Annotated in this window: 56 protein-coding genes and 1 pseudogene (1 of these 57 cut by a window edge); 24 read left to right on the plus strand and 33 right to left on the minus strand. The window is 69.3% G+C overall.

Translation table 11 applies throughout. The features are described from left to right. Positions 1-256: CNNM domain-containing protein (locus tag QM619_RS02980; RefSeq protein ID WP_415104155.1), on the minus strand; the 256-nt coding region annotated here is incomplete at its 3' end. 77 nt (positions 257-333) lie between these two features. Between QM619_RS02980 and QM619_RS02985 the strand changes: the two genes are divergently transcribed. Further along, positions 334-1584 carry a CDP-glycerol glycerophosphotransferase family protein gene (locus QM619_RS02985; protein ID WP_415104157.1) on the plus strand — a complete coding sequence of 417 codons (1251 nt, stop codon included), beginning with the start codon at positions 334-336 and terminating at the stop codon, positions 1582-1584. Here the strand turns inward: QM619_RS02985 and QM619_RS02990 are convergent. The 3 genes from QM619_RS02990 to QM619_RS03000 all read right to left on the minus strand — a co-directional run bounded on the left by QM619_RS02990 (position 1577) and on the right by QM619_RS03000 (position 5799). Then, on the minus strand, positions 1577-2659 hold the full coding sequence (locus QM619_RS02990) for a glycosyltransferase (RefSeq protein WP_415104159.1): 1083 nt from the start codon (positions 2657-2659) through the stop codon (positions 1577-1579). The two genes, QM619_RS02985 and QM619_RS02990, sit on opposite strands and share 8 nt — an antisense overlap. Before the next feature lie 67 nt (positions 2660-2726). Next, positions 2727-4481 (minus strand): CDP-glycerol glycerophosphotransferase family protein, encoded by a 1755-nt coding sequence (locus QM619_RS02995; protein WP_415104351.1) that lies wholly within the window; start codon positions 4479-4481, stop codon positions 2727-2729. 139 nt (positions 4482-4620) lie between these two features. After that, positions 4621-5799, minus strand: a complete 1179-nt coding sequence (locus QM619_RS03000; RefSeq protein WP_415104161.1) for an AAA family ATPase — start codon at positions 5797-5799, stop codon at positions 4621-4623. Positions 5800-6168: 369 nt separating this feature from the next. Here QM619_RS03000 and QM619_RS03005 point away from each other — a divergent pair. From QM619_RS03005 to purU, 4 genes and pseudogenes are all read left to right on the plus strand, one after another. Beyond that, positions 6169-6273: pseudogene (locus QM619_RS03005) on the plus strand (aldo/keto reductase); the annotation flags it as partial. Positions 6274-6283: 10 nt separating this feature from the next. Next, positions 6284-6520 (plus strand): hypothetical protein, encoded by a 237-nt coding sequence (locus tag QM619_RS03010; protein WP_415104359.1) that lies wholly within the window; start codon positions 6284-6286, stop codon positions 6518-6520. An 86-nt stretch (positions 6521-6606) separates the two neighbouring features. Then, a complete protein-coding gene (locus tag QM619_RS03015; RefSeq protein WP_415104163.1) occupies positions 6607-8838 on the plus strand; it encodes an NADP-dependent isocitrate dehydrogenase in 2232 nt (743 codons plus the stop codon). Next, complete coding sequence (purU, locus tag QM619_RS03020) at positions 8835-9686, plus strand: formyltetrahydrofolate deformylase (RefSeq protein WP_415104165.1); 852 nt, start codon at positions 8835-8837, stop codon at positions 9684-9686. Before QM619_RS03015 ends, purU begins: the two co-directional genes overlap by 4 nt. 7 nt (positions 9687-9693) lie before the next feature. Here purU and QM619_RS03025 read toward each other — a convergent pair whose 3' ends face one another. Genes QM619_RS03025 through QM619_RS03035 form a run of 3 tightly spaced genes read right to left on the minus strand, consistent with a single transcriptional unit; the run spans position 9694 to position 12101 of the window. Continuing rightward, positions 9694-10998 carry a DUF222 domain-containing protein gene (locus tag QM619_RS03025; protein ID WP_415104167.1) on the minus strand — a complete coding sequence of 435 codons (1305 nt, stop codon included), beginning with the start codon at positions 10996-10998 and terminating at the stop codon, positions 9694-9696. A 49-nt stretch (positions 10999-11047) separates the two neighbouring features. Beyond that, on the minus strand, positions 11048-11566 hold the full coding sequence (locus tag QM619_RS03030; RefSeq protein WP_415104169.1) for a DinB family protein: 519 nt from the start codon (positions 11564-11566) through the stop codon (positions 11048-11050). A gap of 16 nt (positions 11567-11582) precedes the next feature. Continuing rightward, positions 11583-12101 carry a phosphoribosyltransferase gene (locus QM619_RS03035; protein ID WP_415104171.1) on the minus strand — a complete coding sequence of 173 codons (519 nt, stop codon included), beginning with the start codon at positions 12099-12101 and terminating at the stop codon, positions 11583-11585. Positions 12102-12235: 134 nt separating this feature from the next. On the opposite strand from QM619_RS03035, the gene QM619_RS03040 reads away from it, so the two are divergent. Next, positions 12236-13330: a hypothetical protein gene (locus QM619_RS03040; RefSeq protein WP_415104173.1), complete on the plus strand. Its 1095-nt coding sequence runs from the start codon at positions 12236-12238 to the stop codon at positions 13328-13330. 7 nt (positions 13331-13337) lie between these two features. On the opposite strand, the gene QM619_RS03045 is transcribed toward QM619_RS03040, so the two are convergent. After that, positions 13338-13958, minus strand: coding sequence for a histidine phosphatase family protein (locus tag QM619_RS03045; RefSeq protein WP_415104175.1), 621 nt, complete (start codon positions 13956-13958; stop codon positions 13338-13340). Between the two features lie 121 nt (positions 13959-14079). Between QM619_RS03045 and QM619_RS03050 the strand changes: the two genes are divergently transcribed. The 3 genes from QM619_RS03050 to QM619_RS03060 all read left to right on the plus strand — a co-directional run bounded on the left by QM619_RS03050 (position 14080) and on the right by QM619_RS03060 (position 16970). Continuing rightward, a complete protein-coding gene (locus tag QM619_RS03050; RefSeq protein ID WP_415104177.1) occupies positions 14080-14499 on the plus strand; it encodes a DUF6788 family protein in 420 nt (139 codons plus the stop codon). Then, positions 14499-15878: an ISKra4 family transposase gene (locus QM619_RS03055; RefSeq protein WP_415104179.1), complete on the plus strand. Its 1380-nt coding sequence runs from the start codon at positions 14499-14501 to the stop codon at positions 15876-15878. The genes QM619_RS03050 and QM619_RS03055 overlap by 1 nt, the downstream gene beginning before the upstream one ends. A gap of 105 nt (positions 15879-15983) precedes the next feature. Further along, a complete protein-coding gene (locus tag QM619_RS03060) occupies positions 15984-16970 on the plus strand; it encodes a malate dehydrogenase (RefSeq protein ID WP_415104181.1) in 987 nt (328 codons plus the stop codon). 159 nt (positions 16971-17129) lie between these two features. On the opposite strand, the gene QM619_RS03065 is transcribed toward QM619_RS03060, so the two are convergent. From QM619_RS03065 to QM619_RS03090, 6 genes are all read right to left on the minus strand, one after another. Next, the gene (locus QM619_RS03065; protein WP_415104183.1) at positions 17130-17537 is read right to left on the minus strand and encodes a PIN domain-containing protein; all 408 of its coding nucleotides are present in this window, start codon (positions 17535-17537) and stop codon (positions 17130-17132) included. Next, positions 17524-17763 carry a DUF6364 family protein gene (locus tag QM619_RS03070; RefSeq protein WP_415104185.1) on the minus strand — a complete coding sequence of 80 codons (240 nt, stop codon included), beginning with the start codon at positions 17761-17763 and terminating at the stop codon, positions 17524-17526. Before QM619_RS03070 ends, QM619_RS03065 begins: the two co-directional genes overlap by 14 nt. 81 nt (positions 17764-17844) lie before the next feature. After that, positions 17845-18141 (minus strand): DUF3017 domain-containing protein, encoded by a 297-nt coding sequence (locus QM619_RS03075; protein WP_415104187.1) that lies wholly within the window; start codon positions 18139-18141, stop codon positions 17845-17847. Positions 18142-18172: 31 nt separating this feature from the next. Beyond that, on the minus strand, positions 18173-19732 hold the full coding sequence (gene purH / locus QM619_RS03080; RefSeq protein WP_415104189.1) for a bifunctional phosphoribosylaminoimidazolecarboxamide formyltransferase/IMP cyclohydrolase: 1560 nt from the start codon (positions 19730-19732) through the stop codon (positions 18173-18175). Next, a complete protein-coding gene (gene purN / locus QM619_RS03085; RefSeq protein ID WP_415104191.1) occupies positions 19732-20310 on the minus strand; it encodes a phosphoribosylglycinamide formyltransferase in 579 nt (192 codons plus the stop codon). The genes purH and purN overlap by 1 nt, the downstream gene beginning before the upstream one ends. A gap of 10 nt (positions 20311-20320) precedes the next feature. Beyond that, positions 20321-21604 (minus strand): DUF6350 family protein, encoded by a 1284-nt coding sequence (locus QM619_RS03090; protein ID WP_415104193.1) that lies wholly within the window; start codon positions 21602-21604, stop codon positions 20321-20323. Positions 21605-21707: 103 nt separating this feature from the next. On the opposite strand from QM619_RS03090, the gene QM619_RS03095 reads away from it, so the two are divergent. Then, the gene (locus QM619_RS03095; protein ID WP_415104195.1) at positions 21708-23156 is read left to right on the plus strand and encodes a hypothetical protein; all 1449 of its coding nucleotides are present in this window, start codon (positions 21708-21710) and stop codon (positions 23154-23156) included. 48 nt (positions 23157-23204) lie between these two features. On the opposite strand, the gene sucD is transcribed toward QM619_RS03095, so the two are convergent. Beyond that, positions 23205-24092: a succinate--CoA ligase subunit alpha gene (gene sucD, locus QM619_RS03100; RefSeq protein ID WP_415104197.1), complete on the minus strand. Its 888-nt coding sequence runs from the start codon at positions 24090-24092 to the stop codon at positions 23205-23207. Positions 24093-24106: 14 nt separating this feature from the next. Beyond that, a complete protein-coding gene (sucC, locus tag QM619_RS03105) occupies positions 24107-25279 on the minus strand; it encodes an ADP-forming succinate--CoA ligase subunit beta (RefSeq protein ID WP_415104199.1) in 1173 nt (390 codons plus the stop codon). A gap of 239 nt (positions 25280-25518) precedes the next feature. Here sucC and QM619_RS03110 point away from each other — a divergent pair, with 239 nt between their 5' ends. Then, a complete protein-coding gene (locus tag QM619_RS03110; protein WP_415104201.1) occupies positions 25519-26319 on the plus strand; it encodes a M23 family metallopeptidase in 801 nt (266 codons plus the stop codon). A gap of 89 nt (positions 26320-26408) precedes the next feature. On the opposite strand, the gene pcrA is transcribed toward QM619_RS03110, so the two are convergent. From pcrA to QM619_RS03130, 4 genes are all read right to left on the minus strand, one after another. Then, complete coding sequence (pcrA, locus tag QM619_RS03115; protein WP_415104203.1) at positions 26409-28820, minus strand: DNA helicase PcrA; 2412 nt, start codon at positions 28818-28820, stop codon at positions 26409-26411. A 75-nt stretch (positions 28821-28895) separates the two neighbouring features. Next, entirely contained in the window at positions 28896-29930 is a 1035-nt protein-coding gene (locus tag QM619_RS03120; protein WP_415104205.1) for an alcohol dehydrogenase catalytic domain-containing protein, read from the minus strand. Positions 29931-30216: 286 nt separating this feature from the next. Continuing rightward, on the minus strand, positions 30217-30882 hold the full coding sequence (locus QM619_RS03125; protein ID WP_415104207.1) for a response regulator: 666 nt from the start codon (positions 30880-30882) through the stop codon (positions 30217-30219). Further along, the gene (locus QM619_RS03130; RefSeq protein WP_415104209.1) at positions 30879-32138 is read right to left on the minus strand and encodes a PspC domain-containing protein; all 1260 of its coding nucleotides are present in this window, start codon (positions 32136-32138) and stop codon (positions 30879-30881) included. The genes QM619_RS03125 and QM619_RS03130 overlap by 4 nt, the downstream gene beginning before the upstream one ends. A gap of 161 nt (positions 32139-32299) precedes the next feature. Between QM619_RS03130 and QM619_RS03135 the strand changes: the two genes are divergently transcribed. From QM619_RS03135 to QM619_RS03155, 5 genes are all read left to right on the plus strand, one after another. Next, complete coding sequence (locus QM619_RS03135; protein WP_415104211.1) at positions 32300-33544, plus strand: PspC domain-containing protein; 1245 nt, start codon at positions 32300-32302, stop codon at positions 33542-33544. Beyond that, on the plus strand, positions 33541-33729 hold the full coding sequence (locus QM619_RS03140) for a hypothetical protein (protein ID WP_415104213.1): 189 nt from the start codon (positions 33541-33543) through the stop codon (positions 33727-33729). Before QM619_RS03135 ends, QM619_RS03140 begins: the two co-directional genes overlap by 4 nt. Beyond that, positions 33726-34007, plus strand: a complete 282-nt coding sequence (locus QM619_RS03145; RefSeq protein WP_415104215.1) for a PspC domain-containing protein — start codon at positions 33726-33728, stop codon at positions 34005-34007. Before QM619_RS03140 ends, QM619_RS03145 begins: the two co-directional genes overlap by 4 nt. A 202-nt stretch (positions 34008-34209) precedes the next feature. Then, positions 34210-35433 carry a NupC/NupG family nucleoside CNT transporter gene (locus QM619_RS03150; protein WP_415104217.1) on the plus strand — a complete coding sequence of 408 codons (1224 nt, stop codon included), beginning with the start codon at positions 34210-34212 and terminating at the stop codon, positions 35431-35433. Positions 35434-35453: 20 nt separating this feature from the next. After that, positions 35454-36413, plus strand: a complete 960-nt coding sequence (locus QM619_RS03155; RefSeq protein ID WP_415104219.1) for a nucleoside hydrolase — start codon at positions 35454-35456, stop codon at positions 36411-36413. A gap of 6 nt (positions 36414-36419) precedes the next feature. On the opposite strand, the gene QM619_RS03160 is transcribed toward QM619_RS03155, so the two are convergent. Both QM619_RS03160 and QM619_RS03165 read right to left on the minus strand, forming a co-directional pair. After that, entirely contained in the window at positions 36420-38018 is a 1599-nt protein-coding gene (locus tag QM619_RS03160) for an FAD-binding oxidoreductase (RefSeq protein WP_415104221.1), read from the minus strand. Between the two features lie 133 nt (positions 38019-38151). Next, on the minus strand, positions 38152-39102 hold the full coding sequence (locus QM619_RS03165) for a ribokinase (RefSeq protein WP_415104223.1): 951 nt from the start codon (positions 39100-39102) through the stop codon (positions 38152-38154). A gap of 182 nt (positions 39103-39284) precedes the next feature. On the opposite strand from QM619_RS03165, the gene QM619_RS03170 reads away from it, so the two are divergent. Both QM619_RS03170 and QM619_RS03175 read left to right on the plus strand, forming a co-directional pair. Next, entirely contained in the window at positions 39285-40865 is a 1581-nt protein-coding gene (locus tag QM619_RS03170) for a S9 family peptidase (RefSeq protein WP_415104225.1), read from the plus strand. Beyond that, complete coding sequence (locus tag QM619_RS03175; RefSeq protein ID WP_415104227.1) at positions 40772-41263, plus strand: alpha/beta hydrolase family protein; 492 nt, start codon at positions 40772-40774, stop codon at positions 41261-41263. The genes QM619_RS03170 and QM619_RS03175 overlap by 94 nt, the downstream gene beginning before the upstream one ends. Positions 41264-41652: 389 nt before the next feature. Here QM619_RS03175 and QM619_RS03180 read toward each other — a convergent pair whose 3' ends face one another. From QM619_RS03180 to guaA, 3 genes are all read right to left on the minus strand, one after another. Beyond that, on the minus strand, positions 41653-42003 hold the full coding sequence (locus QM619_RS03180) for a type II toxin-antitoxin system RelE family toxin (RefSeq protein WP_415104229.1): 351 nt from the start codon (positions 42001-42003) through the stop codon (positions 41653-41655). Further along, the gene (locus QM619_RS03185; protein ID WP_415104231.1) at positions 41924-42208 is read right to left on the minus strand and encodes a type II toxin-antitoxin system Phd/YefM family antitoxin; all 285 of its coding nucleotides are present in this window, start codon (positions 42206-42208) and stop codon (positions 41924-41926) included. Before QM619_RS03185 ends, QM619_RS03180 begins: the two co-directional genes overlap by 80 nt. 239 nt (positions 42209-42447) lie before the next feature. Further along, positions 42448-44004 (minus strand): glutamine-hydrolyzing GMP synthase, encoded by a 1557-nt coding sequence (guaA, locus tag QM619_RS03190; protein ID WP_415104233.1) that lies wholly within the window; start codon positions 44002-44004, stop codon positions 42448-42450. Positions 44005-44099: 95 nt separating this feature from the next. On the opposite strand from guaA, the gene cysK reads away from it, so the two are divergent. Beyond that, positions 44100-45029, plus strand: coding sequence for a cysteine synthase A (gene cysK / locus QM619_RS03195; protein ID WP_415104235.1), 930 nt, complete (start codon positions 44100-44102; stop codon positions 45027-45029). A 180-nt stretch (positions 45030-45209) separates the two neighbouring features. On the opposite strand, the gene QM619_RS03200 is transcribed toward cysK, so the two are convergent. After that, positions 45210-45821, minus strand: coding sequence for a TIGR03086 family metal-binding protein (locus tag QM619_RS03200; RefSeq protein ID WP_415104237.1), 612 nt, complete (start codon positions 45819-45821; stop codon positions 45210-45212). A 62-nt stretch (positions 45822-45883) separates the two neighbouring features. On the opposite strand from QM619_RS03200, the gene QM619_RS03205 reads away from it, so the two are divergent. After that, positions 45884-46876: a helix-turn-helix transcriptional regulator gene (locus QM619_RS03205; protein ID WP_415104239.1), complete on the plus strand. Its 993-nt coding sequence runs from the start codon at positions 45884-45886 to the stop codon at positions 46874-46876. Between the two features lie 104 nt (positions 46877-46980). Here QM619_RS03205 and QM619_RS03210 read toward each other — a convergent pair whose 3' ends face one another. Beyond that, entirely contained in the window at positions 46981-48138 is a 1158-nt protein-coding gene (locus QM619_RS03210; RefSeq protein WP_415104353.1) for a GNAT family N-acetyltransferase, read from the minus strand. Next, complete coding sequence (locus QM619_RS03215; protein WP_415104355.1) at positions 48060-48347, minus strand: chorismate mutase; 288 nt, start codon at positions 48345-48347, stop codon at positions 48060-48062. The genes QM619_RS03210 and QM619_RS03215 overlap by 79 nt, the downstream gene beginning before the upstream one ends. Positions 48348-48510: 163 nt before the next feature. Between QM619_RS03215 and QM619_RS03220 the strand changes: the two genes are divergently transcribed. The 4 genes from QM619_RS03220 (at position 48511) to QM619_RS03235 (ending at position 51388) form a co-directional block, all read left to right on the plus strand. Continuing rightward, on the plus strand, positions 48511-48774 hold the full coding sequence (locus tag QM619_RS03220; RefSeq protein WP_415104241.1) for a hypothetical protein: 264 nt from the start codon (positions 48511-48513) through the stop codon (positions 48772-48774). Next, positions 48771-49145: a type II toxin-antitoxin system VapC family toxin gene (locus QM619_RS03225; protein ID WP_415104243.1), complete on the plus strand. Its 375-nt coding sequence runs from the start codon at positions 48771-48773 to the stop codon at positions 49143-49145. Before QM619_RS03220 ends, QM619_RS03225 begins: the two co-directional genes overlap by 4 nt. A gap of 304 nt (positions 49146-49449) precedes the next feature. Then, the gene (locus tag QM619_RS03230; RefSeq protein ID WP_415104245.1) at positions 49450-50709 is read left to right on the plus strand and encodes an ATP-binding protein; all 1260 of its coding nucleotides are present in this window, start codon (positions 49450-49452) and stop codon (positions 50707-50709) included. Positions 50710-50755: 46 nt separating this feature from the next. Further along, on the plus strand, positions 50756-51388 hold the full coding sequence (locus QM619_RS03235) for a hypothetical protein (protein WP_415104247.1): 633 nt from the start codon (positions 50756-50758) through the stop codon (positions 51386-51388). A gap of 25 nt (positions 51389-51413) precedes the next feature. Here the strand turns inward: QM619_RS03235 and QM619_RS03240 are convergent, their stop codons facing one another. The 5 genes in view from QM619_RS03240 to mptB (QM619_RS03260) are tightly spaced (at most 59 nt apart) and all read right to left on the minus strand, a layout consistent with a single transcriptional unit that may run on beyond the window. Then, positions 51414-52520: a GuaB3 family IMP dehydrogenase-related protein gene (locus QM619_RS03240; protein ID WP_415104249.1), complete on the minus strand. Its 1107-nt coding sequence runs from the start codon at positions 52518-52520 to the stop codon at positions 51414-51416. A gap of 26 nt (positions 52521-52546) precedes the next feature. Continuing rightward, a complete protein-coding gene (gene guaB / locus QM619_RS03245; RefSeq protein WP_415104251.1) occupies positions 52547-54070 on the minus strand; it encodes an IMP dehydrogenase in 1524 nt (507 codons plus the stop codon). 40 nt (positions 54071-54110) lie between these two features. Next, entirely contained in the window at positions 54111-54989 is an 879-nt protein-coding gene (locus QM619_RS03250) for a TIGR01777 family oxidoreductase (protein ID WP_415104253.1), read from the minus strand. Further along, the gene (gene mptB / locus QM619_RS03255) at positions 54989-56413 is read right to left on the minus strand and encodes a polyprenol phosphomannose-dependent alpha 1,6 mannosyltransferase MptB (RefSeq protein ID WP_415104255.1); all 1425 of its coding nucleotides are present in this window, start codon (positions 56411-56413) and stop codon (positions 54989-54991) included. The genes QM619_RS03250 and mptB (QM619_RS03255) overlap by 1 nt, the downstream gene beginning before the upstream one ends. A gap of 59 nt (positions 56414-56472) precedes the next feature. Continuing rightward, positions 56473-56593, minus strand: the 3' end of a protein-coding gene (mptB, locus tag QM619_RS03260; protein ID WP_415104257.1) for a polyprenol phosphomannose-dependent alpha 1,6 mannosyltransferase MptB. 1253 nt of this gene lie beyond the right edge of the window; only the last 121 of its 1374 coding nucleotides appear in the window; its start codon lies off the right edge, out of view — the gene reads right to left on this strand; it ends in the stop codon at positions 56473-56475.

Here is a 56593-nt window from a genome sequence, read left to right on the forward strand (position 1 = left end):
GCGGCTCTTCCCGGGTCGCGCCGCCGAAGGCGGCCGACAGGAAGCCCGACAGGGTGACGCCGATCTGCACCGCGGAGAGGAACCGGTTCGGGTTGGCGGCCAGAGCGGCCACCGTCCGGCCCCGCTGGCCGCGGGTGGAGAGTTGCTTCACCTGGCTCTCCCGCAGCGACACCAGCGCCATCTCGGCGGCGGCGAACACCCCACCGATGATGATGAACAAGAAGATCAGCAGAATATTGCTGACGGTGGAGTTCATCGTCTGCCCTCGATCACCGGCTCAGCCTATCGGCAGCCGCCACGGCGTCCGATCACCGGTGCAGTAGCGTTCAGCGCATGCATGCGGCCCCCCGATTCGATTTCGCCCGAGGGAACCTGCACAAGTTGCTGGCGGCACCGCGCTATCTGGCCGGAATGCTGCGGGCCAGAACCGCCGTCCGCGACCCTTCGCTGTGGGTGGTGGGCAGCGCGTTCGGTCTCGCGGACGGAGCTCTCGCCTTCGCGCGGGCTGCCCGGCAGCTGCCGTCGCCGCCGAGGCTGGTGTGGCTCGCGTCCGATTCGGACGAGGTCGCGGCGGCCCGGCGGGAGGGTTTCGAGGCGTACCTCAAATCGGGCGACGAAGGCTTCCACCTCACCCTGCACGCCGGCCTGATCCTGGTGACCCATGGGTTCGGCGACGTCAACCGTTTCGGCGCGGACGGCGCGGTGACGGTGCAGCTGTGGCACGGCGCGCCGCTGAAGAAGGTGCAGGCCGACTCTCCGGCGGTGTTCGGCGCCGGACTGGGCCGCATCCCCGGCATGGGTGCCCTGATGCGCTGGGCCTACCGGCGCAGCAACAGCCGGATCTCGCTGCTGCCCACGTCGTCGGCGGTCTTCCAGCCGTCGCTGATCAGCGCTTTCACCCTGGACGAGAGCCGCGTCCGGGTGCTCGGCGAACCACGCAGCGACCTGCTCTTCATCGGTCCGGTGGCGGACCGGATCGCGGCATCACGGGCGACGCTGGCCAGCCATCTGGGCGACCTCGGCGACCGCCGGGTGCTGCTCTATGCGCCCACCTGGCGCAACGGCGAGCCCGACCCTGCCATCCCCAGCGACGCCGAGTGGCGACTGATCGACGCGCTCTGCGAACGACACGACTGCCTATTGGTGGTGCGTCCGCACCGGCTCGGCGTCGGCGACTACACCTATGTGAGCGAGCGGGTGCGGCTGCTGCCGGCCAGCGTCCAGATGGAGTCGATGCCGCTGCTGTGGGGATTGTCGGCACTGATCACCGATTACTCGTCGATGCTGGTCGACTATGTGGTGACCGGGCAGCCGCTGGTGCTGCTGGCCCCCGATCTGGAGCACTATCGCGCCACCCGCGGCCTGTACATCGACTACGAAGAACTCGCCGGCGGCCGCTGGTACCGGACCTGGACCGAGGTGATCGAACGACTGGACGCCCTGCTCGGCGACCCCGAACAGCTCGCCGCCGCCCAGGCCCACAGCCGGGCTCTCGCCGAGCGGTTCCAGACCTACACCGACGGACGAAACGCCGAGCGGGTGGCGGCGGCGGCCGCAGAGCTGGTGACCCAGCGGTTCACCTGACCCGCGAGCGGTCCACCGTCCGTTCCGCCCCGAAGATCACTCCGCGCAGGAATCCGAACCCCCAGCTCAAGTGCATGACGACCAGCACAGCCGCGTTGGCCAGCCGGTCGGCCCGATCGCGCCCACCCAGCCGGAACATGCCGACCGCGCCGGCACCGACCAGGTAGCCCGCCGCGCCGAGGTGGAAGAGCCCGGCCACCCGACCGCCCACACCCTTGATCAGGCCAAGGCCCTGCAACAGCAGGCAGATCGCCGAGCCGAGCACGATCAGCGCGACCAGCGGCGGCGGCAGGTAGCGCAGCGGGCTGCCGCCCTGGCGGCGGGCCAGGTGCCCCCGCCAGACCCCGGTGGCGTACATCTGCCGGCGCAACCCGTCCAGGCTGGCCCGCGGCCAGTAGGTGATCGTCAGCGTCGGAACGAACAGCACCAGGTAACCGGCCGCCCGGATCCGCGAGTTCAGCTCCCAGTCCTGGCCTCGGCGCTGCGTCTCGTCGAACAGACCCACCTCGAACAGCACCTCGCGACGGAAGACGCCGAGGTAGGCGGAGTCGGCGGGCGCCTCCTGGTCACCGTGATGGTAGACGCCGCCGCCGAGCCCGAACGGCGAGTTGTAGGCGCGGGCGATCGCCTCTTGCACGCGTCCCTTGCCCTGGGCCACCATCACGCCGCCGAGGTTCGCGGCCCCGGTCCGCCGCAGGGCCGCGACGGCTGCCTGCGTATAGCCGGGAGAGAGGTCGGAGTGGGCGTCGACCCGGATGACGACCGGGAAGCGGCTGGCCCGGATCGCCACGTTCAACCCGGAGGAGACATCGCTGGCCGGATTGGGGACGAGCCGGATCCGCGGATCGGCGGCGGCCAGGCCGGCGGCGATAGCGTCGGTGTCATCGGTGGAGGCCCCCAGCGCCACGATCAACTCGGCCTCGCCGTCGTACTCCTGTGCCAGGACGGCGGCGACCGCGTTCGCCAGGTGCCCGGCCTCGTTGAGCACCGGCATCACGTAGGACACCCCGGCAGCCTCGGGCAGTGGACCGAACAGCCGGAATCCTCCGGCGGCGGGATCGGATGGGTAGGTCATCGGCGGTCTTTCTCGTGGAGTCGCGGGTCGAGGTTCTCGGGACGTCGCCGGCGTCGGCGGGCCACCCTCACCGGGCCGTCACGGGTCGGGCGGCAAGGCGAGCCACCTCGCGGTTGAAGGTCTGCTGCGGACCCTCCGGATGGTCGCCGAGCACCCGCAACTCGGTCTCCCGGCGTGCGGTGGCCAGCGGGTCGGCTCCGAATGCGGCGTCGAAGACGTCCGGGGCGGTGGTGAGGTCGGCGTCCAACAGATAGGCCGACGTCAGGCTCGGATAGGTCGCCGCGAACCGCTGCGGTCCGAGGCGTTGCGGATCGGTGACCACCAGCGGACGCCGGGTGGCCAGGTAGTCGGACGCGACCGAGGACACGTCGGTGACCAGCACGTCGGCCGAGTTCATCGCCTCGGTCAGGCTCATGCCGGCCTCGTCGACCAGCACATGCTGCGGGCCTGCCGACGCCAGCAGCCGTTTGATGCGTTCGGCGGCCGCCCGAACCCCTGGACGCAGCCGTCCGGACGCGGGGTGCGGCTTGAACCACACCCGGACCGGCTCGGGCCGAGCCAGCAGCCAGCGCACCAGCGCCTCGCCCATCCCCTCCAGCGAGGTGTGGTCGGTCTCGGCGTAGTAGCCCTCCCAGGTGGGCGCGTACAGCACCACCGGGGGCTCCCCCGGCTGCCGGCGCAGCGGGCCGGCCACCAGGTCGGCGACCTGCGGCCGGCCGACCATCACGAACCTGTCCTGCGCGACGCCCACCCCGGCGGCGAGGTACCGTTCGACGCCGATCGGTCCAGCCACCCAGAGCTCGTCGTACCCGGCGGCCTGACCGTTGAACGAACTGGCCTTGTCGGAGTCACCATGGTTGAGCATCACGTGCACCAGGTCCGGATTGCGCTGCAGATTGGCGTTCTTCAACGCGAACGACTGATAGAAGGCGGCCCGCACCCCTGGCAGGGTGAGCAGTTCGACCTGCCGTGCCCCCGCGGCATAGACCACCGGCAGCCGGGATCGCACCAGCGTCGGCAGCTCGCTGGCCTCACGCACGATCACGAAACCGGGGGTGGGGACGCGGTCGAAGACCGGCAGCCACTGATTGGTGATGTGCCGGGACATTCCCATCGACGCCGCGGCGTAGACGATGTAGCGCGGCTGTCGCGCGCTCAGGTCATCGACCACCTGACGGGTGTCGGCGCTCGCCGACCGACGAAGCCCGCGGGCCTGCCACAACACCCAGCCGGCAGCGGCGGCGACCAGCACCAGCGCGGCCAGGCCGGCCCACGTCACGAGGCCCAGCAGGCCGCCGGCCAACACCAGCGCCTCGGCCGCGGTGAACGCCAGCGGGACGCCGACCGACCCGGCATAGACCATCGCGTAGCGGCCGAAGACCGGGCCCTGACGCTCAGCGCCGACCTGATAGGCCAGCGGCACCTGCGCGGCGAACAGCCACTGTCCCAATGCGCTCAACCCGGCCAATGCCGCCTGGACCGTGACCACCGCAACCACGAACCACACGACGGCCGCCAGCCCGGCCGACCCGGCGAGGATCGCCAGCCCGACCAGCGCACTCAGCGCCGAACGCAGTGCGGCGGTCGCCCCGACGGCGGCAAGCAGCCGCGTCGGCGACGAGTCGAATCCGCTGACCCACCGGTCGGCCACGGCGGCCAGTAGCCAGCAGAACCCGGCGAGCCACCCGTGCTGCACCACCGCCAGCGCTGCCGCCAGCAGCATCGCCTCGACGGCATAGCCGAGCAGTGCCGACTGGTCGGGCCGGCCGGCGACCTGCCCCGGACGCCGGAAAGCCCAATAGACCTCGTAGTGGCCGGGCACCGGCAACGTCGGGATCCGACCAAGCAGGACGGATATCACGCCGTCCGCCGTTCGGCCGTGGTCAGCTGGAGCACCCGGCAATACTGCCATGGAAGGCTCGGCGACCGAGCCGGCGTCGACCCGGCGTCCATCCGCGGCTTCATCGCTTCCCCCACTGCCAGGTCGGACGACTCAGCAGGCCCTGGCCGTCGACCTCGGTCTCGCCGAATGGCTTCACCAGTTCGTGATGCAGCGCGCCGGCCTCGGTCAGGGCCTCGACCAGCGCACGGGAGTGGGTGACGACCACCAGTTGCGTGCGTTCCGCGGCCCGCACCATCAGCCGGGTGAGCGCCGGCAGCACGTCGGGGTGCAGCGATGTCTCGGGTTCGTTGAGCACCATCAGCCCTGGTGGGCGTGGGCTGAACAGCGCGGCCGCCAGCAGCAGGTAGCGCAGGGTGCCGTCGGAGAGTTCGCGCGCGGTGAGTGCGCGCAACATCGCCGGCTGATGCAGTTCCACCTCGAAGCGTCCACCATGGTCGACGACGCCGATCATGGTTGCGTCGAAGGCGTCCGCGACCGCCTGCTGGAACGGGTGTTCCCAGGCCGATTCCAGGATGGTGGCGACAGCGGGGGCCAGATCGTGGCCGTCACCGGCCAACACTTCGGTGCGGGTGCCGACCTGAGGCTGCCGCGCGGGGGCGTCCGGATCGACCCGGAAGCTGTCGTAGAACCGCCAGCCCCGGACCACGTCGCGAACCGCGGTCACCTCAGGCCGGTGAATCGGGTCGACCAGTTCGTCCAGCACGCTGGCCCATGGCGGCAGCCCGACCTCGATGTGCCCGGTGGTGCGGGTAGAGGCTCGGCCGGCCTCGTCGACGGCCCGCACCCCGCGGGCCGTCCGCTCCAGCAAGGTGGCCGCCGGCCGCATCACCGGACCGGCCCAGATGATCTCGCGCTTGATCGTCGGATCGCGGCCGAACATGGTCTGCGCCGGAACCGGCAGGCCGATGTCGATCAAGTAGCCGAGATCGTCACCGGCGAAGCCGAGCTGCAGACTGATCGGGGCCTTGCGCGAACCGGTCCCCTGCACCGGCACCTCGCCGCGGCGCATCGCGCCGGAGACCTGCTCGGGCCCCGCCCAGAGCACCGACGACAGCCCGCCGGCAGCGGCGATCGCGCCGATCAGGCGTCCGGACGCCGTGCCGGCCAACAACTGGAACGCCCGGTAGAGGTTCGACTTGCCGACCCCGTTTGCTCCAGTGACAACCGTCAGCCGTTCCAGCGGCAGCACGACCTCGCGCAGCGACCGGTAGCCATGCACGGCTAGGGTGGTGATCATGCCGGCGAGCGTAGGGATCGGCTCTGACACTTTCTGTTGGCGCCGGGCGCAGTGCGGATTACCCTGGTCCGCATGACTGCCGGGTCGGCCACCAGCCGCTGCACAGAGAGTTCCCCGGCTCTGCCGTGATTCCCCGGCGGGCCAGGGGCCGCCGTTCCTTCGGTCCACTTTCCTCTCACCGCTCCCCCGGTGTTGGCTGAGGTCATGAGCACACAGATCCCCACCCGCACCCTGGGCTCGGACGCCGTCGCACCGGCCGTCTCCGCGCTCGGCCTGGGCTGCATGGGCATGTCGGAGTTCTACGGCACCCCCGATCACGCCGGCGGCCTCGCGGCGATCCACCGCGCCCTCGATCTCGGCATCACTTTCATGGACAAGGTGCGCTTCCTCGGGCCTTCCGAAGCCTCACCGGAGACGATCCGGCGCGCCCACGCCGTCCATCCGATCACCGCGGTGCAGACCGAGTACTCGCTGTTCAACCGCGATGTCGAGGACGCCGTGCTGTCCACTCTGCGCGACCTCGGCATCGGCCTGGGTGCTCGCCCAGGGCGACGAGGTCGTCCCGATTCCCGGCACCAAACGCGTCCGCTACCTGGAAGAGAACGTGGGTGCGCTCGGGGTCTCGCTCAACCCAGACGACCTGGCCGCGCTCACCCGTGCCGTGCCACGGGACGCCGTCGCGGGCGCTCGATACGGGGATATGAGCACGATCGACGGCTGACCGCCGCTGCCCGGTCGGCGGCAGCTGCGCCGGGGCGTGATTGATAGTCTCCTGACGTCCACACCTGGCGGCATCGAAGGGTCACGATGAGTCCGATTATCTACACGCACACCGACGAGGCGCCGCTGCTGGCGACGTACTCCTTCCTGCCGATCGTCCAGGCGTACGCCGCGGCCGCGGGAGTCGAGGTGGAGACTCGCGACATCTCCCTGGCCGGACGCATCATCGCCCTGTTCCCCGAGCGGCTGCGCGAGGAGCAGCGGCTGCCGAACGCGCTGGCCGAGCTCGGTGAGCTGGCCAAGACACCGGACGCCAACATCATCAAGCTGCCCAACGTGAGCGCGTCGATGCCGCAGCTCAAGGCGGCCATCAAGGAGCTGCAGGACAAGGGCTACGACCTGCCCGACTACCCGGACAATCCAGCGGACGACGCCGAGGCCGAGATCAAGGCCCGCTACGACAAGGTCAAGGGCAGCGCGGTCAACCCGGTGCTGCGCGAGGGCAACTCCGACCGCCGCGCCCCCGAATCGGTCAAGAACTATGCCCGGCAGCACCCGCACTCGATGGGGGCCTGGAGCCCCGAGTCGAAGACCAACGTAGCGACGATGGACGCCGACGACTTCCGGCACAACGAGAAGTCGGTGGTCGTCGGGGCCGACGACGACCTGCGGATCGAGCTGGTGCCGTCCGACGACGGCGAGCCGGTCGTGCTCAAGGCGTCGGTTCCGGTGCTGGCCGGTGAGGTCGTCGACAGCACCGTGATGCGCGCCGAGGCCCTGCAGCGCTTCCTGGGTGAGCAGGTGGCGCGCGCCAAGGACGCCGGCGTGCTGTTCTCGGTGCATCTGAAGGCCACCATGATGAAGGTCTCCGACCCGATCATCTTCGGGCATGTGGTGCGGGCGTTCTTCCCCGCGACGTTCGTCCAGTACGGCGACGCGCTGGCCGCGGCCGGACTCAGCCCGAACAACGGCCTGGGCGGCATCCTGGCCGGCCTGGACGCGCTGCCGGACGGCGCCGCCATCAAGGCGTCCTTCGAGCAGGAGCTCGCCGACGGACCGGCGCTGGCGATGGTCGACTCCGACCGCGGCATCACGAACCTGCACGTGCCGTCCGATGTGATCGTGGACGCCTCCATGCCGGCGATGATCCGGATCGGCGGCCACATGTGGGGCCCGGACGGCAAGGAGGCCGACACCCTGGCGGTCATTCCCGACTCGTCGTACGCGGGCGTCTACCAGGCCGTCATCGACGACTGCCGCACCCACGGCGCCTATGACCCGGCGACGATGGGCTCGGTGCCCAACGTCGGGCTGATGGCGCAGGCCGCCGAGGAGTACGGCTCGCACGACAAGACCTTCGAGATCGCCCGGGCCGGTACCGTCCGTGTGGTCAACCGGGCCGGGGACACGCTGCTGGAGCATGCGGTGCAGCCGGGCGACATCTGGCGCGCCTGCCAGGTCAAGGACGTCCCGATCCGCGACTGGGTGAAGCTGGCCGTGAGCCGGGCCCGCGCCACCGGGGACCCGGCGATCTTCTGGCTGGACACCAGCCGCGCCCACGACCGCAACCTGATCGCCAAGGTCGAGACCTACCTGCGCGACCCGGAGATCGTCGGCGACACCGCCGGGCTGGACATCACCATCGCCTCCCCGATCGAGGCGACCAAGGTGTCGTTGGAGCGCATCCGGCAGGGCAAGAACACCATCTCGGTGACCGGCAACGTGCTGCGCGACTACAACACAGACCTGTTCCCGATCCTCGAGGTGGGCACGTCGGCCAAGATGCTGTCGGTGGTTCCGCTGATCAACGGCGGCGGGCTGTTCGAGACCGGTGCCGGCGGCTCGGCGCCCAAGCACGTCCAGCAGTTGGTCAAGGAGAACTACCTGCGCTGGGACAGCCTGGGCGAGTTCCTGGCGCTGGCCGAGAGTTTCGCGAAGTACGCCGAGGTCACCGGCAACTCCTCCGCCAAGGTGTTGAGCGAGACCCTGGACCGGGCGACCGGCACGTTCCTCAACGAGAACAAGTCGCCGGGACGCCGGCTGGGCACCATCGACAACCGCGGCAGCCACTTCTACCTGGCCATGTTCTGGGCCGAGGAGCTGGCCGGGCAGTCCGAGGACGCGGCGCTGGCGGCACGGTTCGCTCCGCTGGCCTCGACGCTGCGCGAGCAGGAGGCGACGATCAACGCCGAACTGCTCGCAGTGCAGGGCTCCCACGCCGACCTCGGCGGCTACTACCGGCCCGACGATGCGTTGACCAGTGCCGTGATGCGGCCGTCGACAACGCTGAATGCCGCCATCGGTACCCTTGCGCGGTGATCGACTCCACTCATTGGCTGCTGACCCTGGCCTGCGACGACCGGCCGGGCATCGTCCATGCCGTCACCGGCGCGATCGCGCAGGCGTACGGCAACATCACCGAACTGCAACAGTTCAGTTCGCCGGAGTCGAGCCGGTTCTTCATGCGGGTGCAGGTGCAGTCGGGGTTCGACCGTTCGGTGTTCGAGCACGCGTTCGTCCCGATCGCGGCGTCCTTGGGCGCCGATTGGGTTCTTGACTACGTCGGACGCCCGCGGCGCACGCTGATCTTGGCGTCCAAGGCGGGGCATTGCCTGAACGATCTGCTGTTCCGGGCTCGCTCGGGCTATCTGCAGATCGAGATTCCGCTGATCCTTTCCAATCATCCCGACCTGCGCGATCTGGCCAACTTCTACGGGGTGCCGTTCGAGGACCATGTGGTGCTGCCGCACACCAAAGCAGCATTCGAGGCGCGGGTGATGGAAGCGGTCGAGCAGCACGACATCGAACTGGTGGTGCTAGCCCGCTACATGCAGATCCTGTCGCCGGAGTTGTGCGAGCGGTTGGCCGGGCGGGCGATCAACATCCACCACTCGTTCCTGCCCGGCTTCAAGGGCGCCAACCCCTACCGCCAGGCGCACAGCCGCGGTGTGAAGCTGATCGGCGCCACCGCACACTTCGTCACCGCCGACCTGGACGAGGGACCGATCATCGAGCAGAACGTCCGCCGGGTGGACCACACGGTGGACGTCCCCGAGCTGATGGCGATCGGTCAGGAGCAGGAGTCCCGCACGCTCACGGACGCGGTGAAGTTGTTCGCCGAGCATCGGATCATGGCCGACGGCCAGCGCACGGTGATCTTCCACTGAAGGATCCTCAGGCAACCTTTCGGTGGTAGAGGTCGGCATGGAACGGGACCCCCGCCGGTCGCACTCGTCGTCGTTTCGGCTCATGCGGCAGATCGGGCGGCCTGCTGAGGTAGGCGTGCCCGGTAGGCGTCCGGACGACGATGCTGCCGTCGGGTTCGGCCGTCACCGACCAGCCGGGCTGCTCCTTGAGGTAGTTGCACTGTTCGCACAACCCTTGTCCGTTGCCGACGCTGGTGATGCCGCCGGCACGCACCGGCGTCACATGGTCGGCGTGCCGGATGGGCGCGCCGCAGAACGGGGTGCGGCAGACGCCGTCGCGGGCGGCGATGAAGTCCTTCATTCCCTGCGGGAAGCGGCGCGCGGTCGATTCCATGCCGACCAGGCGTCCCTCGCCGGGCGGTGCGTAGAGGCGGCGGATCCAGGCCCGATCGGCGCCGGCGGCGAACGCGATCAGGCTGCGGGCGAGGCCCGCGGGGATCGGTCCGTAGCCGTTGAGCCGCGCCGGGGTGTCGCTGTCGCCGAGGAGGGCTTCGTCGGTCATCACGACCTGCACTTCGATGTCGATGCCGCCGGCGGGTTCCTGACCGGTGACCCGCGCGATCAGCGTGTCGGCCATCACCTGGCCTTTGGACCGTACGTCGCCGGCCGCCCGTGCCTCATCGGCCGCCTTGGTCAGCGACGCGAACACAGCCACACCGTCTTTGGCGGGCAGCAGCCCACTGAGGTAGGCCATGCAGTCGGGTGCAGGACGCAGGGTGACCTGCCGGTCCTTCTCGGCCTGCCCGATCCGCGCCACCACACTGTGCGGGTCGAGCCGATACGCCGCCTTCCTCGCCTCGGCGGCGATCTGCCCGGTCGACAGGTCTGCGAGCGTGGGGCCGAGCTCGGCATCGACCGCCGCCCGGTCGTCCTTGGAGAGGACGGCGGTCTCGCGCATCAACACGGTCACGCGCCATTCGGAGAGCTCACCGGCCGCGAACAGTGCGGCGGCGTGCGGCAACTCGGGCAGCACCGCCGCGATACCGACCAGGACGTTCGCCCGATGCGGCGACTCCCGCCGCGCCAGACCGACCTCGCCCGCGACCGAAGAGGCAACCCTGCGCACGCTGCGTCCCGCCGACCGGGCCTCCGCCTCGCGGATCGCCCGCAACTCAGCCATCGCCCGCGCCTGCGCGGCCGACGCCGCGTTCTTCAGCCGCTCCAACTGGCGCAGGACGGCCACGATCTCGACCGGATCGGCACAGTCGAGACCAGCCAGGTCTGCTACCCAGCCAGCCAGACCGGCTGCATCGAGCCTTGTCGCAACGTCCATTCGTCGATTATAATCGAACGTATGTACAAATACAAGAGCCTGGATCGGCTCACCTATCCGTGGGTGTTCCTTGGCCGGGCGGTACGGCGTACTGCGGCCCGGTCATCGTCTCGCCATCGATCTGTTCGCGGAGGATGTCTGCGTGGCCTGCGTGCCGGGCCAGTTCACGGATCATGTGCAGATAGACCCAGCGCAGCGACACGACTCCGATCCGCTCGTGGACGAGTTCGCGGTCGAGGTCGAGTCCGGCCGCGATCTCCCGGCTTCGCGCACAAGCGCGTTCGAAGCGTTCGACAGCCTCGGGCACGGTCAGGTCGTCGTCGTATCGGAAGCTGGCATCGTCGCCGTAGGCATAGCCGTCCCACTCGGGCTCGGCCAGCGCCGCCAGGCGTCGCTGAAACCACGATCGTTCGGCGGCCGCGGCATGCGTCAGCAGACCGAGCGGAGTGGTCAGCGACGGAACCAATCGGCGTCGCGCGTCGGCATCGCTCAGCCCGGCCACACATCGCACCAGGTCGGCGCGACACTCATCGAGCATGGCTTCCAGCAGGACCCGCTCAGCACCCACGGTAGACGTGCGTCCATCACTCCGACTCGGACCGGACGCCGTCCACCGGTGGCAGCGCCGACCAGGGGAACACGATCCAGTCGGCGGTGTCCTTCCAGACGAAGTCGACCTGGTAGACCGAGGTGGGTTTCGTGTACAACACCGCGGTGCGCACTTCGGCGCGATGCTTCAGCAGAATGTCCATCACCAGTTGCAGGGTGCGGCCCGAATCGGCGACATCGTCGGCCACTAGGACCCGGCGTCCGGCAATGCTGTCGATGTCGAGCAGCGGCGCCAGCAGCACCGGGTCGGGCAGCGTCTCGGAGACGTCGGTGTAGAACTCGACGTTCATGGCGTCCGCCAGCTTGACCCCGAGCGCGTACGAGAGCGCTCCCCCGACGATCAGGCCACCGCGTGCCACAGCAACGATCACGTCGGGCCGGAATCCGCTTGCCGCGACCCGTTCGGCGAGTTCGCGGCTGGCGTCCCCGAAGCCTGCCCAGGTGAGAATCTCTTTGCCATCGATATCGGACGCGTCCGCGTGGTAGGCCGTCATGGCAGCAGCCTACGGCCACGGTGCAGCGGCTCCGCCATGACGTGCCGCAATCACGCGACGACGGATAGTCTCGCCGTCGCACCACGTGGACCGGGCCTGGCGGCTGGCCTGATGAACCTGCGACGATCGGAATCGTGCTCAGCATCATGCTCTGCGGCGCAAGCGATACCGCCGATATAGCCCTCTCCTTCGCAGAGGTGACTACGGGGTTTGGAGGCGAACCTTGGCACTACCAGACCGGGCAGATCCTCTATCTCAACACCGCCACAGCAAGCTGGGAAGGGAACTCGCGCAGAACGGTCGCCGCCGCAGACATCTGCGTTTTCGTCATCCTTCGACGCTACGGCGAAGTTACCTGGAACACCGAGTTGCGCGAAGCACTCGATGCGGGGAAGCCTTTTCTCATTCTCTGCCTTGATAGCACTTACAATGAGTATCTCGCACTGACTCGAAACGTCCCAACCCATGCCATCCAGAACGAAGACAACAGACGTCTCGTCGAGACGCTCACTCGGCTGGAGTCCGAACGACAACTCACAGTCGCTACCTTCAATTTCAATACCTTTAAGGACGTCTATCGGCGAGAGACAGCCAAGCTGATTGAAGTCGCGCTCGAACTACTCACCGAGCGGTTTCGCAGGCAAGCACTCGTCGGCCTCCTGGGTGACCCCGCCAACCTCACGTTGGGGGAGCTCGAGGCAGCCGAAGCCTTGGCTGTTGACGAGTTCGAGGTCAAGACCGCTCGCAAGCAGGCGATCTCTGCTCTGATCGCCCGACAGGCTGCTTCCCCCGAGACCGTACTCGCGCTCTTGTCGAGCCGCGAGCAAGGCGTGCAGCGGTTCGCATTTTCACGGATAGCCGACTTGTACACCGAGAGGCCCGCAGATCCCGGCTTTATTGACGATTGCATTGCGTTGGCGAATGATTCAGACGACACAGGGGTGGCGCGCCGTCTCATTCCAGAGATCTTTAAGATCGACGTGGAACAGGCAGTCCGGCGCCTCGAGAGCCTCGATCTCTGCGAAATAGGCTCACGACGCCGGCTCGCAGAGGCGCTCGAGGTACATGAGGAATCGATCCGCGCTGAGGGACTGATACAACAGGCGATCACCCTTCTCTATAAGTGCGTCGTCAAATCGGAAGACTCAGGATGGCTGGCCCGCTGCCGCTCCTATATCCTCCGCCTGGAAGCCGTCGAAACCTCTACTGAAAACGACGAACCTGAATAGTCACGCCTCAGCGCATGACCGCGAAGCCGTCGTCCGGGTCGGGCGCCGGCAGGTCGATGCCGCGCAGCGTCCAGCCCGAATCGGGGTCGCCGTCGGCGACGATCACCGTGGTGTTCGGCAGCCCGCCCGATCCGAACGCCAGATGCACGACCGGCATCACGAAGCCGGCCCAGGTGCGAATGGCCGCGCCGTGGCTGACCACCAGAACAGTGTCATGACCGTCCTCGGCGATGTTCCGAATACCGGCGCCGAAGCGTTCCAGGAACTCTGCGCCGTCCTCACCGCCGGGTATCCGGACGCCGTGGTCGCCCTCGCCCCACAAACGCAGCGCCCTCACGTACCGCTGCAGTTCGGCCGACATCTCGTCGTCGCCGGCACCGATCTCACGCAGTTCGGGCAGTTCCCGATGCGGCACCCCGAACGAACGGACGGTGGGCGCTGCGGTCTGCACCGCCCGGATCAGGTCGGAGGTGTAGACGGCGCCGAGGCGTTGCCCCGCGACCCGCCGGGCAAGGGCGGCCGCCTGCGCATGTCCGATGGCGTCCAGTTCCGGTCCGGGCGGCGCGGTGTCGAGCAGCGCGGCCACATTCGAAGCCGTCCGGCCATGTCGAGCCAATAACAGACGCACCCGCCGAGACTAGCGGGCGCCGTTGCGCCGGGGTGTGACTCTTGATTGTGTCGTGTGGGTGTTTGGCGTTGTGATCTCTCTAGTCTGGGATACATAGTGGTCCAGATTTCGAGGAGGGATGATGGTGGTCGTGTTTGAGCAGTGGAGTGCTGCCGAGTTGGAGGCGGAGCGGCGCCGGCTGGCCGAGAGCCTGGCCGGTTTGTCGGACTTCACGCCGGCGTCGTTGCATGAGGAGTGGCGTCGGTGTGGGAAGCCGACCTGTCGGTGCGCCAGGCCGGGTGATCCGGGGCATGGGCCGCGGCACAGGCTGGTGCGCCGGCAGGCGGGTCGGGTCGTGACCCGACAGGTGCCGGCGGGTCTGGTGGCCGAGTACAGGGAGCGGACTGGCCGGTGGGCCGATTTCCAGCAGGCGTGTGGCCGGCTGGCCGAGGTCAACGCCGAGCTTGACCGGCGCCGATTACTCGCCGGCGTCCCTGATCGGCGGCCTGTGACGGACGCCGAAAAAGGGGGCTCCAAACCGGGGTCGACACCCGCGGGCTGATGGCGGCGATCCGCGAGGCGGTCACTGCTGATGTCGAGCGTTACGTGAGCCAGGCGGCCGGAGCGTGGGGCCTGCCGGGCCAGGCGCTCGCGCTGGTCGAGGCCGCCGCACGGGACACCGCGAACCGGATCGGGCTGGCCATGATCCAGCTCACCCTGCAAGCCGGCGGTGAACCAGCCGGCATCGGGCGGCCCGGGTGTGCTCAGGGGCACCTGGCTCGGCAGGTCGGGACCCGGCCGCGGACCATCCGGACCGCGCTTGGCCCGGCCAGCTATGCCCGCACCTGGTGGCATTGCGGCACCTGTCACACCGGGTGGGCACCCGCCGACCAGTGGTGGGGCCTGGACCGGGTCGGTCATACCACCGGCTACGACAAGATCCTTACCCTGGCCGGTGTCGACCATCCCTACCGGGCCTCAGCAGCCCTGATCGGCGAACTATGCGGCATCGATCTCGCCTCGCCGGCCAGCATCGCCCGCACCACCCGGCGGGTCGGGGCCGCCGCCCAGGCTCGGTGCGAGGCCGAGACCGCCGCGATCAACAACGGCACCCTCAGTTATGCGTGGGCCGAGCCGGCACCCGAGGTGGGCTACATCCTGATCGACGGCACCGGCGCCCCCATGGTCCCCGCCGAAACGGCAGGCCGACCCGGCAAGGGTCCCGATGGCAGGTCACGGACCCGCGAGGTCAAGATCGGCTGCTTGTTCACCCAAGCCACCGCCACCCCCGACGGCAAGCCCGTCCGCGATGAACAGTCCGCGTCCTACCTCGCCACCTTCGAGGCCGCCGACGGGTTCGCCGACCAACTCCGCGACGAACACCGCCGGCGCGGGTTCAGCCGGATCCGGCAACCCATCGTGATCGGGGACGGCGCGAAATGGATCTGGAAGATCGCTGAGCGACTGTTCCCCGAAGCCACCCACATCGTCGACTACTGGCACGCGTGCGAACACATCCACGACCTGGTCAAGATCGTCGACCACCTCCTGCCCGACCCCACCACGTTCACCCACCAACTGATCGACCAACTCGACCACGGCAACATCAACCAGATCGTGACCACGATCACCGACCTGAACCTCAACAACTACCAAGGCACCCTCGCCGAGCGCACCAGCAAGGCACTCGACTACTTCACCGGCAACGCCCACCGCATGCAATACCACCACTACCGCACCAACGGCTGGTTCATCGGCTCCGGACCCGTCGAAGCCGCCTGCAAGACCCTCGTCACGCAACGCGCCAAACAAGCCGGCATGCGCTGGACCATCACCGGCCTCGACCCCATCCTCACCCTCCGAGCACTCACCCGCTCCCACCGCGACCACACCATCTGGGGAAGCGGCACAACCCCGACAGCCCCCACACGGGCAGCCTGAACCACAAACCTGACTCACACCCGTTGCGCCGCGGAGGGCCGGACGCTGTCGGCGGGCGCTGATAGCGTGAATTCCGTCACCACTCGTCGTTGAGGAGAAACCACCGTGAGCACACCCGTCAAGGTTGCCGTGACCGGCGCAGCCGGCCAGATCTGCTACAGCCTGCTGTTCCGCATCGCCAGCGGCGCCCTGCTCGGCCCCGATCAGCCTGTCGAGTTGCGGCTGCTGGAGATCACCCCGGCGCTCAAGGCGCTCGAGGGCGTCGTGATGGAACTCGACGACTGCGCCTTCCCGACCCTGGCCAAGGTCGAGATCGGCGACGACCCGACCACGGTGTTCGACGGCGTGAATCTGGCCATGCTGGTCGGCGCCCGTCCGCGCACCGCTGGCATGGAGCGCGGCGATCTGCTGAGCGCCAACGGCGCCATCTTCACCGCGCAGGGCAAGGCCCTCAACGAGGTCGCCGCCGCCGACATCAAGGTGCTGGTGACCGGCAACCCGGCCAACACCAATGCCCTGATCGCGATGAAGAACGCCCCCGACATTCCGATCGAGCGGTTCAACGCGCTGACCCGGCTCGACCACAACCGGGCGGTCAGCCAACTCGCCGCCAAGGCCGGCGTGCCGGTCACCAGCGTCACCAAGATGACCATCTGGGGCAATCATTCGGCCACCCAGTACCCCGACGTCTTCCACGCCGAGGTGGACGGCAAGAACGCCGCCGAGCTGGTCGACGACCAGGCCTGGGTCGAGAACGACTTCATCCCCACCGTCGCCAAGCGCGGCGCGGCGATCATCGCGGCCCGCGGCTCGTCCTCGGCTGCCTCGGCGGCGAACGCCACCATCGAGCACATGCGCGACCTGCTCAACGGGACGCCGGCCGGTGACTGGGTGTCGATGGCGGTGCCGTCCGACGGTTCGTACGGCGTGCCCGAAGGCATCATCTCGTCGTTCCCCTGCACCACCGCGAACGGCAGCTACAGCATCGTCCAGGGCCTGGAGATCGACGACTTCAGCCGCGGCAAGATCGACGCCTCGGTCGCCGAACTGCAGGACGAGGCCAAGGCGGTCGCCGAACTCGGCCTGATCTGACCGACCGACCCCGATGCCGGTCGTCAGCTGGGTCGCCGCTGTCGTCTGCTGCCTCAGCTACGGCGTCAGCTTGGTGTTGCAGTCGGTCGGGGGGCGAAGCGTGCCGTCGCGGTGACCTGTCCGCGCGGGGGGTCTCGATGAACTCGGCCGTCGGATCTGTCAGTGGAACGGGTTGACTACGACGACTCCGTCGTAGTTCTGGCCGTCCCCCAGGTCTTCGGACAGCACCTCAGTGCACCCGAGCGCCCGCGCCGCTTCGATGATCGCACTGTCCCAGTACGACAGTCCGAATCGGTCCCGGGTCTGCATGGCAGCCCGGACGACCGGGAGCGTCAACTCCTGAATCCGGAATCGGGTGAAAGACTCCACCAGACCTGACGCCTGGGAGTGACCCAGTCGATCAGGCCGCGTCTCGCGGGTGGCCTGGACGTAGAACTCCTGCAGCACCTGTACGGACAGCGCGATGTCCTCGCTGTCCAGGATTTGACGGGCGATCGCAGCTTTCTGCTCCTCCGCCGGATCGCGGGAGATCGCGTACAGCAGGACATTCGCGTCAACGAACCGCACGGCCGTGCAACTCGTCGCGCTGGAATCTGTCGGCAGCCCGGAACTCACCGATCCCGTCGGTGATGCTGTGCTGCAGGGCCGCCAGCCGCTGGAATTCGGCGGCCTCGTCGGCCAGCGTCCGCAGATAGTCGGCGACCAGCGCGCTCACCGAGGTTCCCCGCTCCGCTGCCCGGATCCGAGCGCTGCGATACACCGAATCGGGCACCGATACCGTGACGTTCTTCACAGTTTCACAGTAACACTGACTCACAAGCGGCAGCGAGGGTCTTTACCCCAAGCAAGGTTCCAATAATCGAAAACCGACGACTCAGCGCATCGGGGGCACGGCCCAGGCGAGCACGGTGATCCCGATGCCGACCGCAAGCAGCACCAGGGTGTCGAGCACCCGGTTCCGGACGGCGAGCAGGCCGACCCGCCGCTTGGGCAGCAGCCGGAACAGCCCGCCCATCACGATCGACAGTCCGATCAGCGTGCTGCCGGTCCGCCAGTGACCGAAGGCGACCACTACCAGCCCAGCGAACACCCCGAGCAGCACGCTGGCCAGCGGCCACTGGCCGAGCACCTGCTGCACCGGACTCTTCGGCGGGCGCTCGGAGGTGCTCATGGTCCCGATCGTGCCACGCGGGGCGGGCACCTCAGTGGAAGAAGTGCCGAGTGCCGGTCAGGTACAACGTGACGCCGGCCGCCTGCGCGGCGGCGATGGTCTCGGCGTCGCGCACCGAGCCGCCCGGCTGGACGATGGCGCGCACTCCGGCCGCGATCAGGATCTCGGGGCCGTCGCCGAACGGGAAGAAGGCGTCCGAGGCGGCCACCGAACCGGACGCCCGCTCGCCGGCCCGCTGCACCGCGAGTCGGCAGGAGTCCACCCGGTTCACCTGCCCCATCCCGACCCCGACCGACGCCCCGCCGGAAGCCAGCAGGATGGCGTTGCTCTTCACCGCCCGACAGGCCCTCCAGGCGAACGCCAGATCGGCCAGGGTGGCCTCGTCGGCGGCCTCGCCGGCGGCCAGCGTCCAGCTCGCCGGGTCGTCGCCGGGCGCGTCGATCCGGTCCGGCCGCTGCAGCAGCGCACCACCGGAGATCGGCTGCAACTGCACGCCGCGATGGGCATAGGGAACCGCGCGCAGGATCCGCAGGTTCTTCTTGCCGGTCAGCACCTCCAAGGCACCGGGCTCGTAGTCGGGCGCGATCAGCACCTCGGTGAACACCTTGGCTACCTGCTCGGCCATCGCCACGCTGACCGGGCGATTGCTGGCGATCACCCCACCGAAGGCGCTCACCGGGTCGCAGGCGTGCGCCTTGCGGTGCGCCTCGGCCACATCGGCACCGACCGCGATGCCGCACGGGTTGGCGTGCTTGACGATCGCCACCGCCGGCTCGGCGAAGTCGTATGCGGACCGGTAGGCGGCGTCGCCGTCGGTGTAGTTGTTGTAGCTCATCTCCTTGCCGTGCAGCTGTTCGGCCTGGGTGATGCCGTCCGGTCCGAAGCCCTGGGCGTACAGCGCGGCGCTTTGGTGCGCGTTCTCGCCGTAGCGCAGGGTGCCGACCTTGTCCCAGGTGCCGCCGATCCAGGCCGGGAAGCCGTCGCCGCCGGACGAGTCGGTGAGCACGCTGCCCATCCAGGACGCCACGGCGACGTCGTAGGTGGCGGTGTGCACGAAGGCGGCGGCCGCCAGCGCCTGCCGCTGCTCCAGGGTGAAGCCGCCCTCGGCCAGCGCCGCGGTCAGCGCCGGGTACTGTGCCGGCGAGGTGACGATGGCCACCGACGGATGGTTCTTGGCGGCGGCCCGCACCATCGACGGCCCGCCGATGTCGATCTGCTCGATGCACTCGTCCACGCCCGCGCCGGAGGCGACGGTCTGGGTGAACGGGTACAGATTGCTCACCACCAGGTCGAAGGCGGCCACCCCGAGTTCGGCGAGCTGCTCGCGATGAGACGCCAGCCGGCGGTCGGCCAGGATGCCGGCGTGGATGTGCGGGTGCAGGGTCTTGACCCGGCCGTCCATGCATTCGGGGAAGCCGGTGACCTGCTCCACGGGCGTGACCGGCAGGCCGGCGGCGTCCAGCGTCTTCGCGGTCGATCCGGTCGAGACGATCTCGACGCCCGCATCGACCAAAGCCCGGCCGAGTTCGACCAGCCCCGACTTGTCGTACACCGACAACAGAGCACGTCGGATGGGCAGCCGGTCGGTCATCATGAGTCCTCCTTGGAGGCAAGTTCGTTGACGGTGTGGACGAGCAGGATGCGCTCGGCCACCTTGATGCGTTCGTGCAGCGAGTCGACGGTGTCGTCGGGCAGCACCCGGACCGGCTCCTGGGCCAGGATGCGGCCGGTGTCGACGCCGGCGTCCACTTCGAAGACGGTGGTGCCGGTGATCTTCACGCCGTGTTCGAGGGCGTCGCGCGGGCCGTGCATGCCGGGAAAGCTGGGCAGCAGCGCCGGATGGGTGTTGATCGTGCGACCACCGAAGCGGGCCAGGAAGGCCGGCCCGACCAGCTTCATGAAGCCGGCCAGCACCACCAGGTCGATGTCGTGGGCGGCGAGCAGTTCGGTGAGTGCGGCGTCCCAGTCGGCCCGGTCCGAACCCCTGACGAAGGGGTGGACGAAGCTCGGCACACCGGCCTCGGCGGCACGCCGCAGACCTTCGGCGTCCGCCCGGTCGGAGCCGACCACCACCACCTCGGCGTCCAGTTCGCCGGCGGCCTCGGCGTCCAGCAGAGCCTGCAGGAGACTGCCGGTGCCAGAGATCAGCACGGCGATGCGGAAGGCCATGGGCGGCAGCCTAGTGGCTGGCGCCGACGTCGATCTGCTCGGTGGGCAGGTCGAGAGGCTCGGTGACCTCGCCGGCCGGATCGGACGTCGCCGGCCGCCGGCCGCCGGTCAGCCAGCGGATCAGCGCGGACGCCGCACCGCCGAGCAGCATCGGCACCGGCGCCAGCAGGAACAGGCTGAGCGGGATCGGACCGAGCCCGACCAACCGTTCGGCGCCGAGATCGCCACGGGAGAGCATCGCGACGGCGACCACCACGACCGCGACGCCGAGGCCGGCACCGGCGGCGCGGACCAGCCAGACGGTCAGGCTGCGGCGTGCCGCGGGGCCGGACGCCACCCAGCCGGCCACGGCTCCCACCACGACCCCGCTGGCCAGCCAGGCATAGCTCCACAGACCGCCGGCGCCGGCCTCGGGCACCGCGCCGAAGACCGGGATCGCCGGCAGCATGCCGGCGGTGGTCAGCATCGGCGAGACCAACGATCCGGTACCGACGCTGAAGCCGGCACCGAGCGCCCAGCTGCCGGTCCAGGCCAGCAGATTCGGCAGGTAGAGCAGTTGCAGCACGACCAGCAGCCACGAGCCGACGGCGTCCGGGGCGAGTGACTCGTCGATCGCCGAGATCCGTTGGCCGCCCAACAGCAGTCCGATGACCAGCACGACCGCGGCGATCGCGGTCATCGTGGCCAGGCCGGCCAGCACCGCGCGACCGAGACCGCGCAGTGCGGCATGGCTGGCACCCAGCGCTGCCAGCCGTCCGGAAAGGGCCCAGGCCGCACCAAGACCGCCGATCACGGCGCCCCCGAGCAATGCCCAGCTGACCCGCGGGCCGGCCCCCGAGGCGAGCGCGATCAACGCAGCGACCACCGCGTACCCGATGGTGGCCAGCGCCCAGGCCTTCAGGACGTCGCGACCGGCCAGGCTCTCACCGGCGGTCGCCCGCAGGGCGAGGCCGGTGACGGTGCGGGCCAGCAGCACGAACAGCGCGCTCAGTCCTAACGGGGTCAGGGTCACCAGGGTGCCGCCGATCGCGGCGCCGGCGCCGTGCCCAGCGAGCCAGAACTGGCCGGCGAAACCCAGCGCGACCGGCACCGGCATCGCCATCGCGGTGAACCAGCCGACCATCACCAGACCGGCCACCAGCAGCCATCCGGCCAACGCGGACGCCGCGCCGCCCAGCAGCGCGACCGGCAGCAGCGGGAATTCCGGCGCTCCGGACGCGGGGCGCCGGTCGGCGGAGAGTTCCGCCACTGTCAGACGGACGCGGGAGCGGCGGCGTTCGGATCGAATGGGCATGATCTTCCCATGGTCGCCGAGCCGCGATGCCCGCATGCGGCGGACACGCCCGACCGCACTAAACTCGGCCGGGTTCATACCCCCAGCCGACCGTGAGGACGAGATGAACGAGACCGATCCGGTAAGCCCGCGGCGCGCCGACGACGATCCTCAGGCCCACACCGGGGACGCCGCCGCACCCCGGCGGCCGGCGGCCAGCCCCGCCTCACCGACGTCGCCCGTCGAGATCGCCGGCCCCGCCGACGCCGAGCCCAAGGGAGCCGCGGAGGCGCCTCGCCCTCGCCGGCGCACCACCGCGTGGCTGGTCGGCGGGGTGGCGGCATTGGTCGTCATCGGGCTGATCGTCTGGTCCGTGCTCCAGCAGCCGGCCGCCCCGACGGCTGCGCCGTCGGTCAGCGACTCCGGGACGCCGAGCCCGAGCGCCTCGGTCAGCCAGCCCCCGGCGTTGACCGACGCCCAGCTGATCGCCACCACCGAACTGGCGAAGGTCCGCACCAAGACCAGCTGGACGGTGCAGGCGCCGGCCGCGACCGGCGTCCCGACCCAGCCGGCCTGCGTCGAACTGTCCGCCACCGGCGGCGCCTCGCCGGACGCCGAATTGAACCGGCTGTTCACTGCCGCCAAGGGCGACGGCACGATCCTCCAGGTGGTCCAGGCCTGGCCGGACGCCACATCGGCCACCACCGCCTTCAATGCGCTGCTGACTCAGGCCGGATCGTGCACCGACGGTCTGCTCCGCTCGGCCGACCGGGTCACCGGACTGGCCGACGCGGCCACCGTGCTGACCGTGCAAACCGGGGACGGCGCGACCCACACCCTGTTGTTCGTCCGTAGCGGACGTTTCGTCTCCCTCGTGGACGGCGGCGTCCCGGCCGGTGCCGACGCGCTTGCCGTGAACGCCGTCGTCACCGCGTCCCGTGCCTCGCAGGGACGGCAGTGCGGTCCGGCGTCCGGAACCTGCCCGACGAATCCGAACACGGTCGGCACCGCTCCCCCGCCCACCGAGACGATCGGCTGGCTGGCCTGGGTCGACCTGCCGCGGGTGACGTCCGGTGCCGGCACCTGGACGGCCACCGAGCCGCTGGCGCCGAAGCTGATCGGCAGCCAGTGCGAGAACGTCAATCTCAACAAGCTGTCCGGCGCGACCGAGTCGTTGCACCGCACCTACCTGCTCACCAACGACCCGAAGGCCCCGGAGGGATTCGGCATCGACGAGGCGGTCTACAGCTACGCGAAGGCGTCCGGCGCGAGCGACATGGCGAAACAGCTCGCGAAGAACTTCGACGGCTGCGGCGAGCGCACCCGCACCGCCACCGTCAAGGACGCCTCGGTCACCGCCCCGGCCACGAACGGTAAAGACCTGAAGGCCACCAGCTATCTGGTCACTCAGAGGGTCAGCGAAGCCCGGACGGTGACGTTCCGCGTCGGCATCGCCGCCATCGGCGACAAGCTGGTGTACCTGCTGGCCAACCCGTCGGACAAATTCGATTTCAGCGACGACGCCTGGAAGGCCATCGTCGGACGGGCCACCCAGCGGGTGACCCAGTCCTGACGAGGGGCCCGGGCCCGACCAGGGGCCGGCCCGACCAGGGGCCCGGGCTCAGTCCCGGCCCTCCATGATCTCGCGGACCAGGGACGCGGCCTCGCTCGGCGTCCGGCCGACCTTGACGCCGGCCGCTTCGAGCGCCGCCTTCTTGGCCTGCGCGGTGCCCTTGGAGCCCGACACGATCGCACCGGCGTGGCCCATGGTCTTGCCTTCCGGTGCGGTGAACCCGGCCACGTAGCCGACCACCGGCTTGGTGATGTGCTCGGCGATGTAGGCGGCGGCCCGCTCTTCGGCGTCCCCGCCGATCTCGCCGATCATCACGATGCAGTCGGTCTCCGGGTCAGCCTCGAAGGCGGCCAGCGCGTCGATGTGCGTGGTGCCGATGATCGGGTCGCCACCGATGCCGATGGCGCTGGAGAAACCGATGTCGCCCAATTCGAACATCATCTGGTAGGTGAGCGTGCCCGACTTGCTGACCAGGCCGATCCGGCCGGGCTGAGCGATGCCAGCCGGAATGATGCCGACGTTCGACTTCCCGGGGCTGATCAGGCCGGGACAGTTCGGACCGACCAGCCGGGTCACCCCGCTGTTGGCCGCATAGGTGTAGAACTCGGCGGTGTCCTTGACCGGGACCCCTTCGGTGATCACCACGACCAGCTCGATGCCGGCGTCCACCGCCTCGAAGACCGCCTTCTTGGTGTAGGCGGCCGGCACGAAGATCACCGACACGTTCGCGCCGGTGGCGGCCTTGGCGTCCGCCACCGTGTTGAACACGGGCACCGGGTCTTCCTCGAAAGTGACCGTCTGCCCCCCCTTGCCGGGGGTGACGCCACCGACCACGCGGGTGCCCGAGCTGATCATCCGCTGAGTGTGCTTGCGGCCCTCGGAGCCGGTCATGCCCTGCACGAGCACCTTGGAGTTCTGGTCCAGCCAGATCGTCATCGACGGTTGTCCTTTCAGTTCTTGCTGGCCAGTTCGGCGGCCTTGCGGGCGGCGGAGTCCATAGTGAGTTCCATCGTCACCAGCGGGTGGGCCGCCTCGGTCAGAATGTGCCGGCCGATCTCGACCGCGTTGCCGTCCAGCCGGACGACGATCGGCTTGGTGGCCTTCTCGCCCAGGATCTCCAGTGCGGCGATGATGCCCTTGGCGACCTCGGAGCAGGCGGTGATGCCGCCGAACACGTTGACGAAGACCACCTTCACCTGCGGGTCGGAGAGGATGATGTCCAGTCCGTCGGCCATCACCTGCGCGGACGCGCCGCCGCCGATGTCGAGGAAGTTCGCCGGCGTCGGGCTGCCGGGGAATTCAGTGCCGGCGCCCGCAACCACGTCCAGGGTGCTCATCACCAGGCCGGCCCCGTTGCCGATGATCCCGACGCTGCCGTCCAGCTTCACGTAGTTCAGGCCCCGCTCACGCGCCCGGATCTCCAGCGGGTCGTCGCGCGACTCGTCGGCCAACGCGGCCCAGTCGGAGTGCCGGAAGGCGGCGTTGGCATCCAGCGACACCTTGCCGTCGAGCGCCACGATGCGTCCGTCGCCGGTCTTCACCAGCGGGTTGACCTCGACCAGGGTGGCGTCGTTGTCGCGGTACACCTCGCCGAGCAGCACCAGGACGCGGGCCACCTCGGCCCGATCGGCCTCGGCGAAGCCGGCGGCGGCGACGATCTCGGCGGCCCTGGCCGCGTGCAGCCCGGCGATCGGATCGACCTCAACGCGAGCGAGCTTCTCGGGATGCTCCTCGGCGAGGGTCTCGATGTCCATGCCGCCCTCGACCGAGCACATCGCCAGATAGCTCCGGTTCGCGCGGTCGAGCAGCATGCTGAAGTAATACTCGTCGGCGATGTCGGCGCCTTCGGCGACCATCACCTGCTCGACGATGTGGCCCTTGATGTCGAGGCCGAGAATCTCGGACGCCCGCTCGCGCGCCTCCTGCGGGCCACGGGCCAGCTTCACGCCGCCGGCCTTGCCGCGTCCACCGGTCTTGACCTGGGCCTTCACCACCACGACGGACGTGCCGAGGGTCTGCGCCGCCTGCTCCGCCTCTTCGGGGGTCCGGGCCACGATCCCCCGCAGAACCGGTACCCCCTGGGCCTCGAAGAGATCCCGCGCCTGGTACTCGAATAGATCCACCGACAACTCCGTCCGCAATTTTTTTCCTGGGTTCTGCCCCGCGGGGGCCAGGATCACGATAGTGCGGAGCGCGGCGCCCCGCACGTCACCCCCACGGGCGGCGGAATCGCGGGCGTGTCGGACTGCGGTCAAGCCGCCTCTCCCACCACGATTCTGAGATCTCGTTAAGAAATGCTAGCGTGACTCGGGTGTCCGTTTGCTAGGACGCCCCCAACCTGTTGCAGCAAGGAGATACCCGCGTGCGCCCTGCCCCCCAGGCGACCAGCCGGATTCGCTCTCGTATGCTCCACGGCACCGTGGCCACGGTGGCGATGGGCATCCTCGCCGCAGGCCTCTCCCACACCGCGACGCCGTCCGTCGCCGCGCCGGTGCCGCAGCCGACCATCGGCGGCTTCGATGCGTCCGAGATGAACGCTCGCGACATTCAGCTCAGCCGGGACGCCGGCACCCGCGTGCTGCCCGCGCAGGTGCTTGCCCAGGCGCGCAGCGTCGCACTCACCCAGACCGCCAAGGAAGTAGCCGACGAGCGCGCGGCGGAAGCCCTGGCGTCCCGGACGAGCGCACTCGACGATGCCGCGACGAAGATCAGCGAGCAGTCCAAGCTGCTCACCGATCAGTCCAGCTTCTTGGTGCCGACCGCGGGCGAGTTCGGCTCCGGGTTCGGCATGCGGCTGCACCCGATCCTGCACTACTACCGCATGCACAACGGCCAGGACATCGGCGGCACCTGCGGGCAGCCGATCTGGGCCGCCCAGGACGGCAAGGTCACCAAGGTCGTCCCGGAGGGCTACAACGGCGGCTCGGGCCACAACGTCCGGATCGACGGCGGCAAGGTCGGCGGCGTCCATCTCGAGACGGCCTACCTGCACATGGACAAGATCACTGTGAAGGTCGGCCAGAAGGTGCACAAGGGCGAACTGCTGGGCACCGTGGGCAATACCGGCATCTCGACCGCCTGCCATCTGCATTTCTCGGTCTACGAGGACGGCAAGGGCGTCGACCCGCTGCCCTACCTGAAGATGGCCCCCAAGAAGAAGTAGCCCGCTCTCGCTGGTCGAGCTTGTCGAGACCCGTGGATTTCGACAAGCTCAATCAACGACACACTGAATCGACAACTCAGTCAGCGGCGCTACAGCTTCTCCATTGGAGCATGTCTGAGGCTGAGCCGTTTCACTCCGTGGCTGCCGAAGTCGATGTCCGCCTTCATCGCGTCGCCCATTCCGCTGGTGGCGATAACGGTTCCCATTCCAAAATGGGTGTGCAGCACCCGATCGCCCGCCTGCACGCTCGGAATCGTCTTCGGCGAGGGCGGTTTGGAGCCATAGCCGACGGTATTGCGCCAGGCTTGTTCGGTGCGCGCCTTGGCTCGGGACGCGAAACCGACCTGCGCGGTGCCGAGGCGTCGCCAGTCGAACAGGTGCTGCGGAATCTCCTCGGTGAACCGGCTCGGCGGGTTGTACTGCGGCATCCCCCAGATGGTCCGCACCACCGCCCGGGTCAGATATAGCCGCTGCCGAGCGCGGGTGATCCCGACATAGGCCAGCCGGCGTTCCTCTTGCAGTTCGTCGGCGTTCTCCAATGTGCGCTGATGCGGGAAGATGCCGTCCTCGAAACCGGTCAGGAAGACCACCGGGAACTCCAGGCCCTTCGCCGTGTGCAGCGTCATCAAGGTGACCACCCCGGTGCCCTCGCCGTCGGCGTCCGGGATCTGATCGGAGTCGGCGACCAGCGCGATCCGCTCCAGGAAGGCGGGCAGCGAATCGTCCGGTTCGGGCGCGGCCGCGGCCAGTTCGCCACCGTCGGGCGGCAGGTCTACGGTATGCGCGGCCGAGACGAACTCCTGCGCCACCGACACCAGCTCGATCAGGTTCTCCAGCCGGGTGGCGTCCTGCGGATCGTCGGAGTTCTTCAGCTCGTCGATGTAGCCGGACTTCTCCAGGATCGAGGTGAGAATGGTGTCGGCCGCGTCGCCGGCGTCCATCATCGCCCGGTGCTCGCCGAGCATCGTCGCGAACGCCTGGATCTGGGTCAACGAGCGGGTCGCCAGCCCCGGCGCCTCGGACGCCCGCGCCAGCGCCGCCCCGAACGGGATCCGCTCGGCCGCCGCCAGCACCTCGAGCGCCGCCTCGGCCCGCTCGCCGATGCCGCGCCGCGGCGTGTTCAGGATGCGCCGCACCGAGACATCGTCGGCCGGGTTGGCGATGGCCCGCAGGTAGGCGATCGCGTCGCGGATCTCGCGCCGCTCGTAGAACCGGACGCCACCCACCACCCGGTACGGCATGCCGACCCGGATGAACACCTCTTCGAAGGCACGGGACTGGGCGTTGGTGCGGTAGAACACCGCCACGTCGCCCGGTTTCGCGTCGCCGGCGTCGGTGAGTCGGTCGATCTCGTCCGCGACGTACTGGGCCTCGTCGTGCTCGGTATCGGCCACCCAGCCGACGATCCGCGCGCCGTCGCCGGCGTCCGACCAGAGCCGCTTCTCCGGACGCCCCGGGTTGCGGGTGATCACCGCGTTCGCGGCGTTCAGGATGGTCTGGGTGGAGCGGTAGTTCTGCTCCAACACGATCGTGGTGGCGCCGGGGAAGTCGGCCTCGAAGGCCAGAATGTTGCGGATGGTGGCACCCCGGAAGGCGTAGATCGACTGGTCGGAGTCGCCCACCACCATCAGTTCGGGCGGCTCGACAGCCGCCGTGCCCTCCGGCACCGGCAACTCGGCACACAGCTCGCGGACCAGCGCGTACTGGGCGTGGTTGGTGTCCTGGTATTCGTCGACCAGCACATGCCGGAAGCGCCGCCGGTACTGCTCGCGCAGATCGGGGAACGCCTGCAGCAGATGCACCGTGGTCATGATCAGATCGTCGAAGTCGAGCGCGTTTGCCGTTGTCAGGCGCCGTTGGTAGTCCCGGTAGGCGTCGGCACAGACCTTCTCGTTGGCGGTCTCGGCCTTGGCTGCGGCGCTCTCGTGATCGACCAGTTCGTTCTTGCGGTTCGACACCCAGTTCAGCACCGTCCGCACCGGGTAGCGCTTGGGATCGACCTCGGCGTCCTTGAGCACCAGGGTCATCAGCCGCTTGGCGTCGGTGTCGTCGTAGATCGAGAAGGTGCGGCTGATTCCGAAGCGGTGGATGTCGGCGCGCAGAATGCGCACGCAGGCGGAGTGGAAGGTGGAGACCCACATCAGCTTGGCCCGGTTGCCGACCATGTCGACCACCCGGTGCCGCATCTCGGCGGCCGCCTTGTTGGTGAAGGTGATCGCCAGGATCGAACCGGGATGGACGTTGCGGAACGAGACCAGGTGGGCGATCCGGCGGGTCAGCACCCGGGTCTTGCCCGAACCCGCGCCGGCCACCACCAGCACCGAGGAGCCGGCATGCAGCACGGCTTCCCGCTGCGGCGGGTTGAGGTCGGCCAGCAGGTCGGCCTCGGTGGTCCGGCGGCGCCGGGGACGCTCCTCCGCGGTCGGCTCGGACGCCGCGGGAGCCGGCGGGTTGGGCTCGGCGGAGAAGTTGAACAGGTCCGGAAACAGGGTGTCGGTCATCGCGTCCCCAACCCTAAGCCGTGCCACCCACAGATTCGGCAGCGTCTGGTTCGCGCCGCCGGACAGGCCGGAAAGCTACGGCACCAGGACGATGCGGCCGTGGATCTTGCCGGCATGCAGGTCTTCGAACGCCCGGCTGGCGTCGTCCAGCGGATAGTGGACCACGTCGACGTGGATCTTTCCCACCTGAGCCAGGGCGAGCGCCTCACGCTGGTCGGACCGGTTGCCGCCGTAGGGACGCTCGATGTTCACGCCCCAGGGCAGTTCGACGATGCCCGCGGTGTAGGCGAAACTGCCACCGCCCAACCCGACGAAGCGGATCGCGCCTCCCTGCGCGATGACGGACACCGCGAGGTTGACCGACGGCTGGACGCCGACGAAGTCGATGACAACGTCGGCACCACGGCCTTCGGTCTCCTCCAGAATCCGGGCCGCCGCCTCCTTGTTGCTCAGAATGCCGAGGGCACCATGCGATTCGGCGTACTTCAGCTTCTCCGGGTCGGTGTCGACGGCGATGATCCGGGCGGCCGAAGTGGCGGCCACGATTTGCAGGCCCATGTGCCCGAGTCCGCCGATTCCGATCAGCACCACCGTGGCGTCGCCGGTGAGCCGATCGCGCACGGTGTTGATGGCGTGCATCGGGGTGAGCGCCGCGTCGGCCAGCGGCGCGGCATCGGCAGGGTCGAGATCGCCCAACGGGTCAAGATGGTAGGACTTCACCGCGATGTACTCGGCCATGCATCCCGGCGTGCCGATTCCGGGCGCGGCCGGGGCGAGCGCGCCGCGGGGACTCGCCACATGGCACTGACTGTCGCGCCCGGCCAGGCATTCGCGGCATTCCCCGCAGCTCAGCACGAGTGAGACCAGCACCGGGTCACCGACCTTCCACTTGGTCACGTTCGTGCCGACCTCGTGTACATACCCTGCGCCCTCATGGCCCAGGGTGCTGCCGACCAACGGACTGTCGTCGCCCATTTCGATGAGGTGGAGATCGGAATGGCACAGTCCCGCGCCGGCGATCTTGACCAAGACCTCGTCCGACCCGATCGCCGGAATCGGCTTGTGAACGATTTCGACGGTCTTGTGTTTGACATAGGTGACTGTGCGCATGGCGACTCCTGACGCGTCCGCTTCGCGACGCCGCCGTGGCGTCGTTCCCGGAGCGTAACTATGGAGCATCAATCAGCGCTAGCAGTGCGCCATTCGGCGACCGTCGACAAATCACCGCCTCCATCACGCGAAAGTGATCGGAGTCGATCTCCGGTAGGCTCCGGCAACGGCCGACGGCGACTCGCTCGTGATGCGAAAGCTGCACGGCCTGCTGCGGGCATTCTCCAGGGGCATGGCCTCCGGCGAAATCCCCCGAGGTGAGCGGCCAGCAGGGCTTCACCATCTGTCAGACCAGGCGACGGTCGGTGGCCCAGCGGGTCAGCTGGTGCCGGTTCGACAGCTGCAGCTTGCGCAGCACGCTGGAGACGTGGGTCTCCACGGTCTTGATCGAGATGAACAGCTCGCGGGCGATCTCCTTGTAGGCGTAGCCGCGAGCGATCAGCCGCATCACCTCGCGCTCCCGTTGGGAGAGCCGGTCCAGTTCCTCGTCCACGCTGGCGATGTCGATCGAGCCCGAGAAGGCGTCCAGCACGAAGCCGGCGAGCCGGGGCGAGAACACCGCGTCGCCCTCGGCGACCCGGCCGATGGCATCGACCAGCTCGTCGGCCGAGATCGACTTGGTGACGTAGCCGCGGGCGCCGGCCCGGATCACGCCGATCACGTCCTCGGCGGCGTCCGAGACGCTGAGCGCCAGGAATTTGATCTCCGGCTCGGCGACGTGCACCTGTTTGATCACCTCGATGCCGCCGCCACCGGGTAGGTGCACGTCGAGCAGCACCACGTCCGGCTGCGCCTTGAGCACCGCGGCGACGGCGGTCGGGACGTCCTCACCCTCCCCCACGATGTGCACTCGTGAGCCGATGTCATGCTTGACGCCACTGCGGAAGATGGCGTGGTCGTCGACGATCACCACTCGCCGGGCGGCCTGCGGGGTGGGTTGCTGCTCGGTCATCGCTTCATCTCCAGTCGTACCTCGGTGCCCTCGTCGGGGGCACTTCGAATCGTCGCATCGCCTCCGGCACGCCGCAATCGCTCGATGATCGAGCCTCGCACGCCCATCCGGTCGGCGGGCACCTCGTCCAGCACGAAGCCACGGCCGCGATCCCGGACGAACACCTCGACCAGGCCGTCGTCCACCTCGGCATAGACGTCGATCGTGGTCACGCCGGCGTGCCGGGCCGCGTTCACCATCGCCTCGCGGGCCGCCTGCACCAGGGACTTCAGCTCCGGGTCGAGGTCCCGGTCGCCGACCACCACGATCTCCACCTCGACGCGGTGGTCGTCCTCGACCTCGGCGGCGGCGGCCACCAGGGCGGCCTTCACCGTGGCGGCATCGGTGGTCTCGCCATACAGCCAGCTGCGCAGTTCGCGCTCCTGGCGCCGGGCCAGCGACGTCACCGCCTTGGGGTCGGACGCCTGGCGCTGGATCAGCGCCAATGTCTGCAGCACCGAGTCGTGCAGGTGGGCGGCCATGTCGGCACGGGCGTCGGCCAGCATCTTCTCCTCGCGCGCCGCGGTCAGCGAGCGCCGCACCCGGATGAACCAGGGCGCCGCGGCCAGCAGCAGGGTGGCCACCACCAGGCCCAGCACCAGCAACGTCCGAGTGGTCTCGGACAGCTCCGGCAATTGCACCACCACAAGGCCGATCGCGGTGCCGAGCCCGGCCAGGCCGAGCACGATCCGGACGACCCGCGACCAGTGCGCGGTGAGCGGCGCGAACCACCGGCGCAGCCCGGTCTGCCGCCGGATCGACCGGTTCGAGATGTGGTCGGCCTGCCACCAGATCAGCATCAGGCCGGTGGTGCCCGCCAGCGCCGGCCACAGCACCCGCGGTGGCAGCCCGAATCCGGCCGCCTGGACGAACCACAGCAGCCCGGCCCCGAGCAGCGCCACCGCCGACATCACACCCAGGTCGGCCGGCACCAGCTGCGGCGCCTCGACCGTCCGCATGCCGCTGCGGCCCGCCGCTTCGAGCCCGGGCGCGCGTGGCGTCTCGGCGGCCAGCGGCAGCGCCAGCCAGAGCACCAGGTAGACGATCACGCCGAGGCCCATGCTGGCGGTGAGCAGAACGACACCGACCCGCAGCACCAGCACTGGCCAGCCCAGGTGGGCGGCCAGCCCGCTGCACACTCCGGCCAGCCAGCCCGTCTTCAGCCGCCGGTCGGCACGCTGCGGCGGCACCGGGTGCGGGTGAACGGAAGTGGTCATTCTGCAGCGTCGTCGGAGGTGGACAGGGCCGACCCCTCTAGCCTCACACAGCCGCCAACGACCGGCCAGCGGAACCGCCCGGAGCTGTCCCTCGCCGTTTGGGGGGCGACTCAGGGACGATCCCCGATGGTCGGCTGCAGCCCGCTGACGAGAGTGGGGGCATGGAACTCACCCCGCTGCGCCGCGCGTCCTCGGGCGCTGTGCTCGGCGGAGTGTGCGCGGGGCTGGCCCGGCGCTGGCAGGTCGATCCGATCGTGCTGCGGCTCGCGATGGTGCTGCTGGCCCTGCTCGGCGGCCTCGGCGTCGCCTTCTACGTGGGTGCGTTGCTGCTGGTCCCCAAGGACGGCTCCACCGAATTCCCGCTCTACAGGCTCGCGCCGTTCACCCGCGCCTGGTCGCCGGCCGCGGCGATCGGCACCGTGGTCTGCCTGGGCGTCCTGATCACGGTGGCGATCGGCTCCTGGCTGCCGTTTGGTGCCGCGCCGGTGGTCGGCCTCGGGTTCCTGTGGTACTTCGGCTTCCATCGCCGCCGCCACCCGCAGCGTCCGGGCACCTCGACATTGTTACCGGACGCCGACGCCACACCGGCCGGCACTCCCTCGGTCAGCGTTCCCCCGACCGCGCCGCAGACCGACTTCGAACGGGCTGCTGCGGCCTGGCGGGAGCGGGTCGCCCAGGAACAGCGGTCGGGCCCCGCTCCGACTCCGACGAACGATCCGCAGCCGACCCTGCAGTTCGCCGAATACCGGCCGACCCCACCGACCGCGCCAGCGGCCGTCCCGGATTGGACGCCGCCCGCGCCCCGCGCCCGCCGGAACCGGCCGAAGTGGCTGTGGCCGCTGGTGCTGTGCCTGATCGGCGGCGGGCTCGCCACCCTGGCCGTACTGTCGGTGGCCGGCGGCATCCACGTTCCGCCGCTGGCCTACGCCGCGACTGTGCTGGGCACCTTCGGCCTCGGCCTGCTGCTGGCCGCCTTCGCCGGACGTCCGCGCGGCCTGCTGCCGCTGACCGTGATCGCCGCACTGGTGACGATCGCGATGATGGCGCCGATGCCCCGGCCCGGCAAGGTCGGCTCCGAGGCGGTCAGCTACACCACGATGGCTGAGCTGCCGACCACCGAGCAGAACTACGCAGCCGGCGATGTGAGCGTCGACCTGAGCGGCCTGGAGATCATCGAGACCCGGCAGTTCCACTACTCGCAGGGCGCCGGCACGCTGGCGGTCGTGCTGCCCCGGACGGGCAACGTGATCGTCGAATGGTCGGTCGGCGCCGGCGACTACAGCGGCCCGGACGCCGAACGCGACGGCATCGACCTCAAAGGCAGCTACCAGCGCGTGACCAACCCCGCCGCGCCCGTCCTGACCGTGGTGCTGCACACCGGCGTCGGGGAGGTGAGCGTCTCATGAGGCGCGTCGACGTCGCCGCCTTCAACGTCGGCCTGGTCGGGGTGGAGTTGGCGGTGCTCGCCCTGTGCGCCGCGTTCGGCACCCTCGACTGGAAGCTCACCTCGATCGTCGCCCCCCTCGGCCTGGTCGTGATCGGCCTAGCCGGCCTCCTGCTTTCCCGCAATTCGACGAAAGGAAACCGATGAACGGAAAGACCCTGACCCGCTCGACCACCGACAAATTCCTCGGCGGCGTCTGCGGCGGACTGGCCCGCTTCCTCAACCTGGACTCCGGGCTGGTCCGCATCGTGACCGTGCTGCTCGCCATCTTCACGCAGGTCGGCTGGATCGCCTACCTGGTGTTATGGGCGGTGCTGCCCACCGAGGACGGCGGCCCCACCGGCTTCGACGAAGCGAAGAACGCGTTCGGCCAGGGCTCGCGGCCGTCCGATCGTCCTGACCAGAATCCCGACGACCTCCGCTGAACCCGATCCCGAGGGGCGCGGACGCCTGTGCGTCCGGGCCCCTCGGCCTGCCCGCTCCGGGAGCGCGCTCCCTCGCGCCACGGGCATTGTGTCGGATCGATGACAATTGCCCGCATTGCCCCGACCCGCGTACGAAATCCCTTGCCAGCGCCTCCCGAGACCCATATGGTCCGAGTGTCCAAGCAGGCTGGAGGGATGCGAGATGGAGAGATTTCAGGGACTACTCGGCGTCATTCTGATCCTCGGCATCATGGTGCTCATTTCGAAGCACCGCAGCCGGATCAACTGGCGGGTCATCGGCTCGGGCATCGCCCTGCAGGCCGTCACAGGCTTCCTGGTGATCAAGTGGGAGCCCGGCACGGTGGCCCTGCGCGCCTTCTCGGAGGGCGTCACCCACATCATCGACTACACCAAGGTGGGCACCGAGTTCGTCTTCGGGCCGCTGGTCGACACCGAGAAGACGGGCTTCGTCTTCGCCCTGCAGGTGCTGCCGGTGATCGTCTTCTTCGGCACCATCGTCGGCCTGCTCTACTACCTGCGGGTGCTGCAGTGGTTCGTCGAGATCGTCGGCACCGCACTGAAGTGGGTGCTGGGCACGTCCAAGATCGAATCGGTGTGGGCGGCCACGGTGGTGGTGCTCGGCATGAGCGAGGCGCCGCTGGTGATCCAGCCGTACCTGAAGCGGCTGACCAAATCGGAGTTCTTCGTCTGCATGGTCGGAGGCCTGGCGTCGGTGGCCGGCACCGTGCTGGTCGGTTACTCGCTGCTCGGCGCGCCGATGCCATACCTGCTGGCCGCCGCCGTGATGAACGCCCCGGGCTCGCTGCTGATCGCCAAGGGCATCTGGCCCGAGACAGAGGTCTCCGACCTGGACGCGTCGGTGCGCGATGTCCGCGACACCGAGTCGGTCAACATCATCGACTCGCTGGCCCGCGGTGCCCTGACCGGTGGCCACTTGGCCGTCATCGTCGGCTGCCTGCTGATCGCCTTCCTGGCGGTGATCGCACTGCTGAACGGCGCTCTGGGTGGCATCGGCGGCTGGTTCGGGATGCCCAACCTGTCCTTCGACCTGGTCTTCGGCTGGGTGTTCGCGCCGGTCGCCTGGCTGCTCGGGGTCCCCTGGCACGAGGCCGGCCTGGCCGGCAATTTCATCGGCCAGAAGACCGTGCTCAACGAGTTCGTGGCCTTCTCCAACTTCGGCCCGATGGTGCAGGCGGGCAGTCTCACCCCGAAGACCACGCTGATCACCACCTTCGCGCTGTGCGGCTTCGCCAACTTCGGCTCCATCGCGATCCTGGTCGGCTCGCTGGGCGCGCTGGTTCCCGAGCGGCGCCACGAAGTGGCCAAGTACGGGCTCCTGGCGCTGCTGGCCGCCACCATGGTCAACTTGCTCAACGCCGCCATCGTGGGCGTCGTCGGCAGCTGAATCCGAAAGGACCCATCCACATGGCACCTCGTCCCGTGTACTTCGACTGCGACACCGGCATCGACGACGCGCTCGCGCTGGTCTATCTGATGGCCTCGCCTGAGATCAGCCTGGCCGGCATCGGAACGGTCAGCGGCAACATCGACGCCAAGCGGGCGGCCCTGAACACCCTCGACCTGCTGGACATGGGCGGCCGGAACGACGTCCCGGTCGCCGTCGGCGCGATGGACCCGCTCACCCATAGCTTCGGCGGCGGCGTCCCGCACATTCACGGCCACAACGGCGTCGGCGACGTGGAATTGCCGCATACCGACCGTCGGCCGGTCGCTGAATCGGCCGCCGACATGCTCGTCCGGCTCGCCCACGAACACCCCGGCGAACTGGACGTGATCGCGATCGGCCCGCTGACCAACCTGGCCGTCGCGCTCAAGCAGGATCCGTCGATCGCCGAGCTGGTGCACGAGGTGATCATCATGGGCGGTGCCGCGCTGGTGCCCGGCAACCTCAGCGAGGTCGGTGAGGCCAACATCTACAACGATCCCGAGGCCGCGCAGGTGGTCATGGACGCACCCTGGCAGGTGGTCCTGGTGCCGCTCGACGTCACCTTGGAGAACGCCTTCGAGGAGTCCGACCGGGAGGCGCTGGCGGCGTCCGATTCGCTGTTGAACCAGGCGCTCGCCGACATTCTCAACCTGTACTTCGACTTCTACGTGGAAGAGTACGGACGCCGGATGTGCGCCCTGCACGACCCGCTGGCCGCGGCGATCGCGGTCGGCCAGATCACCGCGATCCGTGCGCCGAAGGTGCCGGTGGTGGTGGACGCCACCCACGGCCCCGGTCGCGGCCAGACCATCTGCGACCTGCGCAAGCAGCGCGGCGGCCCGCGCGACGTCGAGGGCGCCCACGTCCGGGTCGTGCTGGACACCGACCAGCCGTTGGCGCCGGTGCTGCTGGAGCGGTTGCTCAATTACCACAGCTGACGCCGGTCAGGCATATTTCCGGTACAGGCTGTTCATGAACCGCAATTCGGGGTCGTGGCGCCGTTTCAACGCAAAGAATTCGTCGATCCGCGGGTAGGCTCGGGCAAGATCGTCGCGGGTGTAGTGCTGCTGATAGGGCAGGTAGAAGGTGCCGCCGCGCGCCAGCGCCCTGTCGACCAGGGTGCGGGTGAGGTCGGCCATGTCGCGGTTGCCTTCGACGGAGACCTCCTGGCTGAGGTACAGCACCACCGAGTACCGATCGCCGCGGGCGTAATCGAGCAGCACCGGTTCGGCATGCACCATCCGGACAGACGCGTGCAGCGCCACCGCTCGGCTGACCTGCAATGCCGCTGCGGCGTCCCGCAGGAACGGGACCAGGGCGTCCCGCGGCAAGAAGTACTCGTGCAAGATGTCGGTGTACTGCGGGATCGTGTGACGCAGCAGGCTCAGGTCGCTGTACATCGCCTGGCTGCGCGACACCAGGCAGGCTTCGGCTGCGCGCAGCGCCTCGTTCCGCGAGGTGCCGCACTGCCGCAGGCGGGGCATCAGGTCGCGTTGCAGGGTCCATTTCAGCCATTGGCCCGGGCCGCGATGCCGGGCCAGGTTGAACAGGAACCGGGCCGGCGGCGAATCGGGTTCGGGCCGCAGGTCGGGCATCGGCTCGTCCGCGGAACCCGTGAACCGCGCATGGGTGTAGACGATGGCCTGGTCCAGCAGCGGCGAGCCCGCGGTGGCCAGATCCGCCGACATCAGCCGGTTGTTCTCGTCGGCAGCCAGGGCGTCCAGGACATCGGGCAGCTCGGCGGTGGCCACCACCCGCTGCTCGAGCCGGTACACCTCGTCCGGCACGGTGGCCAGTTCTGCCTCGACGATGACGCCGAACAGCCCGTAGCCCCCGATCACCGCATGGAAAAGCTCGGGATCGTGATCGGCGTCCAGGGTGACGACGCTGCCGTCCGCCTTCATCAGCCGCAGACTCCGGACGGTCCCGGCCAGCGAACCGGTGCGGAAATCGGTGCCATGCGCGTTGACCGAGAGGGTGCCGCCGACGCTGAGCACATCGATGCTGGGCATGCCGGTCACCGAGAGTCCGTGCGGGTGCAACGCTTCGAGCACCTGCCGCCACAGCGTGCCGCCGCCGACCCGCACGGTGCCGGACGCCTCGTCGACGGCGATCCGGTCCAGCGCAGTCATGTCGAGGATCAGCGCACCGGGCCAGGACGCCTGCCCGCCCATGCTGTGCCGCGCACCGGACAGCGCCACCTTCAGGTCGTGCTCGCGGGCGAACGCCAGCGCGCTCGCCAGTTCGGCCTCATCGGCCGGCCGCGCCACCCCGTACACTCCGGTGCGGTTCAGGCAGCTGGCGTCGTTGACGGTGCCGCGGCGCTGGGTCAGCCAGGCGGGGTCGGCGAAACCCGCCGGTGTCGCGGCGTCCGGGGCGGCGGCGAGTTGGCGGACCAGGCAGTCCTTGGCACGTTGCGCCAGGCCGCTGTAGACCTCGGCCATCGAGATGCCGTAGGAGAGCAGGATCAGGACGGCGAACACCGCGACGGCGTGCCGGGCGCGGAACCGGAGCGGACGCCGACGCAGTCCGGTCGTTGCCACGGTGGTCGGTGTCCCGTCCTTCGGGGAAGCGCTGATCAACGCGACCTCCGCTGGTTGAGCTTGTCGAATCCCCTTTGCCAGCATCGGGTCGTCCCCGGTCTCGACGAGCTCGGCCAACGAAGTCAGCGATTCGTCACGGAGTCCAACTGGCCAGCTGCTCGGCGGTCGGGTAGGAGTTCTGAGCGCCCTCGCCGGTGGCGGCGTACGCACCGACCCGGACTGCGAACGCCGCCGCCTGCTCGAAGGTATCGCCGGCGGCGATCCGGAACGAGAAGGCGGCCAGGAAGGCGTCCCCGCAGCCGGTGGTGTCCACCGGCCGCACCGTCGGGGAAGGGATCTGCGCCGACGCGGTGCCGGCGTCCAGATCGATGATCCGGGCGCCCTTCGCGCCCAGGGTCACCACGACCGTGCGGGGTCCGGAGGCGCCCAGCGCGGCACCGGTCGCCTCGATCACCGACGTCCAGTCGCCCAGCGGGTCGAAATCGGACTGCCCGGTGAGATCCGCCAGCTCGTGGTTGTTGACCAGCAGAATGTCCACCAGGTCGAGCAGGTCGGCACCCACCTTCATGTAGGGCGAGATGTTCAGCACCACCTTCGCGCCGCGCTCGCGGGCGTTGCGGGCGGCAGCCTTGACCGCCTCCAGCGACACCTCCAAGCACAGGGTCAGCACCGACGAGGAGTCGGCGGAAGCGAAGAAGTCGGTGGCGGCGTTCACATCGTCGGCGCTGAGCCGTCCGTTGGCGCCGGGGCTGACGATGATGAAGTTCTCCGCGGCGTCGTCGACGGCGATCATCGCCGAGCCGGTGGCGACGCCGTCGAGCACCCGCACCTGGGAGACGTCGACGCCGGAGGACTTCAGGCTGTCCAGCAGCATGGCGCCGTTGCCGTCCTGACCGACGCAGCCGAGCATCGCGACATCGCCGCCAAGCTTGCCGACCGCCGCCGCCTGGTTTGAGCTCTTGCCGCCGGGCACGATGACCAGGTCGGAACCGGTCACCGTCTCACCAGGCCGGGGCAGGCGCGCCGTCCGCACCACCAGATCCGCGTTGAGAGAACCGACCACCAGCACATGTCCGGACGTCATGACACCACTCCCCTTCGAGTTCGTCCTTGTCGCGGCCGAACCTACTGGACACCAAGGGCGCCGGTCGAGAGCCCGCCAGGTGATGGGAAGCGGGGTGAGTCCGCGACGGCAAGGCAGTCGAATCGGGCGACCCTTCCGTCCCGCTGCGGAAATCTGTCCGCTGCGAGGCTTAGCCTCGACCCATGCGTCCCGATCAACTGCCCCTGCTCACCACCGTGTCGGCGCCCGCCGTCCATCCCGACGGCGACTGGGCGGTGGTGGCGAGCAGCCGTCCCGACTTCGACGCCGACAGCTACGTCGGACAGCTCTGGCGCGTCCCACTGGACGGCGGCGCACCCCGGCGGCTGACCCTCGGCCAGAGCGACAGCCAGCCCAGGTTCTCCCCGGACGGGTCGCTGATCGGCTTCCTGCGCGACGGTGCGAACGACCGGCCCCAGGTGCACCTGATCCCGAGTGGCGGCGGCGAGCCGCTCTGCGTCACCAACCAGCCGCTGGGTGTCTCCGACTTCGCCTTCTCACCGGACGGACGGCTGCTCGCCTTCATCGCCCGGGTGCCCCAGGAGGGCCGCTACGGCACCCTGGACGGGGTCGCCGCCGGTCAGGAGGATCCGCGGCACATCACCTCGCTGGCCTTCCAGTACAACGGGCTGGGCTGGTCGCGGGACCGGCGCAGCCAGCTGTTCGTCGTCGAGGTGCCGGACGTGTTCGGCGAGCCGCCGGTGCAGCCGGTCGGGCGTGCCGCCAAGCAGCTCGACCCGGAGGCACTGAAGGATCACGGCGTCCCGCGGCCCACCCAGCTGACCACCGCCGACACCGATCACGGCCAGCCCTGCTTCACCGCCGACGGCAGCGCGGTGCTGGTGGTGGCCGGACGCCCCGGCGAAACGGAGAACCTGGTCGGCGACCTGCTCCGGGTCGGCGTCGACGGTGGTGAGGTGACCCGGCTCACCGACGGCGCGCTGGACGTCGGCTCCCCGGTCGAGGTGGACGGCACGATCTGGTTCACCGGCGCCGAGCTGGGCGAGTCGGGACTGGAGTTCGTCTCGGCACAGCCGTCGGTGTACCGGCTCGGCGCCGACGGACCGCAGCGGCTCACCGACCCGGAGATCCTGATCGAGGGCGACCTGGTGCCGGCCGGGAACGGTGTGCTGACGGTCACCGAGGCGCGCGGGGCGTCCCAGCTGTTGCGGGTGACCACCGAGGGCACCGAGGTCTTGCTGGACAGCGACGCCGCGGTGCTGGTGGTCGGCTGCGGGGTGACCGGCCGGACGCCGGGCGCGGCTGTGCTGGTCGGCTACCGGAGCGGGACCAGCATGGGCGATCTCGGCCTGGTCGCGGACGGCCGGATCACTGCGCTGACCGACTTCTCCGCGTCCCTGCGGGCCGGCACCGACGTCCGAGAGCCGCGCGAACTGGAGGCGACCTCCTCCGACGGCTACCCGGTGCACGGCTGGGTGGTCACCCCCGCCGGCGAGGGCCCGCACCCGCTGCTGCTGATGATCCACGGCGGACCGTTCGCGCAGTACACCTCGGTGTTCTTCGACGAGGCGCAGGTCTACGCCGAGGCCGGCTACGCCGTGGTGATGTGCAATCCGCGCGGCTCCGCCGGCTACGGACCCGAGCACGGCCGGCCATCCAGGGCGCCTTCGGCGAGTTGGACGCCGCCGACGTGCTGGCCTTCCTCGATCACGCTGTGGCGTCCGTCCCCGGCCTGGACGGCGACCGCGTCGGCATCATGGGTGGCTCCTACGGCGGCTACCTGACCGCCTGGATCATCGCCCACGACCATCGCTGGGCGGGTGCGATCGTAGAGCGCGGCTACCTCGACCCGGCGTCGTTCGTCGGCAGTTCCGACATCGGCTGGCGCTTCCCGCAGCAGTACCACGGCACCAAGCAGGCCATGGACGCCCAGTCGCCGATGCTGCTGACCGATCGGGTGACCACCCCGACCTTCGTCGTCCACTCCGAGCAGGATCTACGTTGTCCCTTGTCACAGGCGCTTCGCTATTACACCCAGCTGAAGCAGGGCGGGGTGGACGCCGAGCTGCTGGTCTTCCCCGGCGAGAACCACGAGCTCTCCCGCTCGGGCACCCCGTGGCATCGCCGGCAGCGGTTCGAGGCGATCCTGGACTGGTGGGCGCGGCATCTGCCGGTCAGCTGAGCTGGCGAGCGCCGGCCGTTGGTTGAGCGTTGTCGAAACCCTGACGCACCGGTCTCTCCAAGCAAGCTACTGGGCATGTTCGTTCGAGTTGGTGCAGCGGCTGCCGAGCGGCTCTTGACTGGGGCATCACCTGCTGGAACCGGTTTTTGGTGGTTATGGCGACCGTTACCGGCGCCGCTGGCTGCTCGAACCGTTTTCTGGTGGCTACCGATACCCCCTGGGGGTTATCCACACCCACCAGAAAGTGGTTCGAGCAGAGACAGCGAGCCGACACCGGTCGGATAACCACCAAAAACTGGTTCGAGTGCCCTCCCGGCACCGGCGACCCACGATGAGCCCGCCAGGCCCAGCTCCCACCACCCACGAACAAGCACACACACAACCATTAGTCAGCGGTGGCCGTAGGCGTCCCGGCGATGAACCACCGAGACGACCTCGATCACCAGGCGATCGTCGACAATACGGTAGACGACGTGGTACTCGCCGCGACGCGCCGCGCACAGGGGCGCGAGCGGCTCCCGGAGCGGCTTGCCCACGCGGCGAGGGTTGTCGCGCAGCGCTCCGAGGATGAACTCGAAGGCGGCCACGGCGACCTTCTCAGGGAGATCGCGTTCGAGAGCCCGTCGGGCACTTCGGGTGAAGACGACCTCGTACAAGGCGTCACTCCGGAAGTCGGCCGAGCGCCCGCATCGCGACCCGCACCTCGTCGGCGGACGAGACCTCGCCCGCTTCGAGTTCAACCAGCCCCTGTCGGATCGCGGCCACTTCGGCAGGATCGCTCAGGATGTCGAGCGTCTCCACGAGTGCGTCGTAGTCGTCGGCGCTGAGCAGCACGGCCACCCGATCGCCGTTCCTGGTCACCTCGAACCGCTCGTGCGTGGTGACCGCCGACTCGACCAGCCGGGAGAGGTTCGCCCTGGCGTCCGCCAGCGAAAGCGTCGTCATGTACAGAATTTCAGCGCTCTAACTGTGCGGCGCAGTCCGGCGGTCTGAGTCGCCGATGATCATCCGCGGCCCAGCATCGCCTTGTCGCCAGGCCAGGGGTCCCGGTCGCCCACCGGGGCAACGGGATAGCCGACCCACCAGCCCGGAGATCCCAGCCGGGATGACGGGGGTGGGCGGGTACTACGGGAACGCGACGCACCACGAAACACCGGTGCGCCGCCACGCCGTGGGTCAGCGGCTCACTCCCACTCGATGGTGCCCGGGGGTTTCGAGGTGATGTCGAGCACCACCCGGTTCACCTCGCGGACCTCGTTGGTGATCCGGGTCGAGATGCGCTCCAGCAGGTCGTAGGGCAGCCGTCCCCAGTCGGCGGTCATGGCGTCCTCGGACGTCACCGGACGCAGCACCACCGGGTGCCCGTAGGTGCGGCCGTCGCCCTGCACGCCGACCGACCGGACGTCGGCCAGCAGCACCACCGGGAACTGCCAGATCTCCCGGTCCATGCCGGCGGCGGTCAGCTCGTGGCGGGCGATGGCGTCCACCTCGCGGAGCAGGTCGAGCCGCTCCCGGGTGACCTCGCCGATGATCCGGATCGCCAGGCCGGGGCCCGGGAACGGGTGCCGCCAGACCATCTCGTCGGGCAGGCCGAGCTCGGCACCGACGGCGCGCACCTCGTCCTTGAACAGGGTGCGCAGCGGCTCGATCAGCGAGAACTGCAGGTCGTCGGGCAGGCCGCCGACGTTGTGGTGGCTCTTGATGTTGGCCGCGCCGTCGCCGCCGCCGGACTCCACCACGTCCGGGTAGAGGGTGCCCTGGACCAGGAATTCGATGTCCTTGGAGGCGTTCAGCGCGCGAGCGGCGTCCTCGAAGGTGCGGATGAACTCACGTCCGATGATCTTGCGCTTCGTCTCCGGCTCGCTCACCCCGGCCAGCGCGCCCATGAACCGGTCGGCCTCGTTGCGCACCACCAGCTCGACCCCGGTGACCGCGACGAAATCGCGCTCCACCCGCTCGGCCTCGCCCTTGCGGAGCAGTCCGTGATCGACGAAGACGCAGGTCAGCTGGTCGCCGATCGCCTTATGCACCAGCGCCGCGGCCACCGCGGAATCGACGCCGCCGGACAGCGCGCACAGTACCTGCTTGTCGCCGACCTCGGCCCGGATCGCGGCCACCGAATCCTCGACGATGTTGGCCGGCGTCCAACTCTGCCGACAGCCGGCGAACTTCACCAGGAAGGCTTCCAGCACGTCCTGACCGAACTCGGAATGTGCGACCTCCGGGTGCCATTGGACGCCGGCGAGGCCCCGACGGAGATCCTCGAAGGCGGCCACCGGCGAGCCGTCGGAGTTGGCCAGACAGAGGAAGCCGGGTGGGGCGGCGTAGACGGAATCGCCGTGGCTCATCCAGGCCCGGAAGTTCGGCGGCAGATCGCCCAGCAGTTCGCCGGAGTCCTCGGCCAGATGCACCGGTGTGCGGCCGAACTCGGACAACCCGGTCTGCCGCACCTCGCCGCCCAACGCCTGGGCCATCGCCTGGAAGCCGTAGCACATGCCGAAGGTCGGAATGCCGGTGGCAAACAGCGCGGGGTCGACCTGCGGGGCGCCCGGTGCGTACACCGACTGCGGACCGCCGGACAACACGATCGCCTTCGGCCGGCGGGCGACGATCTCGGCGACGCTGGTGGTGTGCGGAATGATCTCGGAGTAGATCCGAGCCTCCCGGACGCGGCGCGCGATCAACTGCGCGTACTGCGCGCCGAAGTCGACGACGAGGACCAACTCGTGCTCGTGGCTCATGGGACGCCAGTGTAGGGATCGCGAATGGTGACATGATTGAGCACCGAGATTCCTGAACGCGGAATACCCGCGCGATCCATCAGTGAGGACCTGACATGCAGATCTACGACGACGTGACCACGCTGGTAGGCCGGACCCCGCTGGTCCGGATCAACCGCATCTTCGGCGACACCAAGGCGACCGTGCTTGCCAAGCTGGAGTTCTACAACCCGGCGAACTCGGTCAAGGACCGGATCGGCGTGGCGATGATCGACGCCGCCGAGGCGTCCGGACAACTCCAGCCAGGCGGCACCATCGTCGAGGCCACCTCGGGCAACACCGGCATCGCACTGGCAATGGTCGGCGCCGCGCGCGGCTACCGGGTAGTGCTGACCATGCCCGAGACCATGTCCAAGGAGCGCCGTGCCCTGCTGCGCGCCTTCGGCGCCGAGCTGGTGCTGACCCCGGGTGCTGAGGGCATGCGCGGCGCGGTGTCACGGGCCGAGGCGATCGGCGCCGAGGAGGGCGCCGTCCTGGTCCGTCAGTTCGCCAATCCGGCCAACGTCGACATCCACCGCAGGACGACCGCCGCGGAGATCTGGAACGACACCGACGGCGCCGTCGACTACGTGGTGGCCGGCATCGGCACCGGCGGCACCATCTCTGGCGTCGGCCAGGTGTTGAAGGAGCGCAAGCCCGAGGTGAAGATGATCGCCGTCGAGCCCAAGGAGTCCCCGATCTTGTCTGGCGGGCAGCCCGGTCCGCACAAGATCCAGGGCATCGGCGCCAACTTCGTCCCGGAGATCCTGGACCGCTCGATCATCGACGAGATCCTGCCGCAGAACGCCGAGACCGCCGTCGAGTACGCGCGGCTCGCTGCCGCCAAGGAAGGCCTGCTGGTCGGCATCAGCTCCGGCGCCGCGCTGGCCGCCGCCGCCGAGCTCGCCGCCCGCGAAGAGACCGCCGGCAAGACCATCGTGGTGATCATCCCGTCGTTCGGCGAGCGCTATCTGTCGACGATCCTGTACTCGGATCTGATGGATTGATCCCGGCGTCCGTCGAGATCTCCGGCACGAACCAGACCTGACGTCAGATCTCGTCATCCCGGCGCATGCCGAGATCTTCGGCACGAACCAGACCGGACGTCGGATAGCGACCGATTCGGCAGCCAGCCGAGGCGGACGAGGCGATACGCCTCCCGAATCGGTCGCTATCTGACGGGCTGCTCAGCTTGCCGGCGTCCACTCGGGATCGCGTCCGACCCAGCCGACCAGGCGGGCATAGGGCGGGGCGTCGTCGGCTACCGGGACGACGGGACCGAACGGAATGCCGATCTCGGCACCGCGCGGCTCGGGTGGGAGGGCTCCGGTCATCGGGCCCACCACCGCAGCGGCGACGTTCTGATTCAACTCGGCGTCCCGGCCGAGGGAGCGCGCCAGATCCCACGCGTGCACCGCCAGTTCGCTGGCGTAGATGGCGATCGCCTGGAAGCCGGGCATCGCTCCGGCAGGGTGCGCCCACTCACGACCCAGCAGCGCGTCGTCGGCCAGCGACTGCTCCAAGGGTGCGATTCGGGAATGCCAGGCGTCCGACCAGTGGGCGTCGGCGATGCCCTCGACGACGGACGGCACCTCGAACGGCTTGCCGCCGCCGGCGATGTGCATGATCCGGTTCTCGACGGCGATCAGATGGCTGAGTAGTTCGCGCACCGTCCATTCCGAGCACGGCGTCGGACGATCGAGATCGGCGACGGTCACCCCGTCGATCAGCGGACCGATCTGGGTGAGCGCGATGTGGAACAGGGGCCGGGTGTCCGGCAGCTTCTGGGTTTCGGTCATGGCTCGATTCTGTCGCCTTAACCTGACACCTTCTGTCTGGTTTTCGTGACAGGATTCCGAATATGCGAGCCGACCGGTTGTTGCAGATCCTCGCCCTGTTGCGGCGGCACGGACGCCTGCCCGCACGCCGGCTCGCCGAGATCTTGGAAGTCTCCGAACGCACCGTGCTGCGCGACATGGAGGCCCTGTCCGCTGCTGGCGTCCCGGTCTACACCGATCGCGGACGCAACGGCGGCTGCGCACTGTTGGAGGGCTATCGCACCGAGGTCAGCGGGCTGAGCCCTGGTGAGGCGCAGGCACTGTTCGCCTGGACGTCGGGCACCGCGGCCGCGGAGTTGGGGCTGAGTGGCGAGCTGAGTTCGGCGCTGACGAAGTTGTCCGCGACCGTGCCTGCCCCAGCACTGGAGACCGCCGAGGCGCTGGCGTCGGTGGTGGTGGTCGACCGGCGACGCTGGTTCGCGGCCGCCGAGGAAGTGCCGCTGCTACCGATACTCCGGGACGCCGCGACCAGCAAGCGTCGGCTGCGGCTCCGCTATGCCTCGCCGCGTCTCAACGGTGCGCCCGGCACCCGCACCGTCGACCCGTACGGCCTGGTCGAGAACGCCGGACGCTGGTATCTGCTGGCGGCGCACCGCGGGCAGCAACGCACCTATCGGGTCTCCCGGATCCTGTCGGCCACCGTGCTGGACGAAGCCGCACGGGTTCCCGACAATCTGAATCTCGCCGAGGCCTGGGCCCGGCAGCGGGCCGCCTTCGAGGACACCGGCAAGGCGTGCACGATCACGGTCGCCGTCGATCCGGCGGCAGTGGGGTTCTTCACCACCTACTCCCGTTTCCAGCTGACACCCGGCACCACGGTGATCGAGCGCGGCGAGGACGGCGGTTGGCCGGTGGTGGAGCTGACCTTCCGTGCCCGGCGGGCCGCACTGGCGATCGTGCTCGCCTTCGGAGGCGAAGCTCGCCTGCTCGCCCCGGCGGATCTGCGCGACGATGCGGTGCGCCTGGCCCGGGCCACCATCGAGGCACACGGGGAGCCGCCGCACGATCCTGGCTAGGCGCGTCGCCGCGTCGAAGCCCGGGATCCCGGGTCACGCCGGAGATCCCCGAGATCCCGGAGCAAGTCCGGGATGACAGGCAAGCATGGGATGACGAGGAGCCCCTACCCGGAGCCCAGTCGCGGACGACCGCGATCGTGCAGCACCGGAACGATCGGCGGCCGGGCCGCCATCGCTGCCGCAACGTTCGGGAGACCGGCAAGTTCGGTGAGCAGCGTCCGGGTCGGCGGCAAGAGCCGGACGCCGCCCGCGTCGGCGTCGCGGAGGAGTTCGGCCGGGGAGACCCACACTGTGCGGACCGCCTCGGTGGTGGTGTTGCGCCAGTGCTGACCGGGCCGAGCCGCGGTGAGGAAGAATGCCACATCGAAGCGGCGCCGTCCGCCGGGCGGGGTGACCCAGTCGTCCCATGGCAGCAGGTCGTCGGCGCCGAGCAGCACCCCGCATTCCTCGGCGACCTCGCGAATCGCGGCCGCCGCCAGCACGCCGGCCTCGGGCAGTTCGGTCGCCGCCCAGGCCGCGGTGTGCCCGACGGGTACCGGGACTGCCTGCTCGCCCGGCAGCACCCGACCCCCGGGAAACACCACGGCGCCCTCGGCGAAATCCATCGTCGAGGCTCGGTACTGGACGAACACCTCCAGACCGGCGGCGGCGTCCCGCAGCGGCAGCACGCTCACCGCCGGCCACGGCCGCACATGCTCGGCAACCTGTTTGGCCAGCGTCACCCGCGCGCCGACCCGCAGCAGCCCGAGCCGTTCCTCGGCGTCAAGCAACGCGGTCATCGCCATCGGCAGTTCGGCGTCCCGGTAGCCGTGTCGGCGGTAGAACGGAGCGTTCCATGGGACGTCGGCGAACGTCCGCAGCGTCACTACCGACCCTCCCCTGGCCCGGACGCCATCCTCGGCCGCAGCCAGCAGGGCGGCGCCGACGCCGCGGCGTTGGGCGTCCGGGTGGACGCTGAGCTGCTCGAGATGGAAGCGGGCGTCCAGTTCCAACACCTGCACGAAGCCGCGCGGGCGATCGTCGGCGTCGACCGCGACCAGGGTGAATCCTCGGGCAGCAAGTTCGGCGCTGCGGGCGGCCGGCGCGGCCGGTAGTTCCAGGACGCCGTCGAACAGGGCGTCCGCGGCGACCTCGATGAGATCCAGCGCCGGCCAGTCGGCCCGTGTCGCCGGACGGATGGTGGTCAGGTTGTCTCCCGCGCGATCCGCTCGTGGTGCCGGACGACCTCCGAAACGATGAAGTTCAGCAGTTTCTCGGCGAATTCCGGATCGAGATGCGCGTCCTGCGCGACGGTGCGCAGCCGTTCGATCTGGCGGGCCTCCCGGTCGGGATCGGCGGGCGGCAGGCCCACCTCGGCTTTGAGTTCGCCCACCCGGCGGGTGATCTTGAACCGCTCGGCAAGCAGGTAGATCAGCGCCGAATCCAGATTGTCGATGCTGGCCCGCAGTCGGGCGAGCTCGGGATGAATCATGACGCCGGCCTCTCGACCACGGCCAGTTGGGGCGGGTCGAACTGCGAGCGGAGTGGGGACGCGGCCATGACCGCATCGTAGCGACGCCACAACGGCCGTCGGACCCACGGAGCGCCATTCCGCGCCTCTGTACCACCTTGCGCCGCAGTGGTACACTCGGCGCATGCCGACCACGCTCACCAGGATTCAGGTCACCCAGACCCCACCGGTCGCCCACGCCTTGGAGATCGCCGCCAAAGAGTGGCCGGGAGTCCCCCGCTCGGAACTGATCGCCCGGCTGATGACCGAGGGCGCGCAATCGGTCGAGACCGCCCGCGCCGAACGGCGCGCGGCCCGCAGGAAGGTGCTCGAGGAGACCCGCGGCTCCATGAAGGACGCCTACCCGCCGGGTTACCTCGAGGAATTGCGGAAGGACTGGCCCGCATGATCGTGCTCGACGCCAGCGTCCTGATCTCTCACCTGATCGAGGACGTCCACAGCGCTCGCGCGCTCGACATCATCGACACCGAAGAAGAGTTGGCGATTCATCCGATGACGCTCGCCGAATGCCTGGTGGGTCCTGTTCGGGTAGGCCGCGAAGTCGAAGCGATGCGGACGCTTGACGCCCTCGGCATCGAAAGGCTGCCGATCGGCGACCAGCAGCCCCTCGCGCTGGCCACGTTGCGGGCCACTACCCCGCTGAAGCTGCCTGACTGCTGCGTGCTGGCCGCCGCGATCGAGACGGGCGCCACCCTGGCCACCTTCAACACCGCCTTGGCGAAGGTGGCATCCGAGCACGGGGTCGCCGTCGCCCAGTAGGCGCTGGGAATGCCTGGCTACTCTCGTGGCGTGCCGAGAGAACTCACCGCCAGCGATGCCTGGACGCGAGGGCTGCTGACAAGGACGTCCAAGGCCGGTCGACTGCCGGCCGGAACCACCCCATCGGTACCGATCCCGGACGCGGCAGATCGCACACGCTGATAGCGGCAAAACACACACGTACCCAGCGGCAGAACGCATATTGAAGTAGCGGCGAATCGCATACACTGGGACGCGAAAGAGCCTGTCAGAGAAGAATGAGGGGGTCAGCGTGATACGAGTACCTCAGTCCCCCTTGGGTCGCGTGATCCCGCGCCGCGCGCTCCAGATCGCGCAGGAGGCACTGGGTGACACCCGCGTGGTGATCCTCAACGGAGCGCGGCAGAGCGGCAAGAGCACACTGGCGGCCCAGTTGGGCGCGGTCGCCGACGCCAGCTGGCGAACCTTGGACGATGCTCCGACAAGGAGAGCGGCGCTCGCCGATCCTGCCGGCTTCGTCGAGCCCAACGGGCGGATGCAGATCATCGACGAGGTGCAGCGCGCCCCCGAGTTGCTGCTAGCGATCAAGGCCGTAGTGGACGCGGACCCGACACCGGGACAGTTCCTGCTCACCGGCTCTGCCCGCGTCCTGGCCATGCGGGGAGTGGCCGACTCCCTGCCGGGACGCACGGAGAGCATTGAGCTGTGGCCGCTGTCGCAGGGCGAGATCGACGGCACCCGTGACGACTTCGTCGACACCGTGTTTGAGCAGGGGCCGGACCTCCACCACGAGTCAGACCTCACCCGCGCCGACTACATCGACCGGATCGTCCGCGGCGGCTTCCCCGGTGCCATCGGACGCGCCGCCCGTCGTCGCGAACGGTTCCTCGACTCCTATGTGGCCGACCTGGTCAATCGGGACGTGATTCAGCTCTCGGAGATCCAGCGCGGTCCCGAGATGCGGGCGCTCATCGCCTTGCTCGCGAACCGGTCCGGACAGCCCCTGGTCGCCGGCTCGCTTGCCAGTGAGTTGGGCATTCCGCGTGAGACGGTCGCCCGCTACCTCGGACTGCTGGAGGAGGTCTTCCTGATCAAGCGGATTCCCGCCTGGTCGCGGAACCTCGGAACGCGCGCCACGGCAACCCCGAAGGTTGCTTTCGTGGACAGCGGCATCGCCTCGAACCTGTTGGCCCAGGACGCCGCGTCGCTTCGCCGTCCCGACGCGCCGTTGGGCGGACTGCTGGAGGGATTCGTCGCGATGGAGATCGCCCGCCAGCTGTCCTGGGCACACACCCGCGCAGAAATGTTCCACTACCGCACCCGCGACGGCGTCGAAGCAGACATCGTCCTCGAAGACAGGCGACGACGCGTGGTAGCCATCGAAGTGAAGGCCTCCTCGACCGTGCGCGCCGAAGACTTCCGTGGGATTCGTCACCTGGCCCAGCGGATCGGCGACGACCTCGTTGTTGGCATCGTCCTCTACACCGGCACCAAGACGCTTCCCTTCGGGGACCGGCTGCGAGCCGTCCCGATCAGCGCACTGTGGCGTGAGGGGGAGCTACCTGCGCGGCCGTCAGTCCCATGACCAGACGAACTGGTTCCTAGATTGAGTGCAATGTGAGAATTCGGACGTGCCCGCATCTCTGAACCCGATCCCGCACAACCTCACGGTAATCCTGGCGGGGCTCGCCGGCGGCACTCTCACCTTCGTGGCAGCGATCGCCAGCCAACAGGTAACCCTATTGGGATCGGCCCTGCTCAGCGGAATAGCCACCTGCGCCTCCGCGCTGGTGGGAGCCGCGGCAGCCACCACCGAACGACGGCCATCGCTTTGGATCGCGGGGATTCTCATCCTGCTCTTGGGCTGGCCGGCCTTCCATTTGAACCAGCGACATGCGCCACCCGGAGTAGCCGAGTTGGTGGGCGGGTGCCGCCGCTTCACCGTGTACGCGCAGAACCGATGGCCCCCGGCGGGAGCCGCGAAGCGGGCAACTCCTCGCCCCGATGCCGACAAGGTGGGCGGGTATGAGCCGAACGAACTGATCGCTGTCGACGGTTGGGTGAGAACCCAGCCCGCACACCCGACCAACCCCAGTCCATGGGACAGCGATGTTTGGTTTCATGTCGCGGACGGTAGTGGCTGGGTAGCCTTCGCCGCCGTCCGTGCTCACCCAACACCGCTCGATCCGACCGGACTCAGCAAGAATGGCGGCCAACCGGTACCCACGCATGAAGCCTGCGCCGGTATCGTCAGGTGGCCTTGACCACCCACGCTCGACCGGCGCACCCTCAGCGGTGGACGACGATCTCCACGCGCTGGAATTCCTTGACCTCGGTGTAGCCGCAGGTGGCCAGGGCGCGGCGCAGGGCGCCGACCAGGTTCATGGTGCCGTCCGGGGTGTGCGACGGACCGTGGAGGATCTCCTCCAGCGTGCCGATGGCGCCGAATTTGACCCGCTCGCCGCGCGGCAGGGTGGGATGCCAGGCCTCCGGCCCCCAGTGGTAGCCGTGCCCCGGAGCCTCGGACGCCCGCGCCAGCGGCGAGCCGACCATCACGGCGTCCGCACCGCAGGCGAGCGCCTTGGCGATGTCGCCGGAACGTCCCAGTGCGCCGTCGGCGATCACGTGCACGTAGCGTCCGCCGGACTCGTCCATGTAGTCGCGGCGTGCCTCGGCGACGTCGGCCAATGCGGACGCCATCGGCACCTCGACGCCGAGCACGTTGCGGGTGCGCTTGGTGGCGCCGCCGCCGAACCCGACCAGGACGCCGGCCGCGCCGGTCCGCATCAGGTGCAGCGCCGCCTGGTAGGTGGCGCAGCCGCCGACGATCACCGGCACGTCGAGGGCGTAGATGAACTCCTTGAGGTTCAGCGGTTCGACGCTGTGGCTGACGTGTTCGGCCGACACGGTGGTGCCGCGGATCACGAAGAAGTCCACCCCGGCCCGTTCGACGACGGAGGCGAACGGCTTGCAGTTCTCCGGGGACAGCGAGCCGGCCACCGGAACCCCGGCCTCGCGGATCTCGTTCAGCCGCTGAGTGATCAGCTCACCCCGGATCGGCGCGGAGTAGATCTCCTGCATCCGGCGGGTGGCCGCCACCCGGTCCTCGATCGACGCCAACTCTTCCAGCAGCGGCTCCGGATCGTCGTACCGCGTCCACAACCCCTCCAGGTTCAGCACGCCCAGGCCGCCGAGGCGTCCGAACGCGGCGGCGGTGGCCGGCGACATCACCGAGTCCTGCGGCGCCGCGACGATCGGGAAGTCGAAGGTTAGGGCGTCGATCGACCAGTTCAGCCGGACGTCCTCGATGTGCCGGGTGCGCCGGGTCGGGACGATCGCGATGTCGTCGAACGAGTACACCGGTTGGGCACGCTTGGATCGCCCGATCTCGATCATGGAGGCTCCTTCGCCAGGTCGCTGGGTCAGTTGGGCGCCGCGTAGTTGGGCGCTTCGATGGTCATCTGGATGTCGTGCGGATGCGATTCGCGCAATCCGGCCGAGGTGATCCTGACGAACCGGCCGCGCTCGTGCAGCTGGTCGATGGTGGCGGCGCCGGTGTAGAACATCGACTGCCGCAGCCCGCCGACCAGCTGGTAGGCGACGGCCGCCAGCGGTCCCCGGTAGGCGACCTGGCCCTCGATGCCCTCGGGCACCAGCTTGTCGTCGGAGGTGACGTCGCCCTGGAAGTAGCGGTCCTTCGAGTAGGAAGCCCGGCGTCCGCGCGCCGCCATCGCACCCAGCGAACCCATCCCCCGGTACGACTTGAACTGCTTGCCGTTGATGAACACCAGCTCGCCGGGGCTCTCGTCGCAGCCGGCCAGCAGCGAGCCCAGCATCACCGTGTCGGCACCCGCGACCAGGGCCTTGGCGATGTCGCCGGAGTACTGCAGGCCACCGTCGCCGATCACCGGAACCCCGGCCGGACGACAGGCCCGGGCCACGTCGTGAATGGCGGTCACCTGCGGGACGCCGACCCCGGCCACGACGCGCGTGGTGCAGATCGAGCCCGGTCCGACCCCGACCTTGACGCCGTCCGCGCCGGCATCCACCAGGGCGGACGCCCCGGCGTAGGTGGCCACGTTGCCGCCGATGACGTCCACGCCGGCCGCGGCCGGTTCGGATTTGAGCCGGGCGATCATCTCCAGCACACCGGTGGAATGCCCATGCGCGGTGTCGACGATGACGGCGTCCACCCCGGCCTCGACCAACAGCATCGCCCGCTGCCAGGAGTCGCCGAAGAAGCCCACCGCGGCACCGACCCGCAGCCGGCCCTGCTCGTCCTTGCAGGCCAGCGGGTATTTGTCGGATTTCACGTAGTCCTTCAGGGTGATCAGGCCGCGCAGCGTGCCGTCGGTGTCGACCAGCGGCAGCTTCTCGATCTTGTGCCGGGCCAGCAGCCGCAGCGCCTCTTCGCTGGTGATGCCGGGCCAGCCGGTGACCAGCGGCATCGGGGTCATCACGTCGGAGACCCGGCGGTTCGGGTCGTCCTCGAAACGCATATCGCGGTTGGTGACAATGCCGAGCAGTTTCATATTGTCGTCGACGACGGGCACGCCGGAGATGCGGAATTTGCCGCACAGCTCGTCGGCCTCGCCGATGGTGCGGTCAGCGGTGATGATGATCGGCTGCTCGACCATGCCGGCCTCGGACCGCTTCACCCGATCGACCTGGGACGCTTGCTCGTCGGCCGGCATATTGCGATGGAGAATGCCCATGCCGCCCTCGCGGGCCATCGCGATCGCCATCCGGGCCTCGGTCACGGTGTCCATCGCGGCGCTGAGCAGCGGGATGTTCAGCCGGATCCGCTTCGAAACCTGCGTCGAGGTGTCGGCCTGGGAAGGGATCACATCGCTGGCATTGGGTTGCAGCAACACGTCGTCGAAGGTGAGGCCGAGCGTCGCGAACGGCGCGGGCACACCGGCCGGATTGAGATCGGACGAGGACATCGAGGCACTACTCCTTCGCGCGGGGTGGTCAGTCTATGCGTCACGCGACGGACGCCAGCGCCTCGTCCAGCCGGGGGTGATCGAACCGGAAGCCGTCGTCGAGCAGCCGACGGGGCTGGACGCGGGTGCCGCTGAGCAGCGCCTCGTCGACCATCTCGGAGCCGAACAACAGCCGCAGCGCGGGCAGCGGCATCGGGATCAGCGCCGGCCGGTGCAGCGAGCGGGCGAAGGCGGCGGTGAATGCGGCGTTGGTCACCGGATTCGGCCCGCAGAGGTTCACCGGCCCGGTCACGGTGGAGGTGAGCAGGTGGGCGACCGCACGGGTGTAGTCGTCGATGTGGATCCAGGATACGAACTGCCGTCCGGAGCCGAGCCGTCCGCCCAGGCCGAGCCGGAACGGCAGCCGCTGCTTGCCCAGGAAGCCGCCCTCGCGGGTCAGCACGTGGCCGGTGCGCAGGGACGCGGTGGGCACCGGGGCGGCGTGCGCGGCCCGTTCCCAGTCGGCGACCAGCTGGGCCAGGAAGCCGGCGCCCTGCGGCGTCCGCTCGTCGACCATGATCTCGCCGGTGTCGCCGTAGAAGCCGATCGCGGCACCGTTGAGCAGCCGCTGGCACCGTCCGGCCGGGTCGAGGGCGGCCACCAGGGTGGTGGTGCTGTTGAGCCGCGAACTGCGCAGCTCGGCCTTGCGTTGCGCGTTCCAGCGGGCGTCCGCGATGCCGGTGCCGGAGAAGTTGATCACCGCGTCCACGTCGGCCAGACCAGGGCCGTCGATACGTCCGGCGTCAGGATCCCAGCGGCGCTCGTCCGGCCCGGACGCCTCGCGGCGGACCAGCGCCAGCACCTGATGCCCGGTGAGCCGCAGGTGGGCGGCGGTGTTCCGTCCGAGCAGTCCGGACGCCCCGGCGATGGCGATGCGCATCAGCCCAGCCTAGAGGCACCGCCCAGCCGGCGGGAGGCGCCCAGCCAGAGCGCGAAGGCCGCGCAGCCGTAGAGCATGCCGCCGCGGATCGAGGCCAGCACGGTCATCACGTACAGGTTGGTCAGGGCGTACGCCATCAGGTAGCCGAAGGTGACGAACACCACCCAGCGCGCGGCGGTCCGGCCCAGCGGCAGCAGCGCGAGCAGTACCAGGCTCAGCCCGACATACCAGGGGTGCAGCGCCTGACCGAGGAACAGCACCAGCACCGACCCCCAGGCGGTCACCTGGAGCGGACGTTCGGGGCGGGTCAGCAACAGGGCAACCAGGCCGCCGGCCGCAACCGCGGCGAGCACCGTCTGCGCTTGTCCGGCGAGATCGCGTCCGGTCCAGGCGTAGGAGGCGTCGCCGATCGCCACCGCCAGCGTCATGGTCCGGGCCCGTCCCATCTGAGACAGCCACTGCGTCCAGCCGAAGCCGAGTCCGGTGGCCAGCGAGACCGCGACGAAGGTGGCCAGGGCGACCACGGTCGCGACTGCCGTCCGCCAGCCCAGTCCGGCCACCCGCTGCAGCCAGGGCAGCCTGGCCAGCCGGGCGGCGACCGGCAGTCCGGCCGCCGCGATCACCGCCAGCCCGGCCTGCTGTTTCAGCGCCATCGCCAGGCCGATCGCCACGGGCGCCAGCACCAGGCTCGCCGAGACCTTCGGCACCGCCTGGACGCTCAGCCAGAGCGCGAACACCACCACGCCCACCATCAGGGTGTCGTTGTGGGCGCCGCCGATCAGGTGGACGATCGTGATCGGGTTGAGCACCCCCAGCCAGAGCGCCCAGTCGCGGTCGGCGTCCACCCGGTCGGCGAGCCGAGGCAGGAAGGCGGCGACCAAGGCGATGCCGGCCAACGCCGGCAGCCGCTGCGCGATCACGCCCCAATAGGGATGCATGCCGGCGAACTGGACCATCAGCCGGTTGATCTCCAACGCCAGCGGCGGATAGGCCACCCCGTTGCCCGACCAGAACCGGTCGACGAACGGGTCGAAGGGGCCGCCGTAGCTGCCCAGCACGTCCACATAGGGGTTGCCGCCGTGCGCCATGATCCAGCCCAGGTCGGCGTAGAGGAACGGGTCGCCGCTCATCACCGGCGGCACGATCGCCAGCGGCGCCGCCCACAGCAGCCACAGCCAGCCCGGCGCGACCCGTCCGGGACGCGGAACCAGCAGGAACCAGCCCACCGACAGCAGCGCGCAGCCGGACGCCACCAGCAGCTTGCCGGTGTCGTGGCTGAGCGCGCTCGCCAGAGCCGCGATCGGACCCACGCCCCAGCCGTCCCGGTTGAACGAGAAACCGTTGCTGCAGGCCCCGACGCCGACCAGCATCGAGCCGGCGAACCCGATCCACACGCCCGGCAGACGCCACGGGAACGCGGGCATGGGCAAACCTTCGGCTCGGGGATGATCGGTGCGTCGATCCTAGCGAGGGCCGGGAAAGCTCATGGCACCGAGTGCCAGACCACCGTCTGGATCGCGTTCCACACCGCGAAGGCGACGACGAAACCGGTCAGCCATCGGAACTGCTTCGGCGTCAGCGGCAGCAACGCCAGCAGCACGACC

The sequence above is a fragment of the Micropruina sp. genome, from assembly GCF_047606665.1.
Lineage (GTDB): Bacteria > Actinomycetota > Actinomycetes > Propionibacteriales > Propionibacteriaceae > Micropruina.

Bases quoted from the DNA above. Each gene is read 5' to 3' on its own strand.
- QM619_RS02985 (WP_415104157.1), top strand. From the start codon at position 334: ATGCATGCGGCCCCCCGATTCGATTTCGCCCGAGGGAACCTGCACAAG.
- QM619_RS02990 (WP_415104159.1), bottom strand. From the start codon at position 2,659: ATGACCTACCCATCCGATCCCGCCGCCGGAGGATTCCGGCTGTTCGGT.
- QM619_RS03000 (WP_415104161.1), bottom strand. From the start codon at position 5,799: ATGATCACCACCCTAGCCGTGCATGGCTACCGGTCGCTGCGCGAGGTC.
- QM619_RS03010 (WP_415104359.1), top strand. From the start codon at position 6,284: ATGTCGAGGACGCCGTGCTGTCCACTCTGCGCGACCTCGGCATCGGCC.
- QM619_RS03015 (WP_415104163.1), top strand. From the start codon at position 6,607: ATGAGTCCGATTATCTACACGCACACCGACGAGGCGCCGCTGCTGGCG.
- QM619_RS03025 (WP_415104167.1), bottom strand. From the start codon at position 10,998: ATGGACGTTGCGACAAGGCTCGATGCAGCCGGTCTGGCTGGCTGGGTA.
- QM619_RS03035 (WP_415104171.1), bottom strand. From the start codon at position 12,101: ATGACGGCCTACCACGCGGACGCGTCCGATATCGATGGCAAAGAGATT.
- QM619_RS03050 (WP_415104177.1), top strand. From the start codon at position 14,080: ATGGTGGTCGTGTTTGAGCAGTGGAGTGCTGCCGAGTTGGAGGCGGAG.
- QM619_RS03055 (WP_415104179.1), top strand. From the start codon at position 14,499: ATGGCGGCGATCCGCGAGGCGGTCACTGCTGATGTCGAGCGTTACGTG.
- QM619_RS03075 (WP_415104187.1), bottom strand. From the start codon at position 18,141: ATGAGCACCTCCGAGCGCCCGCCGAAGAGTCCGGTGCAGCAGGTGCTC.
- purH (WP_415104189.1), bottom strand. From the start codon at position 19,732: ATGACCGACCGGCTGCCCATCCGACGTGCTCTGTTGTCGGTGTACGAC.
- purN (WP_415104191.1), bottom strand. From the start codon at position 20,310: ATGGCCTTCCGCATCGCCGTGCTGATCTCTGGCACCGGCAGTCTCCTG.
- QM619_RS03090 (WP_415104193.1), bottom strand. From the start codon at position 21,604: ATGCCCATTCGATCCGAACGCCGCCGCTCCCGCGTCCGTCTGACAGTG.
- QM619_RS03095 (WP_415104195.1), top strand. From the start codon at position 21,708: ATGAACGAGACCGATCCGGTAAGCCCGCGGCGCGCCGACGACGATCCT.
- sucD (WP_415104197.1), bottom strand. From the start codon at position 24,092: ATGACGATCTGGCTGGACCAGAACTCCAAGGTGCTCGTGCAGGGCATG.
- pcrA (WP_415104203.1), bottom strand. From the start codon at position 28,820: ATGACCGACACCCTGTTTCCGGACCTGTTCAACTTCTCCGCCGAGCCC.
- QM619_RS03120 (WP_415104205.1), bottom strand. From the start codon at position 29,930: ATGCGCACAGTCACCTATGTCAAACACAAGACCGTCGAAATCGTTCAC.
- QM619_RS03125 (WP_415104207.1), bottom strand. From the start codon at position 30,882: ATGACCGAGCAGCAACCCACCCCGCAGGCCGCCCGGCGAGTGGTGATC.
- QM619_RS03130 (WP_415104209.1), bottom strand. From the start codon at position 32,138: ATGACCACTTCCGTTCACCCGCACCCGGTGCCGCCGCAGCGTGCCGAC.
- QM619_RS03135 (WP_415104211.1), top strand. From the start codon at position 32,300: ATGGAACTCACCCCGCTGCGCCGCGCGTCCTCGGGCGCTGTGCTCGGC.
- QM619_RS03140 (WP_415104213.1), top strand. From the start codon at position 33,541: ATGAGGCGCGTCGACGTCGCCGCCTTCAACGTCGGCCTGGTCGGGGTG.
- QM619_RS03145 (WP_415104215.1), top strand. From the start codon at position 33,726: ATGAACGGAAAGACCCTGACCCGCTCGACCACCGACAAATTCCTCGGC.
- QM619_RS03150 (WP_415104217.1), top strand. From the start codon at position 34,210: ATGGAGAGATTTCAGGGACTACTCGGCGTCATTCTGATCCTCGGCATC.
- QM619_RS03155 (WP_415104219.1), top strand. From the start codon at position 35,454: ATGGCACCTCGTCCCGTGTACTTCGACTGCGACACCGGCATCGACGAC.
- QM619_RS03165 (WP_415104223.1), bottom strand. From the start codon at position 39,102: ATGACGTCCGGACATGTGCTGGTGGTCGGTTCTCTCAACGCGGATCTG.
- QM619_RS03170 (WP_415104225.1), top strand. From the start codon at position 39,285: ATGCGTCCCGATCAACTGCCCCTGCTCACCACCGTGTCGGCGCCCGCC.
- QM619_RS03185 (WP_415104231.1), bottom strand. From the start codon at position 42,208: ATGACGACGCTTTCGCTGGCGGACGCCAGGGCGAACCTCTCCCGGCTG.
- guaA (WP_415104233.1), bottom strand. From the start codon at position 44,004: ATGAGCCACGAGCACGAGTTGGTCCTCGTCGTCGACTTCGGCGCGCAG.
- cysK (WP_415104235.1), top strand. From the start codon at position 44,100: ATGCAGATCTACGACGACGTGACCACGCTGGTAGGCCGGACCCCGCTG.
- QM619_RS03200 (WP_415104237.1), bottom strand. From the start codon at position 45,821: ATGACCGAAACCCAGAAGCTGCCGGACACCCGGCCCCTGTTCCACATC.
- QM619_RS03205 (WP_415104239.1), top strand. From the start codon at position 45,884: ATGCGAGCCGACCGGTTGTTGCAGATCCTCGCCCTGTTGCGGCGGCAC.
- QM619_RS03215 (WP_415104355.1), bottom strand. From the start codon at position 48,347: ATGATTCATCCCGAGCTCGCCCGACTGCGGGCCAGCATCGACAATCTG.
- QM619_RS03220 (WP_415104241.1), top strand. From the start codon at position 48,511: ATGCCGACCACGCTCACCAGGATTCAGGTCACCCAGACCCCACCGGTC.
- QM619_RS03225 (WP_415104243.1), top strand. From the start codon at position 48,771: ATGATCGTGCTCGACGCCAGCGTCCTGATCTCTCACCTGATCGAGGAC.
- QM619_RS03240 (WP_415104249.1), bottom strand. From the start codon at position 52,520: ATGATCGAGATCGGGCGATCCAAGCGTGCCCAACCGGTGTACTCGTTC.
- guaB (WP_415104251.1), bottom strand. From the start codon at position 54,070: ATGTCCTCGTCCGATCTCAATCCGGCCGGTGTGCCCGCGCCGTTCGCG.
- QM619_RS03250 (WP_415104253.1), bottom strand. From the start codon at position 54,989: ATGCGCATCGCCATCGCCGGGGCGTCCGGACTGCTCGGACGGAACACC.
- mptB (WP_415104255.1), bottom strand. From the start codon at position 56,413: ATGCCCGCGTTCCCGTGGCGTCTGCCGGGCGTGTGGATCGGGTTCGCC.